Annotated in this window: 55 protein-coding genes and 2 pseudogenes (1 of these 57 only partly in view); 27 read left to right on the top strand and 30 right to left on the bottom strand. The window is 72.6% G+C overall.

Annotated features, from left to right (window positions below; genetic code table 11):
• The 10 genes from LRP67_RS20490 to LRP67_RS20445 all read right to left on the bottom strand — a co-directional run.
• Positions 1–1,234: the 5' portion of a VWA domain-containing protein gene (locus LRP67_RS20490; RefSeq protein ID WP_231272051.1), read on the bottom strand. The gene continues 44 nt to the left of window position 1, outside the view; only the first 1,234 of its 1,278 coding nucleotides appear in the window; its start codon is at positions 1,232–1,234; its stop codon lies beyond the left edge, outside the window.
• Entirely contained in the window at positions 1,227–2,387 is a 1,161-nt protein-coding gene (locus tag LRP67_RS20485; protein ID WP_231272049.1) for a PP2C family serine/threonine-protein phosphatase, read from the bottom strand. Before LRP67_RS20485 ends, LRP67_RS20490 begins: the two co-directional genes overlap by 8 nt.
• Positions 2,384–4,741, bottom strand: a complete 2,358-nt coding sequence (locus LRP67_RS20480) for a serine/threonine-protein kinase (protein ID WP_231272047.1) — start codon at positions 4,739–4,741, stop codon at positions 2,384–2,386. The genes LRP67_RS20485 and LRP67_RS20480 overlap by 4 nt, the downstream gene beginning before the upstream one ends.
• On the bottom strand, positions 4,738–5,868 hold the full coding sequence (locus LRP67_RS20475; RefSeq protein WP_308189801.1) for a hypothetical protein: 1,131 nt from the start codon (positions 5,866–5,868) through the stop codon (positions 4,738–4,740). The genes LRP67_RS20480 and LRP67_RS20475 overlap by 4 nt, the downstream gene beginning before the upstream one ends.
• Entirely contained in the window at positions 5,865–6,848 is a 984-nt protein-coding gene (locus tag LRP67_RS20470; protein WP_231272045.1) for a glutamate ABC transporter substrate-binding protein, read from the bottom strand. Before LRP67_RS20470 ends, LRP67_RS20475 begins: the two co-directional genes overlap by 4 nt.
• Positions 6,845–8,149, bottom strand: a complete 1,305-nt coding sequence (locus LRP67_RS20465; protein WP_231272044.1) for a hypothetical protein — start codon at positions 8,147–8,149, stop codon at positions 6,845–6,847. The genes LRP67_RS20470 and LRP67_RS20465 overlap by 4 nt, the downstream gene beginning before the upstream one ends.
• Positions 8,146–9,675 carry an AAA family ATPase gene (locus LRP67_RS20460; RefSeq protein ID WP_231272042.1) on the bottom strand — a complete coding sequence of 510 codons (1,530 nt, stop codon included), beginning with the start codon at positions 9,673–9,675 and terminating at the stop codon, positions 8,146–8,148. Before LRP67_RS20460 ends, LRP67_RS20465 begins: the two co-directional genes overlap by 4 nt.
• The gene (locus tag LRP67_RS20455; RefSeq protein ID WP_231272040.1) at positions 9,668–10,198 is read right to left on the bottom strand and encodes a hypothetical protein; all 531 of its coding nucleotides are present in this window, start codon (positions 10,196–10,198) and stop codon (positions 9,668–9,670) included. The genes LRP67_RS20460 and LRP67_RS20455 overlap by 8 nt, the downstream gene beginning before the upstream one ends.
• Positions 10,195–11,478: a toxic anion resistance protein gene (locus LRP67_RS20450; RefSeq protein WP_231272038.1), complete on the bottom strand. Its 1,284-nt coding sequence runs from the start codon at positions 11,476–11,478 to the stop codon at positions 10,195–10,197. Before LRP67_RS20450 ends, LRP67_RS20455 begins: the two co-directional genes overlap by 4 nt.
• Positions 11,479–11,642: 164 nt before the next feature.
• Positions 11,643–12,314: a YitT family protein gene (locus LRP67_RS20445; protein ID WP_231272036.1), complete on the bottom strand. Its 672-nt coding sequence runs from the start codon at positions 12,312–12,314 to the stop codon at positions 11,643–11,645.
• Between the two features lie 61 nt (positions 12,315–12,375).
• On the opposite strand from LRP67_RS20445, the gene LRP67_RS20440 reads away from it, so the two are divergent.
• Positions 12,376–13,818 (top strand): PLP-dependent aminotransferase family protein, encoded by a 1,443-nt coding sequence (locus LRP67_RS20440; protein ID WP_231272034.1) that lies wholly within the window; start codon positions 12,376–12,378, stop codon positions 13,816–13,818.
• Between the two features lie 8 nt (positions 13,819–13,826).
• Here LRP67_RS20440 and serA read toward each other — a convergent pair whose 3' ends face one another.
• Complete coding sequence (gene serA, locus LRP67_RS20435) at positions 13,827–15,413, bottom strand: phosphoglycerate dehydrogenase (protein WP_231272032.1); 1,587 nt, start codon at positions 15,411–15,413, stop codon at positions 13,827–13,829.
• A gap of 153 nt (positions 15,414–15,566) precedes the next feature.
• Between serA and LRP67_RS20430 the strand changes: the two genes are divergently transcribed.
• Complete coding sequence (locus tag LRP67_RS20430) at positions 15,567–16,136, top strand: dihydrofolate reductase family protein (RefSeq protein WP_231272030.1); 570 nt, start codon at positions 15,567–15,569, stop codon at positions 16,134–16,136.
• A 39-nt stretch (positions 16,137–16,175) separates the two neighbouring features.
• Here the strand turns inward: LRP67_RS20430 and LRP67_RS20425 are convergent, their stop codons facing one another.
• The gene (locus LRP67_RS20425; protein WP_231272028.1) at positions 16,176–16,325 is read right to left on the bottom strand and encodes a hypothetical protein; all 150 of its coding nucleotides are present in this window, start codon (positions 16,323–16,325) and stop codon (positions 16,176–16,178) included.
• A gap of 86 nt (positions 16,326–16,411) precedes the next feature.
• Between LRP67_RS20425 and LRP67_RS20420 the strand changes: the two genes are divergently transcribed.
• From LRP67_RS20420 to LRP67_RS20405, 4 genes are all read left to right on the top strand, one after another.
• Positions 16,412–16,969, top strand: a complete 558-nt coding sequence (locus LRP67_RS20420) for a GNAT family N-acetyltransferase (RefSeq protein ID WP_231272026.1) — start codon at positions 16,412–16,414, stop codon at positions 16,967–16,969.
• A 180-nt stretch (positions 16,970–17,149) separates the two neighbouring features.
• Positions 17,150–17,344: a hypothetical protein gene (locus tag LRP67_RS20415; RefSeq protein ID WP_231272024.1), complete on the top strand. Its 195-nt coding sequence runs from the start codon at positions 17,150–17,152 to the stop codon at positions 17,342–17,344.
• 28 nt (positions 17,345–17,372) lie between these two features.
• Positions 17,373–18,101, top strand: a complete 729-nt coding sequence (locus tag LRP67_RS20410; RefSeq protein WP_231272022.1) for a hypothetical protein — start codon at positions 17,373–17,375, stop codon at positions 18,099–18,101.
• A 9-nt stretch (positions 18,102–18,110) separates the two neighbouring features.
• Complete coding sequence (locus tag LRP67_RS20405) at positions 18,111–18,671, top strand: hypothetical protein (protein WP_231272020.1); 561 nt, start codon at positions 18,111–18,113, stop codon at positions 18,669–18,671.
• Between the two features lie 289 nt (positions 18,672–18,960).
• Here LRP67_RS20405 and LRP67_RS20400 read toward each other — a convergent pair whose 3' ends face one another.
• Both LRP67_RS20400 and LRP67_RS20395 read right to left on the bottom strand, forming a co-directional pair.
• Positions 18,961–19,140 carry a hypothetical protein gene (locus tag LRP67_RS20400; RefSeq protein ID WP_231272018.1) on the bottom strand — a complete coding sequence of 60 codons (180 nt, stop codon included), beginning with the start codon at positions 19,138–19,140 and terminating at the stop codon, positions 18,961–18,963.
• A 310-nt stretch (positions 19,141–19,450) separates the two neighbouring features.
• Positions 19,451–20,467 carry a hypothetical protein gene (locus tag LRP67_RS20395; RefSeq protein WP_231272016.1) on the bottom strand — a complete coding sequence of 339 codons (1,017 nt, stop codon included), beginning with the start codon at positions 20,465–20,467 and terminating at the stop codon, positions 19,451–19,453.
• Positions 20,468–20,619: 152 nt separating this feature from the next.
• Here LRP67_RS20395 and LRP67_RS20390 point away from each other — a divergent pair.
• The 10 genes and pseudogenes from LRP67_RS20390 to LRP67_RS20345 form a co-directional block, all read left to right on the top strand.
• Positions 20,620–21,294: pseudogene (locus LRP67_RS20390) on the top strand (HNH endonuclease family protein); the annotation flags it as partial.
• Between the two features lie 45 nt (positions 21,295–21,339).
• Complete coding sequence (locus LRP67_RS20385; RefSeq protein ID WP_231272071.1) at positions 21,340–21,456, top strand: excalibur calcium-binding domain-containing protein; 117 nt, start codon at positions 21,340–21,342, stop codon at positions 21,454–21,456.
• Positions 21,457–21,563: 107 nt separating this feature from the next.
• Positions 21,564–22,715, top strand: a complete 1,152-nt coding sequence (locus LRP67_RS20380) for a DUF418 domain-containing protein (protein ID WP_231272014.1) — start codon at positions 21,564–21,566, stop codon at positions 22,713–22,715.
• A gap of 19 nt (positions 22,716–22,734) precedes the next feature.
• Complete coding sequence (locus LRP67_RS20375) at positions 22,735–23,118, top strand: VOC family protein (protein ID WP_231272012.1); 384 nt, start codon at positions 22,735–22,737, stop codon at positions 23,116–23,118.
• A gap of 135 nt (positions 23,119–23,253) precedes the next feature.
• The gene (locus LRP67_RS20370) at positions 23,254–24,288 is read left to right on the top strand and encodes a polyprenyl synthetase family protein (protein ID WP_231272010.1); all 1,035 of its coding nucleotides are present in this window, start codon (positions 23,254–23,256) and stop codon (positions 24,286–24,288) included.
• Positions 24,288–25,178: a squalene/phytoene synthase family protein gene (locus LRP67_RS20365; protein WP_231272008.1), complete on the top strand. Its 891-nt coding sequence runs from the start codon at positions 24,288–24,290 to the stop codon at positions 25,176–25,178. The genes LRP67_RS20370 and LRP67_RS20365 overlap by 1 nt, the downstream gene beginning before the upstream one ends.
• Complete coding sequence (gene crtI / locus LRP67_RS20360) at positions 25,175–26,734, top strand: phytoene desaturase family protein (RefSeq protein WP_231272007.1); 1,560 nt, start codon at positions 25,175–25,177, stop codon at positions 26,732–26,734. The genes LRP67_RS20365 and crtI overlap by 4 nt, the downstream gene beginning before the upstream one ends.
• Positions 26,731–27,063: a lycopene cyclase domain-containing protein gene (locus LRP67_RS20355; protein WP_231272005.1), complete on the top strand. Its 333-nt coding sequence runs from the start codon at positions 26,731–26,733 to the stop codon at positions 27,061–27,063. The genes crtI and LRP67_RS20355 overlap by 4 nt, the downstream gene beginning before the upstream one ends.
• Entirely contained in the window at positions 27,060–27,365 is a 306-nt protein-coding gene (locus tag LRP67_RS20350) for a lycopene cyclase domain-containing protein (RefSeq protein WP_231272003.1), read from the top strand. The genes LRP67_RS20355 and LRP67_RS20350 overlap by 4 nt, the downstream gene beginning before the upstream one ends.
• Positions 27,362–28,249, top strand: a complete 888-nt coding sequence (locus LRP67_RS20345) for a prenyltransferase (RefSeq protein ID WP_231272000.1) — start codon at positions 27,362–27,364, stop codon at positions 28,247–28,249. Before LRP67_RS20350 ends, LRP67_RS20345 begins: the two co-directional genes overlap by 4 nt.
• Here LRP67_RS20345 and LRP67_RS20340 read toward each other — a convergent pair.
• A complete protein-coding gene (locus LRP67_RS20340) occupies positions 28,230–28,979 on the bottom strand; it encodes a glycosyltransferase family 2 protein (RefSeq protein ID WP_231271998.1) in 750 nt (249 codons plus the stop codon). The genes LRP67_RS20345 and LRP67_RS20340 overlap by 20 nt on opposite strands.
• On the bottom strand, positions 28,976–29,539 hold the full coding sequence (locus tag LRP67_RS20335; protein WP_231271996.1) for a hypothetical protein: 564 nt from the start codon (positions 29,537–29,539) through the stop codon (positions 28,976–28,978). Before LRP67_RS20335 ends, LRP67_RS20340 begins: the two co-directional genes overlap by 4 nt.
• A gap of 133 nt (positions 29,540–29,672) precedes the next feature.
• On the opposite strand from LRP67_RS20335, the gene LRP67_RS20330 reads away from it, so the two are divergent.
• Positions 29,673–30,482 carry a DinB family protein gene (locus LRP67_RS20330; RefSeq protein ID WP_231271993.1) on the top strand — a complete coding sequence of 270 codons (810 nt, stop codon included), beginning with the start codon at positions 29,673–29,675 and terminating at the stop codon, positions 30,480–30,482.
• A 183-nt stretch (positions 30,483–30,665) separates the two neighbouring features.
• Here the strand turns inward: LRP67_RS20330 and efeB are convergent, their stop codons facing one another.
• The 3 genes from efeB to efeU are packed head-to-tail and all read right to left on the bottom strand — an operon-like array spanning position 30,666 to position 33,996.
• Entirely contained in the window at positions 30,666–31,934 is a 1,269-nt protein-coding gene (gene efeB / locus LRP67_RS20325; protein WP_231271991.1) for an iron uptake transporter deferrochelatase/peroxidase subunit, read from the bottom strand.
• 2 nt (positions 31,935–31,936) lie between these two features.
• Positions 31,937–33,121: an iron uptake system protein EfeO gene (gene efeO, locus LRP67_RS20320; RefSeq protein ID WP_231271989.1), complete on the bottom strand. Its 1,185-nt coding sequence runs from the start codon at positions 33,119–33,121 to the stop codon at positions 31,937–31,939.
• Positions 33,118–33,996: an iron uptake transporter permease EfeU gene (efeU, locus tag LRP67_RS20315; RefSeq protein ID WP_231271987.1), complete on the bottom strand. Its 879-nt coding sequence runs from the start codon at positions 33,994–33,996 to the stop codon at positions 33,118–33,120. Before efeU ends, efeO begins: the two co-directional genes overlap by 4 nt.
• 701 nt (positions 33,997–34,697) lie before the next feature.
• Between efeU and LRP67_RS20310 the strand changes: the two genes are divergently transcribed.
• Positions 34,698–35,597, top strand: a complete 900-nt coding sequence (locus tag LRP67_RS20310) for an ABC transporter ATP-binding protein (protein WP_231271985.1) — start codon at positions 34,698–34,700, stop codon at positions 35,595–35,597.
• On the top strand, positions 35,594–36,400 hold the full coding sequence (locus LRP67_RS20305; protein ID WP_231271983.1) for an ABC transporter permease: 807 nt from the start codon (positions 35,594–35,596) through the stop codon (positions 36,398–36,400). Before LRP67_RS20310 ends, LRP67_RS20305 begins: the two co-directional genes overlap by 4 nt.
• A gap of 73 nt (positions 36,401–36,473) precedes the next feature.
• Here the strand turns inward: LRP67_RS20305 and ilvC are convergent, their stop codons facing one another.
• From ilvC to LRP67_RS20280, 5 genes are all read right to left on the bottom strand, one after another.
• Positions 36,474–37,502: a ketol-acid reductoisomerase gene (ilvC, locus tag LRP67_RS20300; protein ID WP_308189799.1), complete on the bottom strand. Its 1,029-nt coding sequence runs from the start codon at positions 37,500–37,502 to the stop codon at positions 36,474–36,476.
• 54 nt (positions 37,503–37,556) lie between these two features.
• On the bottom strand, positions 37,557–38,099 hold the full coding sequence (gene ilvN, locus LRP67_RS20295) for an acetolactate synthase small subunit (RefSeq protein WP_231271981.1): 543 nt from the start codon (positions 38,097–38,099) through the stop codon (positions 37,557–37,559).
• A 1-nt stretch (position 38,100) separates the two neighbouring features.
• Complete coding sequence (locus LRP67_RS20290) at positions 38,101–39,843, bottom strand: acetolactate synthase large subunit (RefSeq protein ID WP_231271972.1); 1,743 nt, start codon at positions 39,841–39,843, stop codon at positions 38,101–38,103.
• Positions 39,844–40,095: 252 nt separating this feature from the next.
• Positions 40,096–40,779 (bottom strand): 4a-hydroxytetrahydrobiopterin dehydratase, encoded by a 684-nt coding sequence (locus LRP67_RS20285; protein WP_231271970.1) that lies wholly within the window; start codon positions 40,777–40,779, stop codon positions 40,096–40,098.
• Complete coding sequence (locus tag LRP67_RS20280; RefSeq protein ID WP_231271968.1) at positions 40,776–41,192, bottom strand: VOC family protein; 417 nt, start codon at positions 41,190–41,192, stop codon at positions 40,776–40,778. Before LRP67_RS20280 ends, LRP67_RS20285 begins: the two co-directional genes overlap by 4 nt.
• Positions 41,193–41,328: 136 nt before the next feature.
• Between LRP67_RS20280 and LRP67_RS20275 the strand changes: the two genes are divergently transcribed.
• Complete coding sequence (locus LRP67_RS20275) at positions 41,329–41,670, top strand: UBP-type zinc finger domain-containing protein (RefSeq protein ID WP_231271954.1); 342 nt, start codon at positions 41,329–41,331, stop codon at positions 41,668–41,670.
• A gap of 31 nt (positions 41,671–41,701) precedes the next feature.
• Here the strand turns inward: LRP67_RS20275 and LRP67_RS21995 are convergent, their stop codons facing one another.
• Genes LRP67_RS21995 through ilvD form a run of 5 tightly spaced genes read right to left on the bottom strand, consistent with a single transcriptional unit; the run spans position 41,702 to position 47,259 of the window.
• Positions 41,702–42,715, bottom strand: coding sequence for a S66 peptidase family protein (locus LRP67_RS21995; protein WP_231271953.1), 1,014 nt, complete (start codon positions 42,713–42,715; stop codon positions 41,702–41,704).
• Positions 42,716–42,720: 5 nt separating this feature from the next.
• Positions 42,721–43,923 (bottom strand): aminotransferase class V-fold PLP-dependent enzyme, encoded by a 1,203-nt coding sequence (locus LRP67_RS20265; RefSeq protein ID WP_231271952.1) that lies wholly within the window; start codon positions 43,921–43,923, stop codon positions 42,721–42,723.
• Positions 43,924–43,957: 34 nt separating this feature from the next.
• The gene (locus LRP67_RS20260; protein WP_231271951.1) at positions 43,958–44,992 is read right to left on the bottom strand and encodes a hypothetical protein; all 1,035 of its coding nucleotides are present in this window, start codon (positions 44,990–44,992) and stop codon (positions 43,958–43,960) included.
• Positions 44,989–45,561, bottom strand: a complete 573-nt coding sequence (locus tag LRP67_RS20255) for a pyridoxamine 5'-phosphate oxidase family protein (RefSeq protein ID WP_231271950.1) — start codon at positions 45,559–45,561, stop codon at positions 44,989–44,991. The genes LRP67_RS20260 and LRP67_RS20255 overlap by 4 nt, the downstream gene beginning before the upstream one ends.
• A 12-nt stretch (positions 45,562–45,573) precedes the next feature.
• Positions 45,574–47,259, bottom strand: coding sequence for a dihydroxy-acid dehydratase (gene ilvD, locus LRP67_RS20250; protein ID WP_231271949.1), 1,686 nt, complete (start codon positions 47,257–47,259; stop codon positions 45,574–45,576).
• Positions 47,260–47,344: 85 nt separating this feature from the next.
• Here ilvD and LRP67_RS20245 point away from each other — a divergent pair, with 85 nt between their 5' ends.
• A complete protein-coding gene (locus LRP67_RS20245) occupies positions 47,345–48,085 on the top strand; it encodes an HAD family phosphatase (RefSeq protein ID WP_231271948.1) in 741 nt (246 codons plus the stop codon).
• Between the two features lie 26 nt (positions 48,086–48,111).
• Positions 48,112–50,697 (top strand): glycoside hydrolase family 65 protein, encoded by a 2,586-nt coding sequence (locus LRP67_RS20240; RefSeq protein WP_231272067.1) that lies wholly within the window; start codon positions 48,112–48,114, stop codon positions 50,695–50,697.
• Here LRP67_RS20240 and LRP67_RS20235 read toward each other — a convergent pair.
• Positions 50,694–51,770 (bottom strand): exo-alpha-sialidase, encoded by a 1,077-nt coding sequence (locus tag LRP67_RS20235; protein ID WP_231271947.1) that lies wholly within the window; start codon positions 51,768–51,770, stop codon positions 50,694–50,696. The genes LRP67_RS20240 and LRP67_RS20235 overlap by 4 nt on opposite strands.
• 49 nt (positions 51,771–51,819) lie before the next feature.
• On the opposite strand from LRP67_RS20235, the gene LRP67_RS20230 reads away from it, so the two are divergent.
• The 5 genes and pseudogenes from LRP67_RS20230 to LRP67_RS20210 form a co-directional block, all read left to right on the top strand.
• On the top strand, positions 51,820–52,689 hold the full coding sequence (locus LRP67_RS20230; protein WP_231271946.1) for a DMT family transporter: 870 nt from the start codon (positions 51,820–51,822) through the stop codon (positions 52,687–52,689).
• A gap of 124 nt (positions 52,690–52,813) precedes the next feature.
• On the top strand, positions 52,814–53,032 hold the full coding sequence (locus LRP67_RS20225) for a hypothetical protein (protein WP_231271945.1): 219 nt from the start codon (positions 52,814–52,816) through the stop codon (positions 53,030–53,032).
• 36 nt (positions 53,033–53,068) lie between these two features.
• A complete protein-coding gene (locus LRP67_RS20220) occupies positions 53,069–53,983 on the top strand; it encodes an alpha/beta fold hydrolase (RefSeq protein WP_231271944.1) in 915 nt (304 codons plus the stop codon).
• A 1-nt stretch (position 53,984) separates the two neighbouring features.
• Positions 53,985–55,115: a sorbosone dehydrogenase family protein gene (locus tag LRP67_RS20215; RefSeq protein WP_231271943.1), complete on the top strand. Its 1,131-nt coding sequence runs from the start codon at positions 53,985–53,987 to the stop codon at positions 55,113–55,115.
• 351 nt (positions 55,116–55,466) lie between these two features.
• A pseudogene (locus LRP67_RS20210) lies at positions 55,467–55,881 on the top strand (hypothetical protein); the annotation flags it as partial.

Genomic DNA, 55,881 nt, shown 5'->3' with positions numbered 1-55,881 from the left:
CCATCTCGTCGGCCTTCGCGATCGCGGCCTTGAGCCGCACGGTGCCCTCATGCTCGTCGGTGATGTCGACGACCTTGCGGAGCTTGGAGGTGGCCTCGTCGTTGCCGGTCTCCGCGGCCAGCTGGACGGCGCGGCCGAGCTTGGTCGTGGCCGTGGCCTCGTCGCCCGCGGCCTTGGCCGCCAGCCCCTCCTGGATCATCGAGGCCAGCTCGGTCTGCCCGGTGTAGTGGGCGACCTGCTGGTCGATGCGCGTGGTGAGCTCGGAGTTGTTGGACCAGGTTGCCTTGACCAGCGCCTGGGCCACGACGTTGTCGCCCAGCGCGAGCTGGACGCGGGCGGCCAGCTGCTCCTGCCCGATCGCCTTGGCGGCCACGCGGACGGCGACGTGGTAGTCGCGCGACTCGTCGGCCCAGGCCCCGGTGGGATAGGCGCCCGTGAGCGGGTTGACCTCGACGCGGCGGTCGGTGAGGTCCTCGACGGTCGGCGACACCTGCCGGACGAACAGCACCTGCGCGCCCTGCGGCGTCCACAGCCGCAGCTGCGCGTCGGCGACGCCGCGCGACATGGAGGTGCGCATCATCTCCTGGAACTGCGCCTGCATCTGCGAGGGCTCCGGGATGATGTCGACGGTGCCGAGCAGCGCCTGGGCGATGCGCCGGATCTCCTCGACCTGCCAGTCGGTGCCCGCGCCGCGGCAGTCGCACTGGAAGACGCCGGTGGCCCGGCGGATCGCGGCGTCGAGCGAGCCGGGCTGCTCGCGGTTCTCGCCGTCGGTGAGCAGGATCGCGTGCCGCTGGGTCACCTCGGGCACCGAGGCGAACAGGGTGCCGGCCAGGTCGAGCCAGGTGCTGATCGCCGTGCCGCCGCTGCCGACGAAGCGGCCCACCGCGGCGGCCGCCTCCTGGCGGGTGCGCGCGTCGGCCTGGACCATGCCCGGCCCGGTGGACACCTGCGGGTAGGCCAGCATCGCGCGGTCCGAGCCGGCGACGACGGCGAACCAGGTGCCGTCGACGATCTCGGCGATCGCGGCCTGAGCGGCCTGCTTGGCGGCGGCCATCGTCTGCGGGCCCATGGACCCGGAGGTGTCGACGATGATGATCTCGCCGGCGGAGCCACCGCCCGACTGCCCGGCCGTCCCGGCCCCCGTGCATGTGACCGTGACGATCGCGTTGACGTCCGTCCCGCCGTCGGGCAGGAACTCGTTCTGGTAGACGGCGGCGGTGAACTCAGCCATGGGTCTCCTCCTGGGGTACGGCGGGCTGGGCAGCATTGTGCCCCGCGGGGGGCCCGTCCAGTCGTGCCAGCGTGACGGTGATGTTGTCGATGCCGCCCTGGGCGTTGGCCCAGTCGGTCAGCGCGAGCGCGAGATCCGCCGGAGCGGTGGCCCCGCTGGCCGCGACCTGGGCGGCCAGCGCGTCGGCCTCCGAGGCGTAGTTCCACAGTCCGTCGGAGCAGACCAGCACCCAGCCGGGTCCCGCGACCTGGAGCTGGCCGACGCGCGGGGTGAGGTCGCGCGCGTCGCGGCCGAGCCACTTGGTGATCGCGTGTGCCTGGGCCGAGGTCTCGGCCTGCTGGCGCGGCGTGCCCGCCGCGATCAGCTGCTGGGCCACGGAGTCGTCGACGGAGAGCTGGACGCCGGGGGCGCCGTCGGGCAGCCAGTAGGCGCGCGAGTCGCCGACGTTGGCGAACGACAGCATCGAGCCCTCGACGACCACGCACACGAACGTCGCCGACGGTGGACTGGGCGAGCCGGCGGGAGTCGTGGCGACGACGGCCTCGTTGGCGGCCAGGACCGCCTCGCTGAAGACCTTGGTCACGGCGGCGAGCCGGCTCTCCGGCGTGCCCATCCCCTGGGGCAGCGGGGTGCGCAGCACCTCGCGCGCGGCGCGGGCGCCGGCCAGCGAGGCCAGGTGGGAGTCGTCGGTGTTGGAGACGCCGTCCAGCACCAGGAGCACCGCGCGCTCCCCCGGGGTCGGCGAGGCCAGCAGCGCCATGGCGTCCTCGTTGCGACTGTGGCGGATGCCGCGGTCGCAGACCCCCGCGACCCAGTCGGCAGGCGCCTCACGGAAGTGGTCGCGCTCGCTCGGGGCCTTGGTGCCGCACTGCTCGCAGTAGCCGTCAGGCCCGACCACACCGCCGCAGCTGCGGCACGGGATCCGAGCCGGCGCGGTCGCCACGGGTGCCCCACCGGTGGCGTGGGTGGCGGCGCTGATCGGCGCCACGTCGTCGATCGGGGTGCTCGCGCCGGGCGCCACGGCGCCCTGCAGCGACACCGGGCGCGCGCCCTCGGCAACGGGCGCGGCACCTAGCGAGGCGCCGCAGTCCTCGCAGAAGAGCGTGCCCGCGGGCATCGCGGATCCGCAGGAGGGGCAGGGGGCATCGGTCATGTCAGCGTCCACATCCGTACGGCGTTGGCCTGGTTGACGAGCTCGACGCGCTGTCGCAGCTCGGTGGCGTCGCGGGCCAGGGCGCGGTAGGAGCGCTCCAGCGCGTCCCGCAGCCCCGGCTCGGTGGCCGGGTGAGCGCCTACCCTCGCATCCGGGTGCGGCGCGCCCCGCAGCACCACGTCGAGCGCCTGCTCGAGGATCCGCACCGTGTAGGTCTCCCGGGTGCGCGGGTCCATCGGCACCGACTCGATCGAGCGCATGGCCTGGTCGAGCAGTGCGAGGTCGGTGGCCCCGCCCGAGAGGAGCACGTCGGCGCGCAGCTGGCGGCTCTCGGGGTAGCCCCGGCTGGTCTTGGGCACCATGTCCAGCGCCGCCACGGCACCCTGCGCGTCCTGGCGCTGTGCGCGCACGCGCGCCATGCCGAACGACGCAGGCGCGACGTACGTCGCGTCCGTGGCGGCGCAGGTGGCGTAGAGCCGCTCCGCCACGTCGCCCTGACCGCCCCGCTCGCAGGCCAGCGCCAGCGCCAGCTTGGGGGCGAGCTCGCCGGGCACCTGCTGGTAGACCGCGTTGAACGACGCCGCGGCGCTGTCCCAGTCCTGCAGCTGCAGTGCGGCCAGCCCGTCCATCCACAGTGCGCGCCACTCCCAGGGGTCCTGGGCGAGGAGGTCGGCGGCGTAGCCCCGGGCCTGCGCCGGCTGGTCGAGCTCGAGGGCCGCCTGCGCGCGGGCCAGCCACACCTCGGCGGTCTGCTCCGGCGCCGCCTCCAGGTCCTCGAGCCGCTGCCGCGGGTCCTCCGCGCCGATGCCGGAGAGCCAGGAGTACTGCGCGTCGGTGGTGTCCACCCGCAGCTCGGGCAGGTGCGACCACTCGAGAGCGGACGCCGAGGTCGCGGGCGACTCGAAGAGCACCGAGGCCGCGGAGGTCAGGGCGGTGCCCCTGGTGCGGGCCGCGACCACCTCGCGGAGTACCCCGAGCAGCTGGATGCGCAGCTCGTCGGCCGACGCGAACCGGTCGGCCGGATCGGTGGCGCAGCACTTGGCGATCAGCCAGTAGAGCGAGTCGTGCTCGGCGAAGAGAGGCGTGGACTCCGGCGGGGGCAGCGTGTGCAGGTAGGTGCCCTGGTAGCCACGGAACTCCATGCACAGCACGACCAGGGTGCGCCCGATCGTGTAGATGTCGGAGGCGACGCTCGGCCCGACCTCGGCGACCTCCGGGGCCTGGTAGCCGACGGTGCCGTAGATCGCCGACTCCTGGTCATCGATCCGACGCACGCCGCCGAGGTCGATGAGCTTGACCGCGTCGCCCACCTGGATCAGGTTGTCGGGCTTGAAGTCGCAGTAGACGAGCCCGAGGTCGTGCAGGTACTGGAACGCCGGGAGCACCTCGAGCAGGTAGGCCAGCGCCTGGTCGACCGGGAGCGGGTCGTAGGCGCCGTGGTTGTCCTTCATCCGCTGCTTGAGGATCTGCTTGAGCGACTTGCCGCCGACGTACTCCATGACGATGTAGCCGGCACCCTCGTGGGTGACGAAGTTGTAGATCTCGACGATCAGGGGGTGCTCGACCTGGGCGAGGAACTGCTGCTCGGCGATGGCCGCGGCCAGCGCGTCGGGGTCGCCGGAGTTGAGCAGACCCTTGAGCACGACCCACCGGTCGGAGACGTTGCGGTCCTTCGCGAGGTAGATCCAGCCCAGGCCCCCGTGGGCGATCGCCCCCGCGACCTCGTACTGCCCGCCCACCAGGTCACCGTTCTGCAGCTTGGGCGAGAACGAGAACTCCTGGCCGCACTGCGGGCAGAAGCCCTCGCTGCGGCCGGGCCGGCCGTCACGGGAGCGACCGATCTCGGTGCCGCACTTGGAGCAGACCCGCTTGTCCTCGGGCACGGACGGGTCGGGGTGGATCGCCTTGCTGGCGTCGACCGGCGGCGCCGGAGGTACGACGGTCAGGCCCGCGCCCAGCCGGGCGGCGCGCATCCGCTGCGACCCCGCGCGGGTGCGGTGGGTGGAGGCGGTGCCGGCGGCGCGGCGCGAGCCGATGGCTGCGGACTCGATCTGCGTGGAGGACGTGCGCGCGGAGACCGCGGCGTCGGCGTCGAAGGCGGCCGGGGCGGCGCTGGTGCCGGCCATGCCGCAGGTGTCGCAGTAGCCGTCGGTGACGGTCCCCTGGCAGCCCGGCTGGCCGCAGGGCGAGCCGTCGGCGACGGGCGCGCTCGGGGCCGCCGGCGCGGCGGGAGTCGGGGTCCCGGTCGAGACGGCGGCCGCCGCGGAGGCGCCCGGGGCAGCGGCCATGCCGCAGACGTCGCAGTAGCCGTCGGCGATGGTGCCCGTGCAACCGGGCTGGGTGCAGGTGCTCATGCGGTCTCCTGCTGGTGGGCGGACTGGGCCTGGGTGAGCCATGCCTGGTAGGTCGAGACGAGCTGGCGGGAGACCGCCATCGGTGCGGGCTCGCGGGCGAGGACCTGGCGGGCCAGGCGCTCGCTGTCGCGCAGGTCGTCGTGCTCGGCGACGCCCAGCGCACGGGCCTTCGCGGTGTAGGCGTCGAGCAGGGCGACCAGGTCGTCGCGCTCGGCCAGCGCGGCGGCGTACCGCTCCTGTGCCAGGCTCATCGCCTGACCGACCCGGTCCAGGCGGGCCAGGTACGGCCCGATCTGCTCGGGGGTGTTGGGGATCGGGCCGAGGGCGTCGACGTCGGGCACGGCGTAGCGGGGCGCCGGGTCGACGGTGCGCACGCAGGTCTCGGCCAGGTGGGCGAGCGCAGCCTCGCGGGCCTCCAGGTCGGCACGCAGCTCACGGGCCTGCTGGACCTGGCCGCGCGCCTCGCGGCGGCGCGCGTTGCCGACGATCAGGTCGCGCTCGAAGCGGGTGGCGTCGATCTCGAGCGGGCCGAGCAGCCCCCCGACGTCGGCGCCCCGCTGCGCCTTGTCGGCGACGACCTCCAGGCGGCTCATCAGCCCGGCGAGCTCGCGGACGGCGGCGTCGCGGCCCGTGGCCGGCTCCAGCGCCACCTGGTCGCGCAGCCGCTCGCACTGCGCGCGCAGGTCCTTGATCCGGGCGGCGGCCGCGTCGGCGCCCGGAACCAGTGCGAGCCGGGTGCGCAGCTGTCCGGCCAGCGCGTCGGAGAGGCGGCAGGCCTCGGGCAGCGAGACCACCAAGCCACCGGGCAGCGAGCTGGCGCCGTCCAGCCGCCCCCAGACCAGGGTGGAGATCCGCTCGCGCTCGGCCTGCAGCACCCGGCCACCGTCCCAGGTCGCGAACACCAGCTGGTAGCGGTCGGAGACGGCCTTCCACAGCGCCAGCGAGAGCGCCATGTCGGAGGCGACGTCGGCGCCGCGGTCGGCCGCGAGCGCCGCCTGGTCCAGCTCGTCGAGCTCCGCGCGCCGGCCGCGGACCCAGGCCTCCAGGTCGCCCAGGTAGGCCTGCAGCGCGGCCGGCTCCGGCGCCTGGCCGATCCCCCCGGGGGCCGGGGGCGCGGTCAGCGTCACGGGACCCTGCCGTAGACCGGCGTCGGCTGGACGCCGCCCTTGCCGAGCGTCGGCGCGAGCCAGCGGTCGTAGCTGGCCTGCCAGCTGCCGTCGGCCCGCATCCGCTCCAGCACCCCGTTGACGAACCGCACCAGGTCCACGTCGTCCTCGTGGATGCCGATGCCGTACGGCTCCGCGGTGAACGCCTTCTGCTCGGGCACGACCGCGTACGGGTCCTGGGCGGCCAGCCCCGCCAGCACGGTGTCGTCGCCGGTGATCGCGTCGACCGCGCCCTGCTGGAAGAGCGCCAGGCAGCCGGTGTGGTTGGCGGCCTCCTCGATGAACGCGCCGGGCGCGAGCTCCCTGATGTTGTCCAGGCTCGAGGTGCCGCTCGGCGCGCAGACGGTGACCCCCGACAGCTCGCGCAGCGAGTCGATCCCCTCGTCGGCCAGGTCCTGGCGCACCAGGATCTTCTGCCCGGAGCGGTAGTACTCCGCGGAGAACGCGATGTCCTGCCAGCGGACGCAGTTGATCGTCATGTTGCGCACGACGATGTCCACCTCGCGCTCCTGCAGCGACGTCAGCCGGTCGGCGGCGCTGATGACCTTGAGCTCGTACGCCGACCGGTCGCCGAAGATCGCCTGGGCGACCTGCTCGACCATGTCGATGTCGAAGCCCTCGATCTGGCCGGAGAACGGGTTGTTGGAGGCCAGCAGGTAGGTGTCGGCGGAGACGCCCGCGACCAGCCGACCGCGCTCGCGGATCTCGGCCATCGCGCTCCCGGCCGGGAGGTCGCCCGGCGCCGGCAGCGCCCCCGTGGGCTCATAGGAGCGGGTCGGGTTCTCGTCGGTGAGGCATCCCGGCGGCGTGACCGCCGCCGGTGGCGGCGCGGCCGTGCCGGGCGGCTCGCTCCGGACCTGCGTGTCGTCGTAGCCACCGCAGCCGGAGAGCAGCAGGGCGAGGGCCGCGAGCGCGGCCAGGGGACGTGCGCGCCTGCTCATGCGTACTCCTTTCGCCGCTGCCCGACTCCCCAGGCGACGGCCCCCGCGGACGCGAGGCCCACCAGCAGGCTGACGACCATGAGCATCCAGGCGGTGATGCCTCCCGACCGGAGGCTGTCGGAGGTATCGTCGGCCGCCTCGGCCACGACCTCCTGCGACGCCTGGTCGAACGCGGTGAGGGCGGCGCTGGCGCTCCCGGGCTCGGTGTCGGTGGCGAGGTCGACGGCGGCGTTCCAGTCGCCTTCGTCGTCGCGCGCCACCACGCCCTCGTGCAGCTCCTCGTAGTCCTTCCACAGGAGCCACGTCTCGGGGGAGGCGTCGCGCCGTACGTCGGCGGCCCGCTCCTGCCAGCGCGGCTCGGCGGCGGCGCCGGAGCCGCGGGCGATCAGGCGCAGGCTCTCCTCGGCCTTGGCGTCGTTGGCCGCGGTCCGGGCGGCCGACTCGTCGATCGCCCGGGTGAGGCTGCCGTCGCGGATCGTGTCGTGCTTGCTGGAGGTGCCGGCGCTCACCACGACCGCGATCAGCGTCACCACCGTGATGGCCGCCGCCGCCACGGCCACGCCGACGTTGAGGCGTCGGCGGAAGCGCTTGGCCAGCTCCCGGTTGACCCACCACAGCACCGCCACGGCGGCGAGGCCGACCAGGAAGAGCGGCAGGGTGTTCTGGCCGTCCATCTCCTCGTCGGCGCGCTCGGTGTTGGCGTCCACGAGCGCCTGCAGGATCGGCACGGCGTCGGCGCGCAGGCCGGCGCCGGTCTCCCGGAGGTACTGCGTCCCGATCGGGAAGCCCTGCCGGTTGTTGTCACGGGCCTGCGTGATGCCCGACGCGTAGGCCGCCACCTCGGTGTTGAGCTCGGCCAGCACGGTGCGGTCGGCCGGCTGGGCCTCCGCGGCGGCGGCGATCCCGCGCAGCGCCTGGTCGATCGCGTCGTCGTACTCGGCGCGCTGCTCGGCGTCCTCCAGGCCGCCCACGAGGAAGGCGTTGGTGGCGAGCGCGTCGGCGCGGAACAGCGAGGACTGGATCTGCTGGACCCGCACCACCTGCTCGGTGTTGTCGGCGGCGCGGCCGGTCGCCTGCCAGGCGAGCAGCTGCAGCAGCGCGGCCATCAGGCCGAAGGCCACGCAGGTCGCGACCGCCAGTGCCTGCAGCCGGTTGAGCAGGTGCGGGGTGTCCTCGCTCGCGGGGGCCGGCTGCCCGGCGAGGGCGGCCTGCGTCCGGCTGCGGGTCGCGACCGCGCCCGCCGGCGGTGCCGCGGCGGGCGCCGCCGGAGGGACCGGCTGGCCCTGGGTGGTCTGGGTCATGCGGGCTCCTCCTCGGTCGGGGCGGCGTCCTCGGGCCAGGCGACGGCCTCGGCCGGCCCGTCGGGTGGTTCCTGAGGAGCCGAGGGACGAGGCGTCTCGAAGGGCACGGCCTGGTCCAGGTCGTCGGCGTGCAGCGTGCGCAGCTCCTCGAGCGTCGGCGTCTCGATCTCGCGCAGCCGCCAGGCGTGGCGCCCGATCGCGGCCTCCAGGACGTTGCGGACGTAGCGCGCGTTGCCGAAGCTGGATCCGCGCTCGACCGCGCCGAGCAGCTCGCGCAGCCGGTCGAGGACCGCGTCGTCCACGTCGTACTCCGCGGCACCCGCCATCACGCCGAAGATCCTCGTCAGCTCGTCGTCGGTGTAGTCGGCGAAGTCGATCTGGGTGCGGAAGCGGCTCTCGAGGCCGGGGTTCTGGGAGATGAAGACCGCCATCGGGACCGGGTACCCGGCCACGATCACGACCAGGTCGTCGCGCTTGTCCTCCATCTCCTTGACCAGGGTGTCGATGGCCTCCTGGCCGTACTGGTCGCCAGCGAGCGAGTAGGCCTCGTCGATGAACAGCACCCCGCCCTCCGCCGACGCCACGACCTCGGCTGTCTTCATGGCGGTCTGGCCGAGGTAGCCCGCGACCAGCTCGGAGCGGTCGACCTCGACCAGCTGCCCCTTCGACAGCAGCCCAAGGGCGCGGTAGATGCCGGCCACGAGCCGGGCCACCGTGGTCTTGCCGGTGCCGGGGTTGCCGTTGAAGATCATGTGCCGGGTGATCGTCGGCGAGGACAGCCCCGCCTCCTTGCGCAGCCCCTCCACCCGCAGGATCGCCGCCTGCCGGTGGATCTCGGCCTTCACCTCGGTCAGCCCGACCAGCTCGTCGAGCTCGGCCAGCAGCTCCTCGACGGTCTTGGGCTCGGGCTCTGGCTCGGGCTCGGGCTCCGCGGCCGGCTCGGCCGGGGCAGTTGGCGGAGCCGCCGCCACCGGCGGGGAGGGCTCGGGTCGCGCGCCGGCCTGCTGCAGGTCCAGGTCCGCCAGCTTGCGCTGCACCGTCGTGAGCTGGTCCATCATCTGCGCGAGGAAGTGGTCGCCGACGCCGGGCACCGGCTCGCGCGCCGGCGGCAGATCCAGGGTGGGCGCCGGGCGGGTCTCGCCGAGCTGGGCTGCGGCCGCGGTGGCGGCGTTGCCGACGGTGCGCGGGTTCTCCTCGCCGAGGGTCGCCGCGGCCAGCGCCACGTCCGAGAGCGCCTTGGCGTACGCCGGCGCGTGGGCCGAACCGGACAGCGAGAGCTCGCTCATGGTCGGCGTGGGGGCGGAGCGGTAGCGCCGCCCGCGCGAGGCGGCGTCCATGAAGTCCTCCGACGAGCGCTCGCGCCCGGTCGCCGCGGACCAGTCCACGAAGGCGCCGCGCGCGGGCTCGGCGATCGTCGCGGCCAGGCACTCCCCCTCGCGGCGGGCGGTGGCCGCGTCGACGCCGGCGGTGGCGGCCGCGGCGGCCAGGGCGTCGAGGGCGGCGGTCAGGGACAGCGCGTCAGTCATCGGGGGATCCCCCATCCGGTGAGCCCAGTGTCATGTCGGTGCCACCGGAGTGGCCGAACCTGCTCTCGAGGAACATGCCGTGCGCCAGCAGCGCCTGGGCGTCCGCGCGGTTCGCCGCGTCGAAGATCTTGTCCATCGTCGAGCCGAGCAGCTCGAGCTGGTCGATGAGCACCATCAGCGAGGTTTTGTAGCCGTGGATCGGCCGGGTGTCGGCCCACTCGCGCGGCAGCCTGAGGTAGCCGCCGACGGCCTCGGGCAGGTAGTCGGTCGCGGTCGCCACGACCGAGTAGCTCTCCATGCTGCCCAGCCCGAGGTGGCGCAGCCGGGGCAGGGTGTCGTTGATCGTCCGCGCGATCCGGATGACGCGCGAGGTCACCACCGGCGGCGCGTTGCCCTCGGTGAGCATCGCGTTGACCCGGTTCAGCGACGCCAGGATGTCCTGCTCCGTCGGTGCGGCCGGCACCGCCGGCGCAGCCGCGTCGTCCGGTGCGCGCCGTCTCTTCAGCCACGACCTGAGGCTCAACGTACGTCGGTCAGGTCCAGCGTGCCCGCCGAGTTGCGCGCGTCGTGGGACTGCACCCGCTCGAGGTACTCGCGCGACTTCACGACCTCGCCCTCGAGCACGCCGATGGTGGCCGACATGGAGTCGAGCGCCTTGAGCTTGAAGTCGTCGATCGAGTCCATGGTCGCGTAGATGTTGGCGAACGCCGCCTGCAACTGCTCCATGCCGATCGTCGAGGAGGCGGCCTGCTCCTGGATCGCCGCGCTGTTCTCGCGCAGCATCTCCGAGGTGCGCTGGATCATCCCGGACGTCGTGGTGTTGAGCGCCGTGATCTGATCGAGCACCAGCTTCTGGTTGCCCAGCGCCTGCGCCACGATGACCGCCGTGCGCAGCGCGGAGACGGTGGTCGTGGAGGCCCGGTCGACGCCCTTGATGAGCTCGACGTTGTTCTTGATGATGATGTCGATCGCGAGGTAGCTCTGGATCGACACCGCGAGCTGGGTGAGCAGGTCCTGGTGCTTCTGGCGCACGTAGAACAGGACGTCCTGCGACAGCGCCTTGGCCGCCTCGGGGTCGGACAGCTCGAGCTCGGCGATCTTGGCCGACAGCTTGGCGTCGAGGCGCTCGGCGACGTAGACGTACTGGTTGAGCCGGCCCATGACCGACCACAGGTTGGTCTTCTCCAGGTTGAGCGCGACGTTGTCCTTGGTCAGCTCGTCCTGGCCGTTGCGCAGGCTGTGCAGGATGCCGTTGAGCTGGGTCTGGCTGGACTGGTACTTGCGGAAGTAGTCCTCCACCTTGTCGCCGAACGGCAGCCAGTCCATGAACTTGCGAGCGCCCTTGGCCTCGCTCGGGTCGAGGTCCTCGATCGTGCGGCGCAGCTCGAGCAGGGTCTGGCCGACCTGCGAGCCCTGGGAGAGCCCGCCCTCCTTGAGGGCGCGGACCGGCTGGTTGAGCATCCGGTTGGAGGTCTCGGCGGCCTTGCGGATGTCGGCGTCGCCCATGGTGCGCACGCTCTCGGCCTGCGCGGCGAACTCCGGGCTGCGCGCGGTCGTGCTCGTGAGCGCGGTCATGAAGGAGTCGACCTTGCCGTCGAGATCGGGGATCGCCTCGGGCGAGACCTGCGGCGCCATCTTGGGCGCCTGCGTCTCGACCACCAGCGCCGGGGCCTCGGGGGCGGTGAGGGTCAGCGCCTGGTCGGGCGGGGCCAGCGGAGCGACGGCGGCCGCGGCCTGGGGTTCTCCGGTGGGGTTGGTCATGAGCATCTCCAGGGCGACGTCGGGGGGCTCTGCGAGCCGCATGGGCCAGAGTCTGGCATGCCCGCCGAGGGCGATGCTCAGATGTCGGTCGGCATGGCGTGCGTGCCGTTGTTCATCCGTTCCCGGAAGCTGCCCGTCGAAAACTCCCGGCCCTTGAGCCGCGAGCACGTCGGCGGCGACGGTCGGGTCACCGATGACCACCAGTTCTACTGCAGCGGGTCGGGCAGTCGCACCGTGCACGCCGGCAGCCACAGCTGGGCCAGCGGGCCGATCGCGAGGGCGTAGAGGACGGTCCCCACCCCCAAGGTGCCGCCGAGCAGCAGCCCGACGACCACGACCGTCACCTCCAGGCCGGTGCGCACCACGCGCAGCGAGCCGCCGAAGCGCCGCACCACGCCGGTCATCAGGCCGTCGCGCGGGCCGCGCCCGAGCTGCGCGCCGATGTAGAGCGCCGTCGCGAAGCCGCACAGGACGATGCCGCCGACCATCAGCGCGACCCGCAGCACCAGCGCATCGGGCCGGTCCAGGAGCCACAGCGTGCCGTCGGCCGCGACGCCGACGACGAGCGCGTTGGAGATGGTGCCGAGGCCGGGCTGCTCGCGCAGCGGGATCCACAGCAGCAGCACCGCGAAGCTCATCACCACGACGGCCTGCCCGAGCGTGAGCGGGACGTGCCGGATCAGGCCGGAGTGGAGCACGTCCCACGGCGCCAGGCCCAGGTCGCCCCGGACCATCAGCCCCAGCGAGATGCCGTAGGCCACCAGGCCGACGTACAGCTGGAGCAGGCGACGGCCCAGTCGCCCGGCGCGCAGCTGGGCGACGGGGCCGAGGTCGGCGAGGGCGGGCCGCGCGGGGCGGGGCACGGCGGTGCTGCGCATGACCTCAGCCTCTCCCAGATTGGCCTTCCGACAAATAGCCAATCGTGGGACAGTGGACTGCATGAGCACGTCCGGATCCATCTCCGCCGCCCGGACCGCCGCGCTGGTCGGCGACTTCGACCGCAGCCCGGCCTACACCGGCCTGGCCGACGCGCTGAGGCTGCTGATCGGCGACGGCCGGATCGGCTACGGCACCCGGCTGCCCAGCGAGCGCGAGCTGACCGAGGCGCTCGGGGTCTCGCGCACGACCATCACCCGGGCCTACGCGACGCTGCGCGACACCGGGTACGCCGAGGCGCGCCAGGGCTCCGGCACGTTCACCCGGGTGCCGGGCGGCCGTGCGCGGGCCCACGACCGTGCCCTGCTCCCCCGCGCCGGCGACCACGAGGCCATCGACCTCAACTGCGCCGCGGCCTCGGCCCCGCCCGGCGTGGCGGCGGCCTATGCCGAGGCGGCGAGCGACCTGCCGGCGTACTTCGGCGGGCACGGCTACTTCCCCGCCGGCCTGCCCGAGCTGCAGGCCGCCATCGCCGCGACCTACGAGGCGCGCGGCCTGCCGACCAGCCCGGAGCAGGTGATGGTGACGCCCGGCGCGCTCTCGGCGGCCGCGATCGTGGCCCAGGCCTGCACCGGTCCGGGCGACCGGGTCCTGGTCGAGTCACCGGTCTATCCCAACGCGACGCTCTCGATCCGCCACAGCGGCGCCCGCCTCATCGGAGTGCCGGTCGACCCGGACGGCTGGGACCTCGGCGCGGTGGCCGCCGCGCTGCGCCAGACCTCACCGCGGCTGGCCTACCTGATCCCCGACTTCCAGAATCCCACCGGCCAGCTCATGAGCGAGGCCCAGCGCCAGGAGTACGCCGGACTCCTGCGGCGCGCCGGAACGGTGGCGGTCGTCGACGAGGCACACCAGGCCCTGCCGCTGGACGGCCAGGAGATGCCGCGGCCGTTCGCGTCCTTCGCGCCCGAGACGCTCACCCTCGGGAGCGCGAGCAAGACCTACTGGGGCGGCCTGCGCCTGGGCTGGATCCGAGCCCCGGAGGGCCGGATGGAGCAGCTGACCGCGGCGCGGGTCGGCCTGGACCTCGGGGCGCCGGTCATGGAGCAGCTCGTGCTGGCCCGGCTGCTGGCACACGGCGACGAGGTCGTCGACGCGCACCGCGCGCGGCTTCGCGAGCAGCGCGACCGGCTGGCCGCGGCGGTGCGCGAGCAGCTGCCCGACTGGCGCTTCCACCTGCCCGGCGGCGGTCTGGCGCTCTGGCTGCAGCTGCCCGGCCCGCTTGGCACCGCTCTCACCGACGAGGCCGAGCGCCGAGGCGTGATCATCGCCCCGGGCCCGGTCTTCGCGGCCGAGGGCGGGCTCGACCAGTTCGTCCGGGTGCCGTGGACCCGACCACCCCACGTCATGGAGGAGGCCGTCGCGCGGCTCGCTGAGGCGTGGTCCGCCGTACGCGACCGCCAGGGCACCACCCCCCGCGGCTCCGCGCGGGTGATGGTGGCCTGAGGGACGACTCAGCCGAGGTCGACGGCGCGCACGGAGGCGGCGTCGATGGCGCTCTCGATGTCGGCGAGGGCGTCGGCGGGGATGGCGCTGTCGACGGAGAGCGCGACCAGGGCGAGGCCTCCCTTGGCCGCGCGGGCGACCTGCATGCCGGCGATGTTGACCTGCGAGCTGCCCAGGATCTGCCCGACGGTGCCGACCATGCCCGGGCGGTCGTCGTAGGTGAAGAACGCCAGGTGGTTGGTCGGCTCGATGTCGATCTCGAAGCCGTTGACCTCGACCAGCCGCTCCTTCTGGTTGATGCCCACCAGCGTGCCGCTGACCGAGACCTGCGAGCCGTCGGCGAGGGTGCCGCGGATCGTGATCAGGTTGCGGTGGTCGGCGCTCTCACCGTCGGTCACGAGGCGGACGGCGGTGCCGCGCTCGGCGGCCAGGAGCGGGGCGTTCACGTAGGACACCTGGTCCTCCACGACGTCGCTGAAGACGCCCTTCAGGGCAGCCAGCTCGAGCACCTTGACGTCGAACTCGGTGATCTCGCCGCGGACCTCGACGTCGATCTGCTGGGCCACCTCGCCGGCCAGCGCGGTGAACACGCGGCCGAGCTTCTCGGTCAGCGGGATGCCTGGGCGCACGTCCTCGGCGATCACGCCGCCCTGGACGTTGACCGCGTCGGGCACGAGCTCGCCGGACAGCGCGAGCCGCACCGACTTGGCGACCGCGATGCCGGCCTTCTCCTGCGCCTCGTCGGTGGACGCGCCGAGGTGGGGCGTGGCGACGACGTTCTCCAGCTCGAAGAGCGGGCTGTCGGTGCACGGCTCCTTGGCGAAGACGTCGAGGCCGGCGGCGGCGATGCTGCCGGTCTTCAGCGCGTCGTAGAGCGCCGCCTCGTCGACGATGCCGCCGCGGGCGGCGTTGACGAGCACCAGCGAGGTCTTGGCCTTGGCCAGCTGCTCGGCACCGATCAGGCCCACCGTCTCGGGGGTCTTGGGCAGGTGGACCGACATGAAGTCGGCCTCGGCGAGCAGGGTGTCGAGGTCGACGAGGCGCACGCCCATCTGGGCGGCGCGGCCGGCCTGCACGTAGGGGTCGTAGGCGATGACGTTCATCCCGAACGCGCTCAGGCGCTGCGCGACGAGGACGCCGATGCGGCCCAGGCCGACGATGCCCACGGTCTTCTCGTAGAGCTCGATGCCGGTGTACTTGGAGCGCTTCCACTCCCCGCCCCGCAGCGCGGCGTGCGCCGGCGAGACGTGGCGCGCGGCGGCGAGCATCAGCGCGACCGCGAGCTCGGCGGCCGAGACGATGTTGGAGGTCGGCGCGTTGACGACCATGACGCCGGACTGGGTCGCGGCCTTCACGTCGACGTTGTCGAGGCCCACGCCCGCGCGGGCCACGACCTTCAGCCGGGAGGCCGCGGCGAGCGCCTCGGCGTCGACCTTGGTCGCCGAGCGGACCAGGATCGCGTCGACGTCGGCGATCGCGGGCAGCAGCTCGGCGCGGTCGGCGCCGTTGCAGCTGCGGATCTCGAAGTCCGGGCCGAGCGCCTCGACGGTGGCGGGGCTCAGCTCTTCGGCGATGAGTACGACAGGCTTGCTCACAGCGATTCCTCAAGGTTGTTCCAGAAGGGAGGTCGCACGACGCTGTGCCGGGTCCACGTTACCCGACCGTCACACAGGTCAATGAATCGCGTGCACGTGGTGAGAAGACCGCCTCAGACCCGGTCCGCGAAGCTCAGGCGGGCCGGCCGGGCGATGAGTTCCGGACCCGACGCCGGTCAGGAAGGCGTGCGCAAGATCGTGATGTACGAGCTGATGTCTCTCGACGGCGTCGCGGAGGAGCCGGGCGACTGGATGTTCGAGGTCGACGACGACGTCTTCGCCAACCTGGCCCGCGTCATCGCTGCCCAGGACGACGTGCTGCTCGGCCGCGGCACCTACGACTACTGGTCCGGATACTGGCCGTCCTCGGACGTCCAGCCCTTCGCGGACTTCATCAACACCACCCCGAAGCACGTCGTCACCTCGACCGCCCCGGCCACCTCCTGGGCCAACACCGTCCTGGTTCACGAGCCGGCCGCCGACTACGTGGCTCGACTGAAGGAGGGCGAGGGCGGCGACATCGGCATCCACGGCAGCCTCAGCCTCGCGACCACCCTGCTGGACGCCGACCTCGTCGACGTCCTCGAGCTCGTCGTCGTCCCCGCCCTTGCGGGCGGCGGGAGACGGCTGTTCGGCGACCGGCCGGAGCCTGGCCGACTGAGGCTGGACACCGTCGCGGCCAGCCCCAGCGGGGCAGTGTTCCTGCGCTATCTCCGGGGTTGAGGTGTGCCGGTGCAGCCAGGCGGGCTGTGTCCCTGCGACTCAGGTCCGCTGCTGCAGGTAGGTGATCAGCGCGAAGATCGCCGCCACCACGGCGATCAGCGCGAGCACGGCCAGGGCCGCCGGGAACTTCTTGCGCGGCTCGGGGGCGTTCAGCGGGTGCTCGGCGGTGGGCTTGCGACGTTCGTCCATGCCCGCCGGTCCCCCGCCCGCCGGGAGACATGCCTGGCACCGAAATCCGTTGTCCTCGAGCCTCCTCGACACGACACGATGGGTCCATGCCGTTGCCCACCCCGACACTGACCACCGCTCGCCTGCGGCTGCGCCCCTTCGCCGAGACCGACGCCGACGGCCTGTACGCCCTGCAGAGCGACGCCCACGTCCTGCGCTACTGGGACTCCCCGCCCTGGACGGATCGCGCCCAGGGCGAGCGCTTCCTCGCGACCTGCCACCGGATGCAGGAGGAGGCCAGCGGCACACGACTGGTCATCGAGCGCGCCACTGACTCCGCCTTCCTCGGCTGGTGCACCCTCGCCCGCTGGGAGCCTGCGCACCGGCGTGCGACCCTCGGTTACATCCTCGCCCAGGATGCCTGGGGCCAGGGCTACACCACCGAGGCGGCCCGCGCGCTGCTGCACTGGGCCTTCGACACCCTCGACCTCCACCGCGTGCAGGCGGAGGTCGACACCCGCAACCCCGCCTCTGCTCGGGTCCTGGAGAAGCTCGGCTTCGCGCACGAGGGCACGCTCCGCGAGGACTGCGTCGTCGAGGGCGTCGTCTCCGACTCCTGGATCTACGGCCTCCTCAGGCCCGACTGGGAGCCGGCCGCCGGGTGAGTCGACCTCGGCCCCGGCTGCGGGCCCGGGTCGGGACAGCGCGCAGCGAAGGTCGTCGCGCAGCATGGCGGCCAGCGCCCCGATGTCCGTGACCACTCGCCGTCGGTCAAGCCACGCACCAGCTCGAGCGTGGCGGCGTCCTCGTCGGCGCCGGTCAAGTCCTGCCACTCGGCGGGCAGGGTGTTGGAGCAGCTCATCGTGGCGATTGGCGCGACGGGTGCGGAGTGGCAGGTTCCCGGGCTTCGCAAGGCCGGCTACAGCAAGGAGCGCCGCGTCGACCCGCAGGTCGTGGTCGACTGCTGGTCGACCGACGCTGGGACCGTCGAGGACGTCGAGGACGTCGAGACCATCGACATGGGCTCCGATCGCCGTTAGCGTCGACCTCCTCGGGCTGGAGGCGCGGATGAGCCGTCGAATCGTCGTGGTGGTCGCTGTCGTGGTCGGCGTCGCCATCGTGGTTTACGCCGTCATGTACCTCAACCGCGGCGACACGAGCTCCTCTCAGTCCTCGAGGACGTTCCCCGCCGAGGCGCGCGGCGTGGCGTTCGTCGACGAGGCCGTCATCTACGACGACCTCGGGCGGATGACCGCCACCGCCGACCTGGTGGTCCGCGGGTCGGTGCGCGACGCCACGGCGGGCAAGACCCATGTCTACCCGCCGAGCGAGGCGCTCGCCGACGAGACGGACCGGCTGCTGACGGTCCAGGTCGAGGAGGTCGTCTACTCCGACGGTCGGGCGGCGCCCAAGGCGATCACCGTGGTCGAGGGTTGGTGGTCGCAGGGCGTCGGCTATGCCGTCGAGGGCATGCCGTGGATCAAGCCGGGCCAGCAGGCCTACTTCTATCTCACTGCGGACCCGGGCTACCCGGCGGACACCTACACCTACGTGGGCACGACCGGTCGGGTGCTCCTGATGAACGACCGCGCCCAGGTCAGTGGCGACCACCACGGTGATGGCCCCTGGGACGGCGCGCTCGGTGGCCGCGCCCGAGCCAGCGGGCCCACTGAGACCGCCGACGGGCGGCACCACACCCAGGCGATCGAAGGATGGATCCGGGCAGCCGCGGTGTCCGCACAGCGCGGCGAGTCGAAGCCGATGCCGCTGCCGCGGATCACCGGCCCGAAGGCCTGAGGAGGCGACGTGCGAGCTTTCTGGAAGACCAGCCCACGACTCGGCGGCGTCGCACTGGCGACGGTCGTCCTGGCCCTTGCGCTGCTGAGCATCCGCGGTCCGGCCTACGCCGACAACAACGACTTGATCGACCCGGACGACGTCACCCACTACGTCGACCGCAACGCCCTCACCAGCGACGGGAACCTCGCCGCCCTGCGCGGGATCGCCGAGCTCGACACGACCAAGATGAACGCCACCCTCGACGGCAGCGGCGACGTCGAGGTCTACGACGCGTCCTATGGCACGTCCGGCAGCTGGAACAACACCCGAGGCCGGGCCACCTGCGTCAACAAGACCTGGACAGGCCTCGAGTGCGACGTGTGGGAGGTGCGGTTCAACCAGTCCTACCTGGACTCTCAGTCCCTGGCCAACTGGTGGCACGTCGGATGCCACGAGTTCGGGCACACCGCTGGCATCAGCCACCGCGACGCCGACGACGACACCAACAACAACTCGTGCATGCGCAGCGGCGGCAGCAACTACTTCCTCGACAACCACGACGTCGCCGTCATCAACGACGACGTCTGAGGCCTCGCCCCTCGGTGGCGGTGACGAGCACGCCGGTCTTGTCGTCCGGTGCTCGCATTTGTCGAACCGGTCGATCCAGGAGTTCCCGGCGGCGTGGTCCTCCTGGGTGGCGCAGGTCCACAGTGAAACTCGCCCCGGTGGCACGAGCCAGGGCCGCATTCCGCCCCACGGTCGACGATGAGCTGGTGCCAGAGCTACGGAAAGCGCTATCGCGCGCTGCCCTCCTAGTACCGCCGACGCCGCTTCACACGCACATGGCGTACCGCAGCGGGCGGCATTGGTCGCTTTGTCAGTCAGGTTCCGTGTGGCGACTGGCCCCGGGGTCCTCTTCTGGTTCGAACGAATTGGGTTCACCCATCGTCAGTTCGATGCCCTCCCCGTCACCCTCACCGTCCAGCGGGTCGCGCTCGGCGTCGTCCTGATCTTCGGGCGTCTGGGACTCAGATCCTTCAGCAGGCAGCTTGCTCATGGCTTCACCATCTCCCTTGTACCTGATAAGACGCTCGCGCGGACCCGACCTGCGCGTCAAGTCCTACGGCGGAACGAGGCACCATTGGCCCTAGGCAGGGACTAACAGCGCCGCGAAACCTCCGACCGCCGGCGAATCGTTCGGAGGGCCTCGCCCAGGTTGCCAAGAAGTCGAAGGTGCGTCCTGCCGCCACAAACGACGCCGGAGCGCCACCGACACCACCGCCGAGTCGGACTCGGCCTGTGGATGACGGTCGCCCGAGAGCCCCGCTGTGGAAGGCAATTGGCCCGCGGCGCCTAGCGTCGTGAGCTCAGCGCACCTCGGAGCGGATGATGGTGGGGGGTCGGGCGCCGAGGAAGAAGATCCCGGGCAGGCCCTGGGTCTCGAAGCCCCGACTCGGGTTGCGCACCAGGCGGGAGCGACGGATCAGCATCGTCCCGGTCCGGTCGTTGCTCACGAAGAAGACCGCGCCGCCCCCCTCGTTGGCCACGTTGCCGCGCACGGTCGTGCGGATGAGCGAGAGCGTGAACCTGTTGCCGTCCAGGTAGATCGCGCCACCGCTGCCGCCGCCCCGGGTGCCGGGACGAGCGGGGTTGGCGCCGCGGCCGACGGCGCGGTTGCCGACGAAGGTGCTGTCCTGGATGCGCCAGGACACCCCGATGCTGCTGAGCGCGCCGCCGTTGCTGCACGTGCCGTTCTTGAAGGTGCTGCCGACGACCTGCACCGCTCGGTCGCGGTACTGGTCCAGCACGCGGACCGCTGCCCCACCCAGATCGGGCCCGCGCCGGTCGCACCGGTTGGCGACGAACGTCGAGCCGACGATCTTCAGCTGGCCGCCACGGACGAACACCGCGCCGCCACCGCCGCCGTCGTAGCGCTGGCCGGTGGCGTTGCCCCGAGCGAACGTCAGGTTGCGCAGGACGAGTCGCGGGTAGGCCTGGTCGTCGCAGTGAGAGGTGGTCCACGTCTGCTTCGGGTCGCAGGTGTTCTGGTAGAGGATCCGGCGCTTTCCCATCCCGCTCAGGGTCACCAGCCCGCCGCCGTCGATCACCACGCGCCGCGAGGTGTTGCTGACCTTGGCGGTCCGCCGCATCGTGATGGTCACCGGCCGCGGACCGCAGGCGAACCGGATCACCCCACCGCGGTGGACCGCTCGCACCACCGCGGCGGAGGTGCAGCTGGCTCGCGACCCGTCCCCCACCGTCTGTACGTCGGTCGCGGAGACGCGGCTCGGCGGCGCGACCTCCCCCGGCGTCGCCATCGACCGCGTCGGTGTCGCGCCAACGGCCACCAGCGCCGTGAGGACGGCCACCCAGGTACGAAGCACCCGGTGATGGTAGGACTGCCGCAGCCCGAACGATAGGTTCTCCGACGGCACCGGGATCCAGGTGCACCCGCACGCACGATCCGCACCTCACCCCCATGCCACCCACCATCACCCTCATCCGCCCGCTCGCCGGGCTTCTCGCGGCCGCGGTGATGCTCACCGGCTGCAGCGCTCTCGAGGCGCCGACCGACGCCGCCCGCGAGCCGGCGGCCCCGACCCAGACCCCGGCACAGACCCCGAGTCCCGCCGCGCGACCGCAGGCCGGGACCGCCGTCGCCGTCCTGGCCACCTTGGCCGTCAAGGGCCGCGCCCCGATGACCGGCTACGACCGGGACTCCTTCGGGCCAGCCTGGGCCGACACAGACCGCAACGGCTGCGACACCCGCAACGACATGCTCGCCCGCGACCTCACCCAGGTGGTCTTCCAGCACGGGACACGAGGCTGCGTCGTGGTCTCCGGCGTCCTCGCCGACCCCTACACCGCCACCACCGTCGACTACGTCAAGGGCGACGGGTTCCTCGTGGACATCGACCACGTCGTGGCGCTCGGCAATGCCTGGGCCACCGGAGCGCTCCGGTGGTCGATCACGAAGAGGGCCGCCCTGGCCAACGACCCGCTGAACCTGCTCCCGGTCGACGCCGGTGAGAACCGCGCCAAGTCCGACGCCGACGCCGCCACCTGGCTGCCTCCGAGCAAGGCATTCCGGTGCGACTACGTCGCGCGTCAGATCGCGGTCAAGGCGAAGTACGAGCTGTGGGTCACCCCTGCCGAGAAGGCCGCCATGGCTCGAGTGCTCACCGCGTGCGCCGATCACGACCTGCCGGCTGACTCCGGCGCGCCGACCGAGGCCCCGCTGAACCTCACCGAGGTCGTGCGCTACCCGAGCTGCGACGCGGTGCGCGCGGCCGGCGCGGCGCCGATCCGCCGTGGCGAGCCGGGCTACGGCAGCCACCTGGACCGAGACGGTGACGGGTCGGCCTGCGAGTAGAAGGCGTTCCCCCTCTGGGACCAAGGACACCACGGCCGCGACCAAGGTCTACCCAACAGCGACCACGGCCTGATGCGATCGGCGCGGCGACCGCCTTGACTCGTCTGGTGACCAACGACGCGGCGGGGCCCACTCCCCTCGGTGATCGCGCCCTCGGACCAGACCTGGCGCGCGGGCTCCTGTTGCTGTTCATCGCCTTGGCCAACTCTCACTACTTCCTGCGCGGGGAGACGAGGATGGGCGGCTACCCGACGGACGGCTCGAGGATCGATGCGGCCGCGACCTGGGCGATCTCGACCTTCGTGGACGGCCGGGCCTTCCCGATGTTCGGGCTGCTGTTCGGCTACGGCGTCGCCCAGATCGTGCGCCGCCAGCGCGCCCTGAGCCCACGCGGCGTACGGCGCCTGCTGTGGCGGCGCAGCCTGGTGCTCGTCGTGGTCGGCTTCCTGCACGCCGTGCTGCTCTTCGCCGGCGACATCCTCGGGGCCTACGGCGTGCTGCTGCTGCTCGGGGCGTGGGCGGTCCGTTGGCGCGACCGCTGGCTGCTTGCGGTGGCCGCTGTCTTCTTCGTGCTCGTCCTGCTGCCCAGCGCCGACTCCTCGGCGATCGTCAACGACCCGCCCGACCTGGCGATGCTCCCGCCGGACCTGGCCACGATGGTCGTGGAGCGGGCGAAGAGCTCCGCGTTCGTGTCGCTCCTGGGCCCGATCGGCTTCGCCGGGCCGTTCGCCCTCGGGCTCTGGGCGGGACGCCGCCGCGTCCTCGAGCAGCCGGCGCGGCACCGCACCCTGCTCGGCCTCACCGCCACGCTCGGGATCGGCGCCGCGGCCCTGGGGGCCCAGCCGATCGCGCTGATGCGCGTCGGCGTCGTGGATCCGCCCAAGCAGACGACGCTGGAGCTCTGGGGCCCGTGGCACGACGCGACCGGGGTCCTCGGCGGCTTCGGGTACGCCGCCCTCGTGGCGCTGCTCGCCGGCCCACTCGGGCGCCGAGCGGGTCGCGTGGTCCACGCCCTCGTCGCAGTCGGCCAGCGCTCGATGACCTGCTACCTGGCGCAGTCGGTCGTCTGGGCCGTGATCTTCACGCCGTTCCTGCTCGACCTGTCCGGCACGCTGTCGGTCGCCTCCACGGCGCTCGTCGCCACCGCCACCTGGCTGCTCACCGCGCTCCTGGCGGACCGGATGGCGCGCACGGGCCGGCGGGGGCCCTTCGAGGTGCTGGTGCGGCGGGTCACGTACGGGGGCTCCTACCGGGGGTAGCCGGCGCTACGGTCGGGGCATGGCCACTCACTGGACCCTGGGCTGCGACGCCACGGACCCCCACGCCCTGGCGGCGTTCTGGGCGCAGGCGCTCGGCTACGTGAGCGAGCCCGGCTACGACGAGCCGGACGGCGCCTCGATCGTCGACCCCGACGGAGTGGGGCCCGCGATCGGCTTCCTACGGGTGCCCGAGGGCAAGGCGGCGAAGAACCGCGTGCACCTCGACCTCCGCGTGGCGGGCGAGCCGCCGTGGGATTCGGGTGAGCGCGAGCGGCTGATCCGGGCCAAGGCCGAGCAACTGCTGTCGGCGGGAGCGATTTACGTCCGCGAGCAGACCTACGGCGGCACGTTCGGCCACCTCGTGATGCTCGACCCCGAGGGCAACGAGTTCTGCGTGGCCTAGGTGGTGCACCGGCCGCGACTCCGTCCCGGGGCAGTGGGTACCGGGCCACGTCAGGGGCGCCACGCCCGCCGCCGTCGGACGGAGAGCGTCAGTGCCCATCTGCAGGACGCGGCGCTCCCCGCGAGCCGGGCAGTCGTGACAGCGGCACCGAGCGACGTGCAGCGAGCGCTCGACGCCGCGGTGGGCCCCCTCCCACCGGCCGCCGGACCCGACCGCCGGGCCCTCGACGAGGCGCTGCGGGACGCGCTGAGCGGCGGCAAGCGGTTCCGCCCGCGGCTGGTCGCCGCGGTCCACGACGCTCTGGGCGGCACCGCCCGGACGGCCGTGGCCGAGGTCGGCGCCGCGGTGGAGCTGCTGCACACCGCCTTCCTGGTGCACGACGACGTGATCGACGGCGACGACCTGCGCCGCGGCCGCCCCAGCACCCCCGGCCGCTTCCGCGCGGAGGCGCTCGGCCACGGCGCGACGCCTCAGGGTGCCGAGAGCTACGCGCGCGCTGCCTCGGTGCTCGTCGGCGACCTGGCGCTGAGCCACGCGCTGCGCGCGGTCGCCCTGTGCGAGGTGGACGCCGGGACCCGGGCGAGCCTGCTCGACCTCTTCGACACGGCGCTGCGGGTCTCGGCCACGGGCGAGCTGGCCGACGTGCGGCTGAGCCTCGGAGTCGCGGAGCCCACGCTCGCCGAGGTGCTCGCGATGGAGGCGCACAAGACGGCCGCCTACTCCTTCGAGCTGCCGATGCAGGCCGGCGCCGCGCTGGCGGGCGCCGAGTCGGGCGTGGTCGACGGGGTGGGCCGCGTAGGCCGGCTCCTGGGTGTCGCCTACCAGCTGCTCGACGACCTCGAGGGCGTCTTCGGCGACCCCGAGGGCACCGGCAAGGCCCCGCTGGGAGACCTCCGCGAGGGCAAGCGGACCCCACTCATCGTGCACGCGCAGGGCAGCGCGACCTGGGGCCGCGTGTCGCCGTACCTGGGCCGCGCCGACCTGGGACCAGCAGACGCCGCCCGCGTGCGCAACGCCCTGGAGGAGGGCGGGTCCCGCGCCTTCGTCGAGGAGCTGGCGCGCCGACACCTGCGGGAGGCCGCCGAGGAGTCCGGACTCCTGGGCCTGCCGCCGGACCTCGTCCACGACGTCGGCGCGGTCTCCTCCGACCGCCCGGCAGGAGCCGCGTGATGTTCCGGCTCCCGCCGGGGTCGAACGCCGGGCCGCTCACCGCGCACCGGACCTACGACGAGGTGGCGGATGCCAGCGCGGCGCTGGTGATCAAGCGCTACTCGACGTCGTTCGGCCTGGCGAGCCGCCTGCTGGAGCCGCCGGTACGCCGCCACGTGCGCAACGTCTACGCGCTGGTCCGGGTCGCCGACGAGATCGTCGACGCCCCCCGCCCCGATGGCAGCACCGAGGCGCAGGAGGCGACGCTGACCGAGCTGGAGCGCGAGACCCGCCGCGCCCTGGGCACCGGCCACTCGGGCAACCTGGTCGTCCACGCGTTCGCCCGCACGGCGCGAGAGACGGGGATCGAGCAGGCCCTGCTCGACCCGTTCTTCGCCTCCATGCGTGCCGACCTCACGCCGGTCGAGCACGACCGGGCCAGCTTCGAGCGCTACGTCCACGGCTCGGCCGAGGTCGTGGGGCTGATGTGCCTGCGCGCCTTCCTGGCCGCCGAGCCCGGCGCCGGCGCGTCGTACGACGAGCTCGTGGCCGGGGCCCGCCGCCTGGGCGCGGCCTTCCAGAAGCTGAACTTCCTGCGCGACCTGGGCGCCGACTACGAGGCCCTGGGGCGCTCGTACTTCCCGGGGGTGAACCCCGCGCGGCTGGACGTCGCGACGCGAGACGCACTCCTCGACGACATCGACGCCGACCTCGCCTCAGGCGCGCGGTCCCTCGAGCTGCTCCCGCCCAGCAGCCGGCGCGCCGTGCGGGTCGCACACGCGCTGTTCGGCGAGCTCTCGCGGCGCGTGCGCGCGACCCCGCCCGAGCGGCTGGGGTTGATGCGAGTGCGGGTGCCCGACCCGGTGAAGGCCCGGCTCCTGCTGACCAGCCTGCTGAGGCCGGCGCGGTGAGGCGCGCAGTGGTGGTCGGCGGCGGCATCACCGGTCTGGCGACTGCGGCCCTGCTGGCCCGCGACGGCTGGAGCGTCGACGTCCTGGAGCGGCGCGACGAGCTGGGCGGACGCGCCGGGTCGCTGGAGGTGGACGGCTTCCGGTTCGACACCGGGCCGTCGTGGTGGCTGATGCCGGAGGTCTTCGACCACTTCTTCGCCATGCTCGGCACCACCACCGCCGAGCAGCTGGACCTGGAGCGGCTCGACCCGGGCTACCGGGTCTTCTACGAGGGGCTCGGCGAGCCGGTCGACGTGCGCGCGGGCCGCGCGCCCAACGTCGCGCTGTTCGAGGAGATCGAGCCCGGCGCCGGGCGCCGACTGGAGGCCTACCTGGACTCGGCCCGGCGGGTCTACGAGCTCAGCGTGAACCGCTTCCTCTACACCAGCTTCGAGTCGCCGCGCTCGCTGCTCAAGGCCGACGTCCTGCGCCGTGGCGGCGAGCTCACCTCGCTGCTGACGCGGTCGCTGGAGTCGCGCGTCGCGCGCTCCTTCCGCGACCGGCGGCTGCGCCAGATCCTCGGCTACCCCGCGGTGTTCCTCGGGACGTCCCCGGACCGCGCGCCGAGCATGTACCACCTGATGAGCTGGATGGACCTGGGCGACGACGGGGTGCTCTACCCCCGCGGCGGGTTCTCCCGGCTCATCGAGGCCGTGACCGGCCTCGCTCGCGCGCACGGCGCCCGGCTGCACACGGGCTGCGAGGCGACCGCCGTACGCACGCGACCCGGAGGGCGCCGCGCGCGCGTCACGGGCGTGGACTACCTCGACGCCGACGGCCGGCCCGCCACCCTCGAGGCCGACGTTGTCGTGGGCGCGGCCGACCTGCACCACGTCGAGACCGGTCTGGTGGCCCCGGCGCTCCAGACCTACCCGCAGTCGTGGTGGGACAAGCAGGTCTCGGGTCCCGGTGCGGTGCTGGCCTACCTCGGCGTCGACGGCGCCCTGCCGGAGCTGGCCCACCACTCGCTGTTCTTCACCGCGGACTGGAAGGCCAACTTCGACGCGATCTTCGAGCCGCCCACCCGCGTCCCGGACCCCGCCTCGGTCTACGTGTGCCGCCCCTCGGCGACCGACAACTCGGTTGCTCCCCCGGGCATGGAGAACCTCTTCCTCCTCGTGCCGGTGCCGGCCGACGTCGGGATCGGCCACGGGGGCCGCGACGGCGCCGGCGACCCGGCGGTGGAGAAGGCGACGGACGCCGCGATCGCCCAGGTGGCCGACTGGGCCGGGATCGCGGACCTCGCGGCACGGGTACGGGTCCGCCACACCGTCGGCCCCGCCGACTTCGCGAACGACCTGCGCTCCTGGCGCGGCGGCGCGCTCGGGCCGGGACACATCCTGACCCAGAGCGCCTTCTTCCGCGCCGGCAACGCCTCGCGCAAGGTCGACGGCCTCCTGTACGCCGGCTACAGCACGATCCCCGGAATCGGCCTGCCCATGTGCCTGATCAGCGCCGAGCTGGTGCTCAAGCGCCTGCGCGGCGACCGCTCGACCGGCCCCTCGGCGCGGCGATGAGGTTCGCCTACCTGGCCAGCATCCTGGTCTCGGCGCTCTGCCTCGGCCTGGTCGACCGGCGCTGGCGGCTGTTCCTCTTCGCCCGGCCGCTCCGGGCGCTCGCGGTGCTCGCGGTCGGATTCGCCTTCTTCCTGGTCTGGGACCTCGCCGCGCTCGACCAGTCGATCTACCGCCGCGGCGACTCCCCCGCCATGACCGGCATCGAGGTGGCCGACGAGCTGCCCGTGGAGGAGCTCTTCTTCATCGGCTTCCTCTGCTACACCACGATGGTGCTGCACGGCCTGGCCGCGCACCTCCTCTCCCGCCGGCGGGAGGGATCGGTCTCGTGACGTACCTCGACGTCGCCGTGTGGTTCCTGGCGCTGGCCGCCACGGTGCTGGCCACCGCCGTGGTCCTGCGCCGACCCTCGCGCCGGTGGTGGGCGACCACCGGTCTGACGCTGCTCGCCATGGGCGTGCTCACGGTCGTGTTCGACAGCCTGATGATCGCCGCCGACCTGTTCCGCTACGGCGACGGCGCGCTCGTGGGCGTGCGGCTGATCCTGGCACCCGTCGAGGACCTCGCCTGGCCACTCGCCGCGGTGGCCCTGCTGCCGTCGGTGTGGCTCCTGCTCGGCGGGCGCGACCGATGACCGCCGCCGCCGAGCCGAGCACGGCGCCGTCGCGGCTGGCGCAGCTCGTGGGCACCTCGCGGCCCCTGAGCTGGGTCAACACCGCCTACCCGTTCGGCGCCGCCTACCTGCTCGCCGGCGGCGGCGTCGACCTCCGGCTGGTGCTGGGCGTGCTGTGGTTCCTGGTGCCCTACAACCTGCTGATGTACGGCGTGAACGACGTCTTCGACTACGAGTCCGACGTGCGCAACCCGCGCAAGGGCGGGGTCGAGGGCATCGTCCTCGACCGGCGGGTGCACCGGCTGACGCTCTGGGCCGCGGGGGTCCTCAACGTGCCGTTCGTCGTGGCGCTCGTCGTGCTCGGCGACTCCGCCTCCACGGCGGTGCTCGCGGTGTCGGTGTTCGCCGTCGTGGCCTACTCCGCCCCATGGCTGCGCTTCAAGGAGCGCCCCTTCCTCGACTCGCTGACCTCCAGCACCCACTTCGTCAGCCCGGCCTGCTTCGGTCTCGCGCTCGCGGGTGGGTCCCCGACCCGCGAGGCCCTCGCGGCGCTCGCCGGCTTCTTCCTGTGGGGCGTCGCCTCGCACGCGTTCGGGGCGGTGCAGGACATCCGGGCCGACCGAGAGGCCGACATCGCCTCGGTCGGCACCTGGCTGGGCGCCGCGGGCACCGTGCGCCTGGCCCTGGCGTCGTACGTCGCGGCCGGGCTGCTCCTGGCGACCACCGGCTGGCCGGCGGCGCTGAGCGCGCTGCTCGTGCTGCCCTACGCCGTCAACGTCGCGGCCTACCTGTCGGTGCGCGACGACGACTGCGAGCGCGCCCACGGCGGCTGGCGGCGCTTCCTGTGGCTCAACTACGTGACCGGTTTCCTTCTCACCCAGCTGCTCATCTGGCTGACCTGGTGATCCGGCGCCACCGCTCCTGCCAGCGCAGCCAGGGCGGCTGGACGGCCCAGTTGACGCGCAGGGTGCGCCACGCGCGGTCCAGGCGCCGGCGGCGCTGCTCGGCTCCGCGCAGCGACCGCGCCGAGACCCCCACCACCAGCCGCGGGTCGAGCCGCACCACCCGGGACGGGCCGAGGACGAAGGCGAGATCCAGGTCGTCGTGCAGCTCCGGGTCGTCGCGATGGACCTCCCCGCGCACCGCCTGCCAGACCGAGCGGCGCAGCGCCATGCTGGAGCCCCACAGCGAGGTGTGACCGAGGGCGAGGTGGGTCGAGGCGTAGTAGGTGCCGAGGTACGCCGCCGCGGCCGGCCACCTCAGCCCGCGCGGCAGGTCGTGGAACCAGCCCCAGCCCGTCACCGCGTCGAGGCCCGGGCGAGAGGCGAAGGTGGCGGCGATCGTGGCGACCCACTCGGGGCCCGGGCGGCTGTCGGCGTCACAGCGGGCGATGACCTCGCCGCGCGCCGCGTCGTACCCGGTGGCGGCCGCGCTCGGGATGCCCACCGCCGGCTCGGGCACCACTCGGGCCCCGCCGGCACGGGCGACGGCCGCCGAGTCGTCGCTCGAGCCGTTGTCGACCACGACCACCTCGAGCGGGGGCGTGGTCTGGACGGCGAGGAGCCGCAGGCACGCGCGCAGCGCCTCGGCGTCATCGCGCACGGGGATGACGACCGAGACGGTCGGGGTGCTCATCGGCGCGCACCCGCGAGCAGCAGCCCGCGGGCCAGGAGGACCGCGGCCACTGCGGAGCCGACCCCGCCGGCGACCAGGTCGCCCATGGTGTCGGCGTAGCCGACCTGGATCCGGTCGTCGATCTGCGTGTGCCCGAACCACTCGCACATCTCCCAGACCACGGCCAACGACGTGCCGAGGGCCAGCGTGACGACGCCCCGGCCGAGCCGCCAGCGCGGGGTGGCCGGGTCGCGCGCCAGGCTCAGGGCGCCGAGCCGCACGAGGGCGAGGTAGGCCATGGCGGCGATGAGGCCGGTCGCGGCGGCGTGGACGACCACGTCGAGCCACCCGACGCGCAGGTAGAGGTCGAGCTGGGCGGCCCAGGCGCCGAAGAGCAGCAGCGCGCAGTAGGACAGGTCCAGCGCCGCCGGCGCCTCCAGCGCACGGGGGATGACGCAGCCGCCCAGCACCAGGAAGAACAGCGCGCCGCCCACCCAGCCCCATGGCGGCAGCGCCACCACGACGCTCAGCAGCGCCGCCCAGCGCAGCACGTCGCCCAGGACGAAGCGCGGCACCGGCACGCGGTGATGCTATCCGGCGGTCGTCGGCCCGCCTTGACCGCCGACGAGAGCCGTGCGGTCACCGGGTCTCGAGGCTCAGCGAGCCGACAGCCGAGGGGTCGCAGATGTCGGCGGGCGGGTCTAGCGTCGGGCCATGGCTGACTTCACCGACGAGGACCTGAGCGGCTCCCGGCTCACCCGGGTGGACCTGAGCAACACGCGCTTCGAGCGCGTCCACCTCGAGCACGTCGAGCTCATCGACTCCGAGATGTACGACATGACCATCCGCGGCACCGACCTGATCGGCGTGCGCATGCACGGCGTCGAGATCGTCGACCTCGACATCGTCGGGGAGGTGGTGAAGCTGACCGTCAACGGCGTCGACGTCGCCTCCTTCGTGCAGGACGAGCTCGACCGGCGCCATCCCGGCCGAGCAGCCATGCGGCCGACGGACCCCGACGGCTACCGCGCCGCGTGGGACCTGCTCGAGGAGCTCTGGGCCGGCACCGTCGAGCGGGCCCGGCGCCTCGACCCGGCCCTGCTGCACGAGTCCGTCGACGGCGAGTGGTCGTTCATCGAGACCCTGCGCCACCTCGCCTTCGCCACGGACGCGTGGCTGAGCCGCGCCATCCTGGGCGACCCCTCCCCGTGGCACCCGCTCGAGCTGCCATGGGACCAGATGCCCGACACCCCGGGCATCCCCCGCGACCGCGCCGCTCGTCCCTCCCTCGAGGAGGTGCTCGAGCTGCGCGAGAGCCGCCGCGACGCCGTGCGCCGCTACCTCGACCGACTCACCTCGGAGGCCCTCGAGCGCGACACCGTGCCCGTCGAGGGGCCGGGCTGGCCGCCGCCGGAGAGCTTCCCGGTCGCGCAGTGCCTGCGCACCATCCTCAACGAGGAGTGGGAGCACCGGCTCTACGCCGAGCGCGACCTGGCGGTGCTCGAGAGCCGGTCCTCGGTGTGATCCTCCGTGCGGGGATCGCGCACGTCGGCGATGAATCCGGGGCGGCCCTCGGCCTGACCTGACAGCGCGGCCTCACCGGGAGGCCCGCCCGGAGGAGGCGTCATGGTCACCGCACGACTGAGCACCGAGGCTGGGCGACGAGGTCTTCGGTGAGGCGCCTCGCGACCAGCCGAGGTGGGTCGCTCAGGCGAAGAGCGACTGACCGACCCACTCCCCCGGCTGCACACCAGGCGGTACGGCGAACAGTGCGGAGCCGGTGGTCTTGAGGTACTCCATGAGCGCGTCGCTCTTGGCCATGGCGTTCTGGACGGGGATGAAGCCGGTGCGCGGGTCGCGCACGTAGGCGATGAAGAACAGCCCGGCGTTCAGCCCGCCGAGGGCGTCGCTGCCGTCGACGAAGTTGTAGCCGCGGCGCAGCATCCGGGCGCCGCCGTGCCGGTCGGGGTGGACCAGGCGCACATGCGCGTCCGCGGGGATGATCGGACCGCCCCGGCCGGGCATCTCGAAGTCGGGCTCGCTGAACTCCTCGCCTCCCGACAGCGGCGCGCCGGTTCCCTTGGTGCGGCCGACGAAGCGCTCCTGCTCGCCGAGCGGCTGGCGGTCCCAGACCTCGATGGTCATGTTGATCCGGCGGGCGACCAGGTAGGAGCCGCCGGCCAGCCAGTCACCCCGCGGGTCGTCGTCCGGGCCGACCCAGACGTGCTCGCCGAGGGCGGCCTCCTCCTCGGCCTTCACGTTGGCGGTGCCGTCCTTGAAGCCGAACAGGTTGCGCGGGGTGTCCTGGGTCGTCGACGTCGACGACGTGCGGCCGAAGCCGAGCTGCGACCAGCGCACCGAGGCGGTCCCGAAGCCGAGTCGCACCAGGTTGCGCACCGCGTGCACGGCGACCTGCGGGTCGTCGGCGCAGGCCTGGATGCACAGGTCGCCGTAGGAGCGGGCCGGGTCGAGGTTGTCGGCCGGGAAGTGCGGCAGCGTCTGCAGCGCCTCGGGCTGCCGGTCCGCCAGGCCGAAGCGGTCGCGGCCCTCGGCGTCGCGGAAGAGCCCGGGGCCGAAGCCGAAGGTGATGGTCAGCCCGCTGGCGGGCAGCCCGATGGCCTCGCCGGTGTCGTCCGGAGGCAGGTCGAGGGACCCCTCGACCGGCCCGATCTCCCCCGCGCCCTGCCCCTTCGTCATCCGCTCGGCGGCGGCGGTCCACCGCTGGAGCAGGTCGATCAGGTCATCGCGCGAGTCGCTGGTGACGTCGAGCGCCGCGAAGTGCAGCCGGTCCTGGGCCGGCGTGACGATGCCGGCCTGGTGGGCGCCGCGGAAGGCGTACGACGCGGAGCGGGCCGAGGCCTGCTCCAGCACCGCCTCCGGGTCGGCCGTCGCCCGACCGGTCACGAAGGCGCCGGCGACCCCGGCGGCGGCCACGCCGCCACCGAGGAGCCCACGTCGGGAGACCTGGGGCGCCATGGTCAGGCCAGGACCGCGGCCGTCAGGCGCGAGAGCGGCTCGGACAGGGCGTTGACCGCATCCGAGAGTGCCTTGATCTCCTCGGCCGACAGCTCGTCGTAGTAGCGGAAGCCGTCCTCGGTCCGCTGCGCGTCGAGCAGGGTCTGCAGCTCCGCGAAGCGGCTCTCGAGCTGGGTCGCGAGCTCGGGGTCCTTCTGCTCGAGCAGCGGCTTGACCCCGTCGAAGCCGACCTTGGCGCCGTCGACGTTGGCCTGGAAGTCCCACAGGTCGGTCCGCGACCAGTACTCCTCCTCGCCGGTGACCTTGCCGGTCGCGACCTCCTCGAGCAGCCCGCGCGAGCCGTTGGCGATCTGGTCGACCGTGAAGGTCAGCTCCTGGATGCGCCCGTCGAGCGTCTCGGTGTTGGCGAGCAGGTCGTCGGCGTAGAAGGCGCGCTCCTTGGCGGTCAGTGCCTGGTACTTGCCCGCACGCGCCGGCCACAGGTCCTTCTCGATGAGGTGCCAGCCGGTCCACTTCTGACCGGGCTCGAGGTCGGCCTCGCGGGCGTCCATCATCGGGTCCAGGTCGCCGAATGACTCCGCCACGGTCTCGATGCGCTCCCAGTGGGTGCGGGCGTCGGCGTACAGGGCGCGCGCCTCGTCGTCCTTGTCGGAGGCCTTGTAGAGCTCGACGAACTCGCGCGTCTTCACGAGCAGCTGGTCGGACTGGTCCTGCACGTAGGCGGCGTAGTTGTCCTGCGCGGCCGTGACCAGGCCCTCCTCGTCCTCGCTCACCTCGACGTCCTCGTCGGACTCCGTGACGGTGAAGTCGGCGCGGATCCCGTCGCCGGTCATCCCGGGCTTGCACGCGGTGACGTAGGAGCCGGCCGGGACCTTGGCGGTCAGCGGCCGGGTGATGCTGGGCCCGATGTTCTCGACCTCGGCGACGATCCGCAGGCCGTCCTCGGCGAGCAGGTAGAACTCGGTGACCTGCGAGCCGTTGTTGGTCACGTCGAAGGTGATCGTGCCCGCGGGAGCCTCGGTCGCGGAGACCGTGCACTCCTCGTCGGTGGAGTCGACCGCCAGTGCGCGGGCGTCACCGCCGGTGCCGCCCCCGCCGCCCGACGGCTCGGTGCTCTCGGTGCCACAGGCGGCGAGGACGGGCGCGGCGACGAGCAGGCCGGCGGCCAGCCAGGTCAGAGACTTCACAGGTTGCTTCCTTCGGGGACCGGGGTGGGGTGGGAAGAGGCCGCCGTACGGCGCCGCGTCATGCGGAAGAACAGGTAGGAGACGGGCACGACGTAGGCCACCCAGGCGATCGCCTCGAGCACCGTGGTGGCGGGCGAGAAGTTGAAGACGCCCTTGAGCAGGGTGCCGTACCAGGAGCCGGGCGCGATGATGTGGCTGACGTCGAAGGCGAGGGTGTGCAGGCCCGGCAGGAAGCCGGCCTCCTGGAGGTCGTGCACGCCGTAGGCCAGCACGCCGGCGGCGACGACGACCAGGAACGCACCGGTCCAGGTGAAGAAGCGGGTGAGGTTGATCGAGACGGCGCCGCGGTAGATGAGGTAGCCGAGGACGACGGCGGTGAGGATGCCGGCGAGCGCCGCGACGAGCGGCTCGGCGGTCTGCTGGGCGGTGGGCGCCAGATCCCGGCCGATGGCGGCCTGGGTGTTGGTCCAGAGGATCAGCGCGGTCTCGAGCCCCTCGCGGCCGACGGCGAGGAACGCCACGACGACCAGCGACCACGCGCGACCGTCGGCCGCGACGTCGATGCGACCGCGCAGCTCGCTGCCGATGGTGCGCGCCGCGCCGGCCATCCAGAAGATCATCCAGGTCACGAACGCGACGGCGACCAGGGACAGGGTGCCGCCGATGAGCTCCTGGGTCTCGAAGGTGAACTTGCGCGACTGCAGGCCCAGCCCGAGGGTCACGGCGACGCTGAGCGCGATCGCGACCGCGACGCCGAGCCAGATCCGCGGCAGCAGGTGCCGGCGCTCGGTCTTGACCAGATAGGCCACGAGGATCGAGACCACGAGCGCGGCCTCCAGCCCCTCGCGGAGGCCGATCAGGTAGTTGGCGAGCACAACGTCGCAGCCTACGCCGAGATCGTTAGGGATGCCTTACCTGTAGCGCATCGTGACCTGATCGTGCCGCGGTCCGCTTGACGCCTTCCGGCAGGTGTGTCTCCGGTCGCCGTCGATGACGGCCGTGGCGCCCGACGCGGTCGCGTCGACCATGACTCCTCCTCTCGTCCGCCGGAACTATGGATTCGACGATCCGGGACAGGTGCGGCGAACGACCCTCGTCGGGCAAGGTCGAAGAGGTCTGGTGTCCGACACAGGAGCCTCTCCCCCTGGCCCGACGAGCCCGGTCAACGTCGACCGTCCGACCGATCGAGCACCTGCTCATGGGTGAGCTCGACGTCGCCCCGGAGACTCGCGAGCACCGGATCAGCGAGCACCGGATCAGCGAGCACCGCACGATCCTGGAGCACGCGCGCGCGACGCTCAGCAGACGCGCGAGGCCTGGGTGGACCATCTCGAGGCCAGCGAGGACGCGCTGCGCGCCGCCCTCGAGGCCAGCACCGCCGCGCTCGAGGCCTGAGGGTCCTCAGCCCGCGGGCGGCCTGTCCCGCCGTGGTCGCCAGGCTCCCGGCCAGCGCGGGCGCGCGGGACTGTTCCCGCACCCCTGACCCCGTCTCGGGGTCGGGGCCCGGGTCCGGCCCGGGGTCGGGTCAGAGCGTTCCCCGATGCGCGGGGACCGTCTGCGGACGAGGCTTCTCGACATGATCACCATCGACTCACTGACCAGGACGTACGGCTCCTTCACCGCCGTCGACGATGTCACGTTCGAGGCCCGCCCGGGCCGCGTGACCGGGTTCCTCGGCCCCAACGGGGCCGGGAAGTCCACCTCCATGCGGGTCATGGTCGGGCTCACTCCCCCGACCTCCGGCACCGCCCTGATCGCGGGGCGCCGCTTCGCGGACCTGCCCAACCCGGGCCGGGAGGTGGGGGTGCTGCTCGACGCGTCGGCGCAGCACGCCGGCCGCACCGGCCGCGAGATCCTCACCATCGCCCAGCGCACGATGGGCCTCCCCGCGGCGCGGGTCGACGAGATGCTCGACGTCGTCAGCCTCACCGACACCGAGGCCTCGCGGCGGGTGCGCAACTACTCGCTGGGCATGCGCCAGCGGCTCGGCATCGCCACCGCCCTCATCGGCGACCCGCAGGTGCTGATCCTCGACGAGCCGGCCAACGGCCTCGACCCTGCCGGCATCCGCTGGATGCGCGACCTGCTGCGCGGCTACGCCAACCGTGGCGGCACCGTGCTGCTGTCCTCGCACCTGCTGCACGAGATCGAGGTCATCGCCGACGACATCGTGGTCATCGGCCACGGCCGCATCGTCGCGCAGGGCACCAAGACCGAGCTGCTCGAGGCGGCCGGCACGGTCGTGCGCAGCGACGACCTGGCCGGCCTGGTCAGGGCGCTGGACGCCGCCGAGATCGGCGGCACGCCGTACGCCGACGGCGCGCTGCGCACCGACGCCCACACCTCCGTCGTCGGCAAGGTCGCCCTCGCGGCCGGCGTCGCCCTCACCGAGCTCCGCGCCGCCGACGGCGCCGGGCTCGAGGAGATGTTCCTCGAGCTCACTGCAGACACCCAACGAGAAGGAGCAGCGGCATGAGCGCCATCACCGCCGACCCGGTCGACACCATCGTCACCACCCGGCCCGCCCATCCCCCGATCCCGCTCACCCGCGTCGCGGGTGTCGAGCTGCGCAAGATGTTCGACACCCGCTCCGGCTTCTGGCTGATGGCCAGCATCGCGATCACCGCCGTGCTCGCCACCGGCGCGGTGATCCTGTTCGCCCCCGACAGCGAGCTCACCTACGAGTCCTTCGCCTCCGCCATCGGCTTCCCGATCGCGGTCATCCTGCCGATGGTCGCCGTCCTGTCGGTGACCGGCGAGTGGAGCCAGCGCACAGGCCTCACGACGTTCACGCTGGTGCCGCACCGCGAGCGCATCATCGCCGCCAAGCTGCTCGTCGCCGTCGGCGTCGGCGTGGTGTCCATGTTCGTCGCTGGCGCGATCGGCGCCCTCGGCAATGTCGTCGGGACCGCGATCACCGGCACTGACACGGTCTGGAACGTGTCGGTGACCGAGTTCGCCTACATCATCCTGGCCAACGTGCTCGGCATGCTGATCGGCTTCATGCTCGGGGTGCTCATCCGCAACTCCCCCGGCGCGATCGTGGCGTACTTCGTCTACTCGTTCGTGCTGCCCACCCTGTCGATGCTGCTGGCCTCCACGCAGGAGTGGTTCGCCGACCTGCAGAGCTGGGTCGACTTCAACTTCGCCCAGGGCTCGCTGTTCGAGGGGCAGATGTCCGGGGAGGCCTGGGCCCAGCTCGCCACCACCGGCACCCTCTGGCTGATCCTCCCCCTGGCCGTCGGCCTGGCCCTGGTCATGCGCTCCGAGGTGAAGTGACCCGTCACCAACTCACTCGAAATGACCGCTGACCCGTCAGAAAGTTCCTGACGGGTCAGCGGTTCGTACGGCGTCAGCGGGCGGAGGTGCCCTCGACGTAGTCGCTGTCGTGGCTCTTCACCCAGGCCATGAGCTTGCGCAGCTCGCGGCCGGTCTTCTCGATCGGGTGGGACTCGCCCTCCTCGCGGAACTTGGTGAACTCCGGGGAGCCGTTGTCCATGTCGGCGATGAACCGCTCGGCGAACTTGCCGTTCTTGATGTCCTCGAGCACGGCCTCCATGTTGCGCTTCACGTCGGGAGTGATGACGCGGGCGCCGGAGACGTAGTCGCCGAACTCCGCGGTGTCGGAGACCGACCAGCGCTGCTTGGCGATGCCGCCCTCGTACATGAGGTCGACGATCAGCTTCAGCTCGTGCAGGCACTCGAAGTAGGCGACCTCGGGCTGGTAGCCGGCCTCGGTGAGGACCTCGAAGCCGTACTGCACGAGCTTCGAGGCGCCACCGCAGAGGACGGCCTGCTCGCCGAACAGGTCGGTCTCGGTCTCCTCGGTGAAGGTGGTCTTGATGCCGCCGGCGCGCAGGCCGCCGATCCCCTTCGCGTAGGACAGCGCGAGCGGCCAGGCCTTGCCCGAGGCGTCCTTCTCGACGGCGACGAGGACGGGAACGCCGCGCCCGTCGACGTACTCGCGGCGCACCAGGTGGCCGGGGCCCTTGGGCGCGACCATGAACACGTCGACGCCCTCGGGCGGGGTGATGTAGCCGAAGCGGATGTTGAACCCGTGGCCGAAGACCAGGGTGTCGCCCTCGGCGAGGTGGGGGGCGATCTCCTCGGCGTAGAGCTTGCGCTGGTGCTGGTCGGGCGCCAGGATCACGATCAGGTCGGACTCCTCGGCGGCCTCGGCCGGCGTCACGACGCGCAGCCCCTCGGCCTCGGCCTTGGCGCGGCTCTTGGAGCCCGGCTGCAGGCCGACGCGGACGTCGACGCCCGAGTCGCGCAGCGACAGTGCGTGGGCGTGGCCCTGGCTGCCGTAACCGATCACCGCCACGTTCTTGCCCTGGATCAGGGACAGGTCGGCGTCATCGTCGTAGAACATCTCAGCCACGTCGGGCTTCTCCTTCTGGTGGGTTCTTCTCGGGAAGATCAGGGGGTACGGCGCTCAGCCCGCGGCGGGCGGGGCAGGCACCACGACCGGGCGCAGGCTGCGCTCGGAGATGGAGCGGGAGCCACGGCCGATGGCGACCTGGCCGGACTGGACGAGCTCGCGCACGCCGAACGGCTCGAGCACGCGCAGGAAGTCGCCGATCTTGGCGGTGTTGCCGACCAGCTGGATGGTCACGGCGTCGCTGGCGACGTCGATGACCTTGGCGCGGAACAGCTGGACGGTGTCGAGCACCTGGCCGCGGGTCTCGGCCGTGGCCGCGACCTTGACCAGGATCAGCTCGCGGTTGACCGAGGCCTGCGGGTCGAGCTCGACGATCTTGATGACCTCGACCAGCTTGTTGAGCTGCTTGGTGACCTGCTCCAGCGGCGAGTCCTCGACGTTGACCACGATGGTCATGCGCGAGATCTCGGCATGCTCGGTCGGGCCGACGGCGAGGGAGTCGATGTTGAACCCGCGGCGGCTGAACAGCCCGGCGATCCGGGCCAGGACGCCGGGCTTGTTCTCGACGAGGACGCTCAGGGTGTGAGTGGCGCTCATGTCAGAGATCGTCCTCCTCGAACTGGGGCGCCAGGTCGCGCGCGTACTTGATGTCGTCGTTGCTGGTGCCGGCGGCGACCATCGGCCACACCATGGCGTCGCGGTGGACCCGGAAGTCGACGACGACCGGCACGTCGTTGATCTCCATCGCCTTGCGGATGGTGGCGTCGACGTCGCCGGGGCTGTCGCACGACAGGCCGACGCAGCCGTAGGCCTCGGCCAGCTTGACGAAGTCGGGGATCCGCTTGCTGTGCAGGTCGGTGTTGGAGTAGCGCTCGTTGTAGAAGAGCGTCTGCCACTGCCGCACCATCCCGAGCGACTCGTTGTTGATGATCGCGACCTTGATGGGGATGTCGTTGATCGCGCAGGTGGCCAGCTCCTGGTTGGTCATCTGGAAGCAGCCGTCGCCGTCGATGGCCCACACCGTCTGGTCGGGGCACCCGACCTTGGCGCCCATGGCACCCGGGACCGCGAAGCCCATCGTGCCCAGGCCTCCGGAGTTGATCCAGGTGCGCGGCTTCTCGTACTTCACGAACTGGGCGGCCCACATCTGGTGCTGCCCGACGCCGGAGGCGTAGATCGTGTCCTCGCCGGAGATCTCGCCCAGGCGCTCGATGACGTACTGCGGGGACAGGCCGCCGTCGGCGGGGAGGTCGTACCCGAGCGGGTAGGTCCGCTTCACGCCGGCCAGGAACTCCACCCAGCCCTCGTAGTCGCCGGTAGTGCCGGCATCGGCCTCGGTCTGCAGCGCCACGACCAGGTCGCTGATGACCTCGCGGACATCGCCCACGATCGGCACGTCGGCGTGGCGGTTCTTGCCGATCTCCGCGGGGTCGATGTCGGCGTGGATGATCCTCGCGCCGGGCGCGAAGGAGTCGAGGTTGCCGGTCACCCGGTCGTCGAAGCGCGCGCCCAGGCTGATGATCAGGTCGCTGCGCTGCAGTCCGGCGACCGCGGCGACGGTGCCGTGCATGCCCGGCATGCCCAGGTGCTGGGGGTGGCTGTCGGGGAAGGCGCCGCGCGCCATCAGGGTGGTCACGACCGGCATCCCCGTGAGCTCGGCGAGGGTGCGCAGCTCCTTCGAGGCGCCCGAGCGGATCGTGCCGCCGCCGACGTAGAGCACGGGGCGGCGCGACTCCAGGATCAGCCGGGCGGCCTCGCGGATCTGCTTCGCATGTGGGCGGGTGACGGGGCGGTAGCCGGGCAGGTGCAGCTCGGTCGGCCACTCGTAGCTCGTCATCGCCTGCAGCGCCGACTTGGCGACGTCGACCAGCACCGGTCCTGGGCGGCCGGTGGAGGCGATGTAGAAGGCCTCCGCCACGGTCCGCGGAATCTCGGCGGGATCGGTGACCAGGAAGTTGTGCTTGGTGATCGGCATCGTGATGCCGCGGATGTCGGCCTCCTGGAAGGCGTCCGTCCCGATCGCGCTGGCGCCGACCTGCCCGGTCACGGCCACCATCGGCACCGAGTCCATGTGGGCGTCGGCGATCGGCGTCACCAGGTTGGTCGCGCCCGGGCCGGAGGTCGCCATGCAGACGCCGACCTTGCCCGAGGCCGACGCGTAGCCCTGCGCGGCGTGGCCGGCGCCCTGCTCGTGCCGCACCAGGATGTGCCGGATCGAGGAGTCCATGAGCGGGTCGTACGCCGGGAGGATCGCGCCCCCCGGGATGCCGAAGATGTTCTCGGCTCCCGCCGCCTCCAGCGACTTGACCAGGCTCTGTGCGCCCGTCATCTGCTCGCTCATCTGGTGCTCTTTCCTTACGTCTGGTCTGGCACGGTCACTGGCGTCACCCCAACAAAAAACCCCTCGGTTGCCGGGGCAACGAGGGGCGACGCGCTGGCTGGTCGAAAGATCAGCGGGCGCGTCCCGTGCGTACGAGGAGTCCGAAGTGCATGGGCCCACCGTATCGCCGCTGCCACGTGCCGTCAGCCAAGTGTGACAGGCGTCCCAGTCTCTGGGACGCCGGTCCCACCATGTGGCGGCGGAGTCGGTGGCTCAGACGGCGGCGCTGCGGCCCAGCCAGGTGGTCACGCAGGCCTTGTTGCCCTGGGCGTCGGCGAGCACCCAGAACGTCGGCGCACGCTCGTCGCTGACCAGCGTGCCCCCGGCCGCGAGCGCTGCCCTGACCCGGTCCTCGGCCACCTCGGGCGGGACCCGCAGGTCGAGGTGGAAGCGCTGGCGCGGCTCGTCGTGACGCTCGGTCTCCTGGAACCAGATCGTCGGACGGGTGCCGGCGGGGTCGTTGAGCTCGTCGTCGTGCTCCTGGGAGACCTCGTAGCCGAGCACGGCGGCCCAGAACGGCTTGATCTCCTCGTGGTCCCAGGTGTCGAGCCCGAGCTCGAGCACCGAGACCGCGGCCGGGTCGGCCTTGGCCCCGAGGCTGCCGGCGAGGTCGCTGATGCGCCGCGCGAGCTCGACGTCGCGGCTGGTCACGCCGCCGACGTCGTGGCTGGTCAGCCGCACCGTCACCCGCGGGTAGGTCAGGTCGACGTCCGGGTGGTGATCGAGCTCCTCGGCCACCGCGCCGATGCCCTCCACCAGCCGCAGGCCGGTGGCGAAGTCGCCGGTCTCGAAGCGCCCGTGCAGCGCGGAGAACAGCAGGCGCCAGTCGGCCAGCAGCTCGGTCTCCAGCTCGTGCCCGCCCAGGGTCTTGCTCGGGTCGCTCGTCTGGTCACTCACGGCAGCACCACCTGTCCTATCGGTCCGGGGTTGAAGGCGATCTCCCATCGATACCCGTCGGGGTCGCCGAAGTAACCGCTGTAGCCGCCCCACTCCCGCTCGAAGGCGTCGTGGACGGGGTCGGCACCGGCGGCGCGAGCGCTCGCGAGGACGGAGTCGACATCCTCCCGGGTGGGGACGTTGTGGGCAAGGGTGAACGGCGCCACGCCCTCGCCGCGGGCGATGGGACCGACCTCCGCCTCGAACTGCGCCTGGTCCCACAGCGAAAGGATCAGATGCTCGCCGGCGCGGATCATCAGCACCTCCCCCGGCACGTCGAGCGAGGCCTGCCAGCCGAGGCCGTCGAGGTAGAAGGCGCGGGTGGCGTCGAGGTCGCTCACCGCCAGGGTCACGAAGCTGATCCGCTGGTCCACCCCACGGACCCTGCCACACCCCGCCGACGAGGTCAGGGAACCAGGCACCCCACCGGCGACGCGCTCCCGTGTCGTGGGCTCCCGGGTGGTCACGCGTCACTGTCACACATACCGACCTTGTCGTAGGTTCGGATGCATGACCGACGGCATCGACCCCTCCGTCCCCCCGAGCGGCACGGGCTGCGTCGAGTGCGAGGAGGCCGACGGCTGGTGGGTGCACCTGCGCCGCTGCGCGCAGTGCGGTCACGTCGGGTGCTGCGACAGCTCGCCCGCCCAGCACGCCACCGCCCACTTCCGGGCGACCGGCCACCCGGTCATGGCCAGCTTCGAGCCCGGCGAGGAGTGGTTCTGGGACTTCACCCGCGAGGTGGGCGTCCTGGGCCAGCCGCTCGCGCCGCCGCGGTCCCACCCGGAGGACCAGCCGGCCCCCGGCCCCGCCGGACGCGTCCCTGCGGACTGGCACGACCACGTGCACTGACTTCGGAGGATGCAGCGGGACGTCGTGCTGCTCAACCACCGATGGTCTGGGTGATCTCCCGGCGCCGGTCGTCGGCGACCACCCGCGCTCTGGCGCCGTTGACCAGCGGCAGGAACGGCTGGACGTGGCCGATCTCGAGGTCCAGCACGATCGGCACGTCGAGCATGCCGAGCGCGTCGGCCACCGCCTCCTGCTGGGTCAGGCCGGGCGCGTCCGGGGCCGCGGTCCGGCCGATCAGGATGCCGGACGCGTCGTCGAACCAGCCGGCCAGACGCAGCCCGTGCAGCATCCGGGCGACGTCGGGCGCCGGCGCCGCGCACGCCTCGAGATAGACCAGCAGCCCCTCGTCGGCGTGCGCGCGGCCGAACGCCGGCACGTCGCCGTACGGCGTCCCGGCGAGCGGGCTCAGCACCTCCAGGCAGCCACCGACGAGGACGCCGCCGACGTCCACGCCGCCTCCTCCGAGCACCCGCCACGGCCCTTCGAGGTCGAGCGTCATGGTCGTCGTGCCGGGCTCGGCCCGGTAGTCGTCCCACCCCTCGCGGTAGAGCCCGGGGCTGCTCTGCGTCACCGGACCGGTCACCGACGCGACGTCGAGCCAGTGGGCCAGGCCCGGCGCCGGGTCGTACGGGGTGTCCATGAGGTTGAGACTGTGCAGGCTCGCCCAGCCGAGGCGGAGCGTGAGCGGGAGCAGCACCGTGGACAGGTCGCTCCAGCCGACCAGCCAGGTCGGCTCGGCGGCGGCCAGGGCGTCCCAGTCGAGCCGGTCCAGCAGGTCGATGGCCAGCTCGCCGCCCCACGGCGGCACGACGGCCGCGATCGCCGGGTCGCTCAGCATCGCGGTGAGCTCGGCGGCGCGCGCGTCCTTGGGTGCCGAGGTGATCCCCTCGCCGGACATGCACTCCCCCACGACGACGTCGTAGCCGCGTCGGCGCAGGTGGTCGACGGCGACGTCCAGGCGTGGTCGCAGGTCGGCGCCGACGCCGCTGGAGGGCGCCGTGACGCCGATCCGGTCGCCGGGGGCGAGCGGCCGAGGGAACCTCACGCCCGTCACCCTCCCAGCCGTTCCAGCGTGAGTCGGACCCGCTCCATCCCGGCCTCGACCTCGGCGAAGGAGGTGGACAGCGGCGAGAGCCCCAGGCGCAGCCCGTCGGGGTCGCGGTAGTCGGGGATCACGTCCTCGGCCCACAGCGCCGTGGTCACGTCCTTCATCACCGGGTGGTTGAGGGTCACGTGGCCGCCTCGGCGCGACGACTCGCGTGGCGAGGCGACGGTGACGCCGGGCAGCCGCTCGTCGGCGAGCGCGATCGCGTGCTCGGTCAGGGCGACCGACTTGGCGCGCACCGCCTCGATCCCGACCTCCTCGACCAGCGCGAGCATGTCCTGCATCGCGAGCATGCCGACCACCGGCGGGGTGCCGCTCAGCATCCGGCGTACGCCGGGCGCCGGACGGTAGTGGGGTCCCATGAGGAACGGGTCGCTCGCGCCCATCCACCCCTGGACCGGCTGGCTGACCTCGTCGAGCAGCCGCGCGGCGACGTACACGAACGCCGGCGCCCCGGGCCCGCCGTTGAGGTACTTGTAGGTGCAGCCGACGGCGAGGTCGACGCCGCAGTCGTCGAGGCGCACCGGCACCGAGCCGACCGAGTGGCTGAGGTCCCAGAGCACCAGCGCGCCGGCGTCGTGCGCGATCGCGGTGAGGGTGGCCATGTCGGCGAGGTGCGCCGAGCGGTAGGCGACGTGGCTCAGCAGCACCACCGCCGTCTGCGGCCCGACGACGGCCGCGAGCTGGTCGGCCTCGACGCCCGCGGCGGTGTCGACGTCGATCCAGCGCAGGGTCAGCCCGCACTCGCGGGCGACGCCGTCGGCGACGTAGCGGTCGGTCGGGAAGTTGTCGCGGTCGACCACGATCTCGGTGCGCCCGGGGCGCACCGCCACGGCCGCGCGCATGGCCTTGTAGAGCAGCACCGTCGTGGAGTCGCCGACCACGGTCTGCCCCGGCGCCGCGCCCAGGACCACGCGGCCGAGGTCGTCGCCGATCGTCTCGGGCAGGTGGAACCACCGCTCGTCCCAGCCCCGGATCAGCCGCCCGCCCCACTCCTCGGCGACGAACTGCGCCAGCCGGGGGCCGGTACTGCGCAGCGGCCTGCCGAGCGAGTTGCCGTCGAAGTACACCAGCGGGGTCTCCGCGCCGACGAAGCGGTCGCGGTAGGGCGCGAGGGGGTCGCGCTGGTCGAGGTCGGTGTCGGTCACGGGCAGAGGGTAGCCGCGCCCCCGGCGGGTCGGGTCACTGGAAGCTGACGAAGCGCACCTTCGGCCGGAGCGCGTGCACCTCGCGGGGCCCCATCCGGTTGACGTCCTCGTCGTAGAAGAGCTTGAAGCCCATCGCGAACCGGCCGGGGCGGGCCACCGCGCCGTACGTCGCCCGCTTCTCCGAGCGTGTCCCGAACCCGTCGACGTGCTGGACCATCGCCAGGCCCGGCCGGCGCTCGACCAGGTGGATGTCCTCTACCATCGCGGTGCGGAACTGGTGCAGCACGAACAGCTTCTCCGGCAGCCGGCCGGCCCGGGTCAGCCGGGAGAGCCAGGCCGAGACGCGGTTGACCTCCGGCGCGCGCACCGAGCCGATGACGCCGCCCGGCACCTCGCGTCTCCCCATGCGCCACTCGGGGTCCAGCGCCAGGCCGACGTGGGGGTACTCCAGAGCCCAGCGCCACCGCTTCGCGACGTCGAGGAAGTCCGAGCGGCCGGGCTGGAGGTCCAGCAGCAGCAGCGCGCCGTCGCGCTGCGCCGCGCGGACGTAGGCCAGCACCGCGGCTCGGTCGATGTCATGGCTGAAGTCCCCGTCCGGGCCGGGAGTGCGGTCGGCCACGGTGACGATGAGCTCGTAGACCGCCTGCACCGGCCGTCCGGGCCGCGCGAACGGCGCCGCGGCGCGGCGTACCCGCGGCAGTGCCGCGTCCGGCCCCGTCTCCCCCAGCACGCCCAGGGCGCCGGTCCCGGCGGTGCCGTAGTAGGCGACCAGGAAGTGGCCGCCGCCGAAGACCCGCGTCCGGCCGCCGGGCAGTGTGGCCGGCGCCGGATCGACCGGCGTCGTCTCCGCCGTCGAAGGGGCGGCCGGGGTCGGCGTGGGCGTGGGGCTGGGCGTCGGTGTCGGGGTGGGCGTCGTGCTCGGTACGCCGGTCTGCTCGCCGCGAGCGCCCGGCGGCTGCCCCTCCCCGTCGGTGCGTCCGGCGCCCCAGGCCAGCCCGATCAGCGCCGCGATCACCAGCAGCACCAGCGCGAGCGCCAGGCCGTTGCGGTCGAGCCGCCGGGAGGTCACGCCCCGGACCCGGGCCCGTCGTCGTCGTCGAAGGCCGGCAGTCCGTCGATGCTGGTGCGGTTCTTGCGCCGCCGGTAGGCGAGCACACCGTCGGGTCCGCGGCGCTCCATGTTGGGCGTGAGCAGGTCGCGCTCCTGGTCCAGGCTCATCAGCGGCAGCGCGTAGCCGCACGAGTCGCTGACCCGCTCGACGTCGACCACGATGACCGCGCGGGCCGCGGCGTTGGCCGGGAAGCGGGAGGCCCAGACGGCGAAGTCGTCGTCGTACAGCCCGACCACGCGGCCGCGGCCGTGCAGCCGCACGACGTTGGGCTTGGCCGCGAACGAGCAGAACATGACCGTGACCCGGCCGTTCTGCCGCAGGTGCGCGATCGTCTCCGCGCCGCTGGCGGTCAGGTCCAGATAGGCCACCGTGTGCTCGTCGACGACCACGAAGGTGTCGGCCAGCCCTTTGGGCGAGACGTTGACGTGGCCGCCGTCACCCGACGGCGCGGTCGCCACGAAGAAGACCGGCTGGCGCTCGATGAACGAGCGGACCCGACCGGTGATCGCGGCGTGGACCTTGCCCACGTCAACGCCCCGTCACGAGGTGACGGCGCCGTGGGCGGCCGACTGGACCACCTTGGCGTACTTGCCGAGCACCCCGCGGGTGTACTTCGGCGGCAGCGGCTCCCACCCGACCTTGCGCGCCTCGAGGTCGTCGATCTCGACCTCGAGCGTCCGGTTGAGCACGTCGAGGGTGATCCGGTCCCCGTCGCGCACGAACGCGATCGGACCGCCGTCCACGGCCTCGGGGGCCACGTGGCCGACGCACAGGCCCGTCGTGCCGCCGGAGAACCGGCCGTCGGTGAGCAGCAGCACGTCCTTGCCCAGGCCGGCGCCCTTGATCGCGCCGGTGATGGCGAGCATCTCGCGCATGCCGGGGCCGCCCTTGGGGCCCTCGTAGCGGATGACCACGACGTCCTGGGGCTTGATCCCTCCGGCCGCGAGCGCGTCCATGGCGGCACGCTCGCCGTCGAAGACACGGGCGGTGCCGGTGAAGACCGACTCGTCGAAGCCGGCGCTCTTGACGACCGCACCCTCGGGGGCCAGCGAGCCCTTGAGGATCGTGATCCCGCCGGTGCGGTGGATCGGGCGGTCGATCGTGCGGATGACGTCGTCGTCGACGGTCGGGGGCGCGAGGTCGGCGAGGTTCTCGGCCAGGGTGCGGCCGGTGACGGTGAGGCAGTCGCCGTGCATGAGGCCGGCGTCCAGCAGCGCCTTCATCACCATCGGGATGCCGCCGACCTTGTCGACGTCGTTCATGACGTACTTGCCGAACGGCTTGAGGTCGCCGAGGTGCGGCACCTTGTCGCCGATGCGGTTGAAGTCGTCCAGGGTGAGGTCGACCTCGGCCTCGCGGGCGATCGCGAGCAGGTGCAGCACGGCGTTGGTGGAGCCACCGAGGGCCATCACCACGGTCACGGCGTTCTCGAACGCCTCCTTGGTCATGATCTGGCGGGCGGTGATGCCGCGGCGCAGCATCTCGACGACGGCCTGGCCGGAGCGGTGGGCGAACCCGTCGCGGCGCCGGTCGACGGCCGGCGGCGCGGCGGAGCCGGGCAGGGACATGCCGAGCGCCTCGCCGACGGCGGCCATCGTGTTCGCGGTGTACATGCCACCGCAGGCGCCCTCACCGGGGCAGATCGCGCGCTCGATCTTGTCGACCTGCTCGCGGCTCATCTTGCCGGCCAGGCAGGCGCCGACGGCCTCGAAGGCGTCGATGATCGTCACGTCCTGGCCGTCGACCTGCCCGGGCATGATCGAGCCGGCGTAGAGGAACACGCTCGCCAGGTCCAGGCGCGCGGCCGCCATGAGCATCCCCGGCAGCGACTTGTCGCAGCCCGCCAGCAGCACCGAGCCGTCGAGGCGCTCGGCCATCATCACCGTCTCGACCGAGTCCGCGATGACCTCGCGGGAGACCAGCGAGAAGTGCATCCCCTCGTGGCCCATCGAGATGCCGTCGGAGACCGAGATGGTGCCGAACTCCAGCGGGTAGCCGCCGGCCGCGTGCACGCCGTTCTTCACGGCCTTCGCGAGCCGGTCGAGCGAGAGGTTGCAGGGGGTGATCTCGTTCCAGCTGGACGCCACGCCGATCTGCGGCTTCTGCCAGTCGTCGTCGCCCATCCCGACGGCACGGAGCATGCCGCGCGACGCGGTCGCCTCGAGGCCGTCGGTGACGGCGCGGGAGCGGGGCTTCAGGTCGTGCTGCGGGGACTCGTCGCTCATGCTCACGAGCCTATCGGCGTGGCCCACGACACGACCTGTGGATCTCAGCAGCCGGTGACCTCGGACACATCCCTAGGCTGGAGCCATGACCTCCGCCTCCCCCGTGCCCTGGACCGACTTCGACGCGGTCCTCTTCGACCTGGACGGCGTGGTCACCCCGACCGCCGAGGTGCACATGCGGGCGTGGGCGGAGATGTTCAACGGGTTCCTCGGCTCCTACGACGGCAGCGGCGACACCGCCCCCTACACCGACGCCGACTACTTCGCCCACGTCGACGGCAAGCCGCGCTACGACGGCGTGCGCGACTTCCTCGCCTCGCGGGGGATCGAGCTGCCCGAGGGAGAGGACGACGATCCCGGCACGGCCCGGACGATCAAGGGCCTGGGCAACCGCAAGAACGACGCGTTCAACGAGGTGCTGGCGCGCGACGGTGTGACGGCCTACCCCGGCTCCGTCCGGCTGTTGGACCACCTCCGCGGCCTGGGCCTGCCGCTCGCGGTGGTCTCCTCCTCGGCCAACGCACCGGTGGTGCTCGAAGCGGCCGGGCTGGCCGACCGGTTCCAGAGCGTCGTCGACGGCGCGGTCGCCAAGGAGCTCGGGCTGCGGGGCAAGCCCGCCCCCGACACCTTCCTGCACGCGGCGGAGGTGCTCGGCGCCACGGCCGCGACCTCGGTGGTGCTGGAGGACGCCGTGTCCGGCGTGCGCGCCGGCCGGGCCGGAAGCTTCGGGCTGGTCGTCGGCGTCGACCGCGGAGCCGGCCCCGAGGCGCTCACCGCCGCCGGCGCCGACGTCGTCGTCGCGGACCTGGCGGAGACGCTCGCGTGATCGGCCAGGCCGTGACCGAGGACCCCATGGACCGGGGCCGGTTCCCCGTCGACCCGTGGCGCCTGGTCGAGTGCGCGTATCGCGCCGAGGACCTCGGCGTGACCGAGACCCTGTTCACCGTGGCCAACGGCTACCTCGGCATGCGCGGCAACCCAGAGGAGGGCCGGGACGCGTTCGCCCACGGCACCTTCGTCAACGGCTTCCACGAGACCTGGCCGATCCGCCACGCCGAGGCCGCGTTCGGCTTCGCCCGCACCGGCCAGACCATCGTCAACGCCCCCGACGCCAAGCTGCTCAAGCTCTACGTCGACGACGAGCCGCTCATCATCGGCACCGCCGACCTCGAGCACTACGAGCGGGTCCTCGACTTCCGCGACGGCATGTTGCGCCGCAGCCTGATCTGGCGTACGCCGTCGGGCAAGCGCGTGCGCATCGACTCGACGCGCATGGTCTCGATGACCCAGCGCCACCTGGCGATCCTGACCCTCGAGGTGACCATGCTCGAGGGCGACGCGCCCCTGGTGATCTCCTCGCAGGTGCTGAACCGCCAGGACGGCGAGGACGAGTACCACGTCCCCTCGGCCGCCATGGGCGAGAAGGGCGACCCACGCAAGACCGCCACCTTCGAGGGCCGGGTCCTGATGCCCGAGGAGCACTACGCCCGCGAGGACCGGATGATGCTGGGCTACCGGTGCGCCAACTCGGGGATGACGATCGCCGTCGCTGCCGACCACCGGCTCACGACCGAGGACGAGCACGAGACCGTCGTACGCGAGCACCAGGACCTCACCAAGCTGGTGATCCGGGTCGACGCCACCCAGGGGCGGACCGTGCGCCTGGAGAAGACCGTCGCCTACCACACCTCGCGAGGCGTGCCGGTCCGCGAGCTCTCCGACCGCTGCGACCGCACCCTCGACCGCGCGGCGCGGCACGGCGTCGCCCACTACGCCGACGAGCAGCGCGAGTGGTACGACCGGTTCTGGCAGCACACCGACGTCCAGGTCCCCGGGGACGACGCCCAGCAGCAGGCGATCCGCTTCAACCTGTTCACGCTCGCGCAGGCCAGTGCCCGCGCCGACCAGCAGGGAGTGCCGGCCAAGGGGGTCTCGGGCTCCGGCTACGAGGGCCACTACTTCTGGGACTCCGAGATCTACGTCGCGCCCTTCCTGACCTTCACCCAGCCCCATCTGGCCCGCAACCTGCTGCACTTCCGCACCCGGATGCTCCCGGCGGCGCGCACCCGAGCACGGGAGATGGCCCAGAGCGGCGCGCTCTACCCGTGGCGCACCATCAACGGCGAGGAGGCCTCGGCCTACTACGCCGCCGGCAGCGCCCAGGTGCACATCGACGCCGACATCGTCTACGCGCTCATGCAGTACGTCGCCGGCTCCGGTGACCTCGGCTTCCTGCTGCGCGACGGCATCGACGTCCTCGTCGAGACCGCACGGATGTGGGCCGATCTCGGGTTCTGGCGCAGCAACGGCGAGCGCTCCTTCCACATCCACGGCGTGACCGGCCCCGACGAGTACACGACGGTCGTCAACAACAACCTCTTCACCAACGTGATGGCCCGCTTCAACCTCGAGCAGGCCGTCGCCACCGTGGAGCTGATGCGCGACCACCACCCCGTCGAGTACTCCCAGCTCGTGCACCGCCTCCGCGTCAGCACGGACGAGGTCGACGAGTGGCGCCGGTGCGCCGCGGGGATGCACATCCCCTTCGACGAGGGGCTGGGCATCCACCCCCAGGACGACTTCTTCCTCGACCGGGAGGTGTGGGACCTCTCCCGCACGCCCGCGGAGAACCGGCCGCTGATGCTGCACTACCACCCGCTGGTGATCTACCGGTTCCAGGTGCTCAAGCAGGCTGACGTCGTGATGGCGCTCTTCCTGCACGGCGACCGGTTCACGCGAGAGGAGAAGCGGGCCGACTTCGAGTACTACGACCCCATCACCACCGGCGACTCGACGCTGTCGGCGGTGGCCCAGGCGATCATGGCCGCCGAGGTCGGCTACCACGACGAGGCGCTCAACTACTTCCGCGCCGCGCTCTACGTCGACCTCGCGAACCTGCACGGCAACACCGTCGACGGCCTGCACGTCGCCTCCGCGGGCGGCGTGTGGAGCGCCCTGGTCTTCGGCTTCGCCGGCATGCGCGCCTACGGGGCGGAGCTCACCTTCGACCCGCGGCTGCCCGACGGCTGGGAGGCGCTGCGGTTCCCCCTGACCTGGCGCGGCTCGCGGATGCGCGTCGAGGTCACCCCCGGGCGGTTCCGGGTGAGCGTCGACGGCGCCAACACCGAGCTCGGCGAGGCCGTGACCGAGGACTCCGACGGGCTCGCGGTGCAGCCGGAGGAGCGGGTGATCCTGCGCGTCCGCGGCGCCACCCACGTCGTGACCCCCGGCCGGCCGCTGGAGGTCGAGCTGGACGCCCACGGCGCCCGCATCGACGGCGACCTGGACTACCGACCGCTGGTCGGCGGTCACCGCGCGGACGGCACCCAGATCACCGCGGGAGTGCCGGAGCCGATGGTGTTCGAGGAGGACGGCCCGGAGGAGACCCCGCTGCCGACCGATCCGCCGCCGATGGGCCCGCTGGTGACCGAGCGCTAGACGCTCGCCGCCCTGACCACCAGGACGTCCGGCAGGTTGCAGACCAGCTGGTGCCAGCTCTCCCCGGCGTCCGCCGAGCCCCACACCGCGCCGTTGCGGGCACCGACGTACAGGCCGGCGGCGTCGTGGCCGTCGGCGGTCATGGCGTCGCGCATGACACCGACGTAGAAGTCGTCGGGCAGTCCGTTGCCGAGCTCCTCCCAGGTGTCGCCGGCATCGCGGGAGCGGTAGACCCGCGCCTTCGCGCCCGGCGGGTAGCGACCGTCGCCGGCGCCGATCGGGAAGACGAAGATCGTGTCCGGCTCGTGCGGGTGGACGACCACCGGGAAGCCGAAGTCCGAGGGCAGCCCGTCACCGATGTAGTCCCAGCTGCCGGCCTCGTCGTCGGAGCGGTAGACGCCGCCGTGGTTCTGCAGGTAGAGCCGCTCGGGACGAGAGGGGTGGCGGGTCACCTTGTGCACGCACTGCCCGAACTCGGGGTACTGCTGGTCCTCGGGCAGGAACTCCGCGCGGATGCCCTGGTTGCGCGCGTTCCAGGAGCCACCGCCGTCCGTGGTCTGGTAGACCCCGCCCGTGGAGATCGCCACCGTCACCGAGTCGGGGTCCGTGGGGTGCGGGAGGATGGTGTGGAAGGCCTGGCCGCCGAAGCCGGCACCCCACTCCGGCCGCTGCGGGTGGTGCCACAGGGCCTCCTCGAGTGCAAAGCTCCGCGCGCCGTCCGTCGAGCGCCAGACGGCGCCGGGCTCGGTGCCTGCCCAGACGACGCCGGGATCCACTCCCTGGGCCAGCTGCCAGACCCGCTCGACCGAGGCGTCGTACCCCTCGGGGAAGCGCACGCCCGCGCCCTCCTGCCAGGTGGCGCCGAGGTCGTCGGACCAGCGCACCTGGGGGCCGAGCCACGTCGACGACGCGCCCGAGTAGAGCCGCGGCGTCTCGCCACGCAGGTCGACGAGGCAGGAGTAGACCTCCTCCATGTCGTGGTGGGGCCCGGTGAACTCCCAGTCCTTCCGGTCGTCGTCCGACCGGCCCACCCACAGGCCCTTGCGGGTCCCGACCATCAGTACCGTGCCCATCCTGGCTCCCTTGTCCGCGCGCGGGTACACCTGCTCCTAGGGTGACCTGGTGAGCGCCGCAAAGTCATCGCCGGCCGTCTCGCCCATCTGGCTGGTCCTGGTCGGGATCCTGTCGGTCCAGCTCGGGGCCGGCGTCGCCAAGAGCCTCTTCGACGAGATCTCGCCGACTGCCATCGTGTGGCTGCGGCTGGTGGCCAGCTCGGTCATCCTCTGGCTGCTCGCGCGGCCCACGCTGCGCGGCCGCTCACGTCAGGACTGGCTGGTAGTGCTCGCCTTCGGGCTCAGCCTCGGCCTCATGAACTGGGCCATCTACCAGTCCTTCTCCCGGATCCCGCTCGGGATCGCGGTGACCATCGAGTTCGTCGGTCCGCTCACGCTGGCCGTGGTCGGCTCCCGTCGGCCGCGCGACCTGGTGTGGGTGCTGCTCGCGGCCGTCGGCGTGGCACTGCTGGGCTTCGAGCGGGCCGACCTGTCGGTGGCCGGCGTCCTGTTCGCACTGCTCGCGGGTGCTGCGTGGGCGGCGTACATCCTGCTCAGCGCCTCGACCGGGCGACGCTGGCCCGGCTTCGACGGGCTCACGCTGGCCAGCGTGGTCGCCACGGCGCTGCTGCTGCCGTTCGCGCTCGGCTCCGGCGGTACGGCGCTCGCCGACCCGCGGATCGTGCTCGTCGGCGCCGCCGTCGGCCTGCTCAGCTCGGTGATCCCCTACACCTGCGAGCTGGTCGCGCTGCGCTCGCTGCGCCCAGCGGTGTTCGGCATTCTGATGAGCCTCGAGCCGGCCGCCGCCGCGCTCGCCGGCCTGGTCGTCCTGCACGAGCTCCTGAGCCCCGCACAGCTCCTGGCCATGGCCTGCGTCGTCCTCGCCAGCATCGGCGCCACCCGCTCCGGCGCCACCATCGCCGAGCCGGTGCCGGACTAGGCATCACAACGAGGGCGGGAGACGGGCAGCGCGCTCGTCACCTGGATGTCACACGAAGGAGACGCTCACGACGCCCCGCGTCGCTACTGTCGACCGCACGCAGCCAGCTAGCTCGGGAGCCGCCATGTTCGTCGCGATCGCACCACCCGCCCTCGTGGGCTCGGCCCGCGACGCCGTCCACCGGTGGGCCGTCGGCTCCCAGCAGGGCGCCCGCCGCAACGCCATCGTGGCGTCGACCGAGTGCGCCCAGCGTCGGGCCGAGCGCCAGGAGGTCGAGGACTTCTTCGCGGCGCTTCTGGCACCGCGCGAGGAGGTCGCCGCGCCGCACGCGGCGCACGGCTGAGCGCTTGCGGCTGCCCGGCTGGGGCACAATCGGTGCATGCCGACCTCCGCAGCCCGGGCGACGACCGGCCCGGCCCTGTCGTTCCATGACGTGCTCTCCGATGACGGGACCGTGGTCCGCGCCTGGACCAACGACCCCGAGGGCGTCATCGACGGCCCCACCGTCGTGCTCTGCAACGGGCTCGGCACCAGCGCCTACGCCTGGCCCGCGCTGCTGCGCCCCGACTGCGGGGTGCGCGTCGTCTCGTGGAACCACCGCGGCACCGGCGGCTCGGATCGCCCCGCCGATCCCAGCCACATCGAGATCGGGCACTTCGTCGAGGACGGGCTCTCGGTCATGGACCACTTCGGCGTCGACCGGGCCGTGCTGATGGGCTGGTCGATGGGCGTCAACACCATGTTCGAGATGGCGGTGCGCCATCCCGAGCGGGTGCGGGGGCTGTTCGCCGTCGCCGGCGTACCCGGCGACACGTTCGGCACCATGCTGGGCCCCCTGCGGCTCCCCCGGGCAGTCGCCCGCACGGTGACGGTGGGACTCACCCACGCACTGCGCTACAGCGACTGGGCGCTGACCCCGATCGCGTCCCGGCTCCCGGTCGGGCGTCGGGCGATCCGCGTGCTCTCCCACACCGGCTTCATGTTCCCGGTGCCGGACCCCGAGCTCGCCGCGACGGCGGTGAGCGAGTTCCTCACGACTCCGATCGGCTGGTACATGCAGCTGGCCCTCAGCACCTCGCGCCACGCGCGGGTCTCGCTCAGCCGGGTGAGCGTCCCCTGCGCCTTCGTCGCGGGGCGCTACGACATCCTCGCGGGCACCCGGCACATGGCCACGGCGGCCGCGCGAGTGAAGGACGCGACGTACGCCGAGCTGCGCGGGTCGCACTTCATCCAGATGGAGCAGCCCGAGCAGGTCCACCGGCTGCTGGTCGAGTTCCTGGCGAGGGTGGGCTGACGTGCGCCTACTGACCGCCGCCGTCACCGCGGCCGCGCTACTGCTCGCCGGCTGCGGACAGGGCGGCAACGAGAGCGAGGTGACGATCACCGGCAGCCCACCGGCCGACCCCACGTCCCCCCCGTCGCCGTCGGGCTCCGCGCCCCCCACGAGCGACGCCCCGGCCGGCGCACCGCAGGTGGTGGCGGAGGTCGCCACCGGTCTCCAGGCGCCGTGGGGGCTGGACTTCCTGCCCGACGGCGCCGCGCTGGTCACCGAGCGCGACACCCGCAAGGTGCTGCGCATCTCCGCCGAGGGCGGACAGGTCACCGAGGTCGGCACCGTCGACGAAGCCGCACCGGAGGGCGAGGGCGGCCTGCTCGGGCTCGCGGTCTCTCCCGACTTCGACCAGGACCGGCTCGTCTACCTCTACGTCAGCACCGACTCCGACAACCGCGTCGTCCGCGCCACCCTCGACGGCGACACCCTCGGCACCCCCGAGCCGATCCTCACCGGCATCCCCAACGGCTTCATCCACGACGGCGGCCGCCTGGAGTTCGGCGCCGACGGCTTCCTCTACGTCTCCACCGGGGAGACCGGGCAACCGCCGCTCGCCCAGCAGCGAGACGGCCTCGCCGGCAAGATCCTGCGCATCACCCCCGACGGCCAGCCCGCGCCGGGCAACCCGTTCGGCACCGCCGTCTGGTCGTGGGGCCACCGCAACGTCCAGGGCCTCGCCTTCGACGACGCCGGCACCCTGTGGGCCTCGGAGTTCGGGCAGGACGAGTTCGACGAGCTCAACCGGATCGACGCGGGCGCCAACTACGGCTGGCCCGAGGTAGAGGGCGAGGGCGGCGCTCGTGGCCTCACCGACCCCCAGCAGATCTGGAACCCCGACGACTCCTCCCCCTCCGGCCTCGCCTACCTCGACGGCCACCTCTGGATGGCCGCACTCCGAGGCGAGCGGCTCTGGCGGGTCCGCGTCGACGGCGACCGCGCGGTCGAGCCCGAGGGCTTCTTCATCGGCGAGTACGGCCGCGTCCGCACCGTCGCCGTCGCCCCCGACGGCAACCTCTGGGTCATGACCAGCAACCGCGACACCCGCGGCACCCCCCGCGACGGCGACGACAAGATCCTCCTCGTCCGCCCCTGACCGGCACCTCCGATGGTCGAGGTGCGAGGAGCGCCAGCGACGACCAAGCCCTCCGGTGGTCGAGGTGCGAGGAGCGCCAGCGACGACCAAGCCCTCCGGTGGTCGAGGTGCGAGGAGCGCCAGCGACGAGCCTCGAGACCCGGTGGGTCGAGAAGCCTCGACGGGTACGGCGGTCAGGTCACCGGGTCTCGAGGCTCAGGCGTTGCACGCCTTCGCACCTCGCCACCGGAGGGGGGCGCCAGTGCGCCTTCGCACCTCGACCACCGAGGAGCGAGAGAGTTCTCAGAACCCCTGTGCATAAAGGGGATTCTCGACCCACCCACTGTCGGTGGCGGGTGCTTGAGTAGACCCATGAGCAGCCCCGCCACCCCCACCGCGAGCCACCCCGTGGCCGCCGGAGTGGCGCGCCTGCGCGACCAGGTCGCCGACCTCAACCAGACCCCGGTGTGGTCCATGACCCCCGCGCAGACCGCCCAGGCGCTGGGCGACGCGACCCGCCTGCGCGCCCAGGCCGACGAGCTGACGCTGCGCCTGGCCGCACACGCCGAGGCCACCCGGGTCGGCGTCGAGACCGGCGCGACCTCGACCGCGGTCTACTGGGCCAACACCACCCACCAGACCCAACGTGCCACCGCCGCGGCGATGAAGCTCGCCCAAGCCCTCGAGCGCCACGACACCGTCGCCGCCGCGCTCGCGGGAGGGGTGATCCTCACCGACCAGGCCCAGGTCGTCGTCGAGGCCGTCGACGCCCTCCCCGACGATGTGC

The sequence above is a fragment of the Nocardioides sp. cx-169 genome, from assembly GCF_021083605.1.
Taxonomy (GTDB): domain Bacteria; phylum Actinomycetota; class Actinomycetes; order Propionibacteriales; family Nocardioidaceae; genus Nocardioides.
The sequence above is the reverse complement of the archived record's forward strand: the minus strand, read 5'-3'. Positions and strand labels throughout refer to the sequence as shown.

What these genes read in the sequence shown, in the direction of transcription:
- LRP67_RS20375 (WP_231272012.1), top strand. Translation starts at nt 22,735, where the DNA reads ATGGCCACTCACTGGACCCTGGGCTGCGACGCCACGGACCCCCACGCC.
- LRP67_RS20450 (WP_231272038.1), bottom strand. Translation starts at nt 11,478, where the DNA reads ATGCGGCTCGCAGAGCCCCCCGACGTCGCCCTGGAGATGCTCATGACC.
- LRP67_RS20310 (WP_231271985.1), top strand. Translation starts at nt 34,698, where the DNA reads ATGATCACCATCGACTCACTGACCAGGACGTACGGCTCCTTCACCGCC.
- LRP67_RS20240 (WP_231272067.1), top strand. Translation starts at nt 48,112, where the DNA reads ATGGACCGGGGCCGGTTCCCCGTCGACCCGTGGCGCCTGGTCGAGTGC.
- LRP67_RS20365 (WP_231272008.1), top strand. Translation starts at nt 24,288, where the DNA reads ATGTTCCGGCTCCCGCCGGGGTCGAACGCCGGGCCGCTCACCGCGCAC.
- LRP67_RS20480 (WP_231272047.1), bottom strand. Translation starts at nt 4,741, where the DNA reads ATGAGCACCTGCACCCAGCCCGGTTGCACGGGCACCATCGCCGACGGC.
- LRP67_RS20410 (WP_231272022.1), top strand. Translation starts at nt 17,373, where the DNA reads ATGAGCCGTCGAATCGTCGTGGTGGTCGCTGTCGTGGTCGGCGTCGCC.
- LRP67_RS20290 (WP_231271972.1), bottom strand. Translation starts at nt 39,843, where the DNA reads ATGAGCGAGCAGATGACGGGCGCACAGAGCCTGGTCAAGTCGCTGGAG.
- LRP67_RS20430 (WP_231272030.1), top strand. Translation starts at nt 15,567, where the DNA reads ATGAGTTCCGGACCCGACGCCGGTCAGGAAGGCGTGCGCAAGATCGTG.
- LRP67_RS20345 (WP_231272000.1), top strand. Translation starts at nt 27,362, where the DNA reads ATGACCGCCGCCGCCGAGCCGAGCACGGCGCCGTCGCGGCTGGCGCAG.
- LRP67_RS20330 (WP_231271993.1), top strand. Translation starts at nt 29,673, where the DNA reads ATGGCTGACTTCACCGACGAGGACCTGAGCGGCTCCCGGCTCACCCGG.
- LRP67_RS20355 (WP_231272005.1), top strand. Translation starts at nt 26,731, where the DNA reads ATGAGGTTCGCCTACCTGGCCAGCATCCTGGTCTCGGCGCTCTGCCTC.
- LRP67_RS20275 (WP_231271954.1), top strand. Translation starts at nt 41,329, where the DNA reads ATGACCGACGGCATCGACCCCTCCGTCCCCCCGAGCGGCACGGGCTGC.
- LRP67_RS20340 (WP_231271998.1), bottom strand. Translation starts at nt 28,979, where the DNA reads ATGAGCACCCCGACCGTCTCGGTCGTCATCCCCGTGCGCGATGACGCC.
- ilvD (WP_231271949.1), bottom strand. Translation starts at nt 47,259, where the DNA reads ATGAGCGACGAGTCCCCGCAGCACGACCTGAAGCCCCGCTCCCGCGCC.
- LRP67_RS20465 (WP_231272044.1), bottom strand. Translation starts at nt 8,149, where the DNA reads ATGACCCAGACCACCCAGGGCCAGCCGGTCCCTCCGGCGGCGCCCGCC.
- LRP67_RS20470 (WP_231272045.1), bottom strand. Translation starts at nt 6,848, where the DNA reads ATGAGCAGGCGCGCACGTCCCCTGGCCGCGCTCGCGGCCCTCGCCCTG.
- LRP67_RS20305 (WP_231271983.1), top strand. Translation starts at nt 35,594, where the DNA reads ATGAGCGCCATCACCGCCGACCCGGTCGACACCATCGTCACCACCCGG.
- LRP67_RS20460 (WP_231272042.1), bottom strand. Translation starts at nt 9,675, where the DNA reads ATGACTGACGCGCTGTCCCTGACCGCCGCCCTCGACGCCCTGGCCGCC.
- efeB (WP_231271991.1), bottom strand. Translation starts at nt 31,934, where the DNA reads ATGGCGCCCCAGGTCTCCCGACGTGGGCTCCTCGGTGGCGGCGTGGCC.
- LRP67_RS20220 (WP_231271944.1), top strand. Translation starts at nt 53,069, where the DNA reads ATGCCGACCTCCGCAGCCCGGGCGACGACCGGCCCGGCCCTGTCGTTC.
- LRP67_RS20245 (WP_231271948.1), top strand. Translation starts at nt 47,345, where the DNA reads ATGACCTCCGCCTCCCCCGTGCCCTGGACCGACTTCGACGCGGTCCTC.
- ilvN (WP_231271981.1), bottom strand. Translation starts at nt 38,099, where the DNA reads ATGAGCGCCACTCACACCCTGAGCGTCCTCGTCGAGAACAAGCCCGGC.
- LRP67_RS20425 (WP_231272028.1), bottom strand. Translation starts at nt 16,325, where the DNA reads ATGGACGAACGTCGCAAGCCCACCGCCGAGCACCCGCTGAACGCCCCC.
- LRP67_RS20400 (WP_231272018.1), bottom strand. Translation starts at nt 19,140, where the DNA reads ATGAGCAAGCTGCCTGCTGAAGGATCTGAGTCCCAGACGCCCGAAGAT.
- LRP67_RS20235 (WP_231271947.1), bottom strand. Translation starts at nt 51,770, where the DNA reads ATGGGCACGGTACTGATGGTCGGGACCCGCAAGGGCCTGTGGGTGGGC.
- LRP67_RS20445 (WP_231272036.1), bottom strand. Translation starts at nt 12,314, where the DNA reads ATGCGCAGCACCGCCGTGCCCCGCCCCGCGCGGCCCGCCCTCGCCGAC.
- LRP67_RS20485 (WP_231272049.1), bottom strand. Translation starts at nt 2,387, where the DNA reads ATGACCGATGCCCCCTGCCCCTCCTGCGGATCCGCGATGCCCGCGGGC.
- LRP67_RS20420 (WP_231272026.1), top strand. Translation starts at nt 16,412, where the DNA reads ATGCCGTTGCCCACCCCGACACTGACCACCGCTCGCCTGCGGCTGCGC.
- LRP67_RS20440 (WP_231272034.1), top strand. Translation starts at nt 12,376, where the DNA reads ATGAGCACGTCCGGATCCATCTCCGCCGCCCGGACCGCCGCGCTGGTC.
- LRP67_RS20225 (WP_231271945.1), top strand. Translation starts at nt 52,814, where the DNA reads ATGTTCGTCGCGATCGCACCACCCGCCCTCGTGGGCTCGGCCCGCGAC.